Source organism: Mesorhizobium sp. ES1-4, assembly GCF_020164745.1.
Taxonomy (GTDB): domain Bacteria; phylum Pseudomonadota; class Alphaproteobacteria; order Rhizobiales; family Rhizobiaceae; genus Mesorhizobium.
Genome location: NZ_JAIUGV010000003.1, coordinates 1 through 57,502, shown reverse-complemented (window position 1 = coordinate 57,502; position 57,502 = coordinate 1). Strand labels below are relative to the sequence as shown.

Here is a 57,502-nt window from a genome sequence, read left to right as displayed (position 1 = left end):
TCTCCGGCCGCCGGCCTTACACTGGCCGACGAGATCGCCGTCAACGAGGCGCTGCTCGCTTCCGGCGCACCGATCGCGGCGATGAACACCATCCGAAAGCATGTCTCCACCATCAAGGGCGGCCGACTGGCGGCAGCCGCATGGCCGGCCAAGGTGGTGTCGCTGGTGGTTTCCGATATTCCCGGCGACAACCCGGCCCTGGTCGCGTCCGGACCGACCGTTCCTGATGCCGGCAGCCGTGAAGACGCGCTGGCTTCGATATCCGCCTTTGGCATGGACCTGCCGGCCTCCGTGATGGCGCACATCCGGTCGCCTGCGGCCGACGCACCGGATCCCGACGATCAGCGCTTTTCGCGCAACGAGGTGCATCTGATCGCCTCTGCCGGCGCGTCGCTGGAAGCGGCGGCGGCGGAAGCCAGGCGGCAGGGCATGGAGGCCGTTATCCTCTCCGATGCCATTGAAGGCGAAGCGCGCGAGGTCGGCGGCGTCCATGCCGCGATTGCGCGTGAGGTTGCGACGCGCAACCGGCCCTTTCAAAAGCCGGTCCTGATCCTCTCGGGTGGTGAGACCACCGTGACTTTGCGGGCCAAAGGCAAAGGCGGCCGCAACTCGGAATTCCTGCTCGCCTTTGCCATCGGCATCGCCGGTTTAGAGCGTATTGACGCCCTGGCTGCCGATACCGATGGCATCGACGGCTCGGAAAGCAATGCCGGCGCCTTTGCCGATGGCTCGACCGTTTCCCGCATGCGTGCGGCGGGTGTGGACGCCAAGGCGATGCTGGCCGGCAACAATGCCTGGACGGCTTTCAACGCTGTCGGCGACCTTTTCGTACCTGGCCCGACCGGCACGAACGTCAACGATCTGAGGGCAATTCTGGTTCGTTGACGGCAAGGCCTCCGACGTCGTCATCCCAGAGCAATTCCAGGAAAAGTGCGTAGCGGTTTTCCGTCCGGAATTGCGTGAAAACAAAGAGTTAGAGCGGTTCAGCGATTCTATCAAACGCTGAACCGCTCTAGGGCGAAGCAGGAGCGAAGCTCCGTCGCGGAGACCCCTGGGATCCATGCCATTACCTTAGCCGTAAAGTGCGTCGGAGCAGAAATCTGTGCCGTTGCAGCGCGTGGAAGCAACGGCATGGATCCTCGGGTCTACGCCGCGTCGCTTCGCTCCTTGCTTCGCTCAAGGATGACGAAGCGATAAGCGTTTCGGCTTCTTCAAGGCCGCATCACGACCCCATCAGCTTCTTCACCTGCTTCATATCCTTTAGGAACCGTTCCCGCTCGGCTTCCTTGTCCGCCGGCTCGCGGATGCGCAGGATGAAGGAAGGGTGGATGGTGATGAACACGCGCAAGCCGTCCTCGCGCTCGATCACCTGGCCGCGCATCTTGGTTACCGGAATTGCCTTGCCAAGCAGGGATAGCGCCGCCGTGGCGCCGAGCGCCACCGCAACCTCCGGCTTGATCAGGTCGAACTCCTTGTCGAGCCACCAGCGGCAGGCCTGGACCTCGCCTGCATTCGGCTTGGAGTGAATACGGCGCTTGCCGCGCGGCTCGAACTTGAAATGCTTGACCGCATTGGTGACATAGACTTTCTGGCGATCGACACCGGCGTCGTCGAGGATCGCATCGAGCACTTTGCCCGCCGGGCCGACGAATGGCTGGCCGGCCAGATCTTCCTGGTCACCCGGCTGTTCGCCAACGAAGATCACCTTGGCATTGCTAGGCCCCTCGCCGAACACTGTCTGCGTCGCATCGCGCCAAAGCGGGCAGCGCCGGCATCCCTTCGCGGCCTCGCGCAAATCGGGAATCGTCTGCGCATCGTCATCAGGCGTTTTGGCTGGCTCTTGCTTCGGCCAGTGCCTTGCTTGCACCTTGGCGTGGTGCGGCGCCGGGGTCGTGGGCATCTTCGCAATCATATCTCTGGCGGCCTTGTCCGCTCCCGCGATCAAGTCAGGAATGAGCGAGGCCTCGGGAAGGTTCCGCCAATATTTCTTCGGCATCTCCTTCTGCATGGCCTTCACCTTCAGCCGCGCCGGATTGAAGATATTCTCGAACGCCCGGCCCGATCGCCAGCCTTTCGCCGTCCCAGTCGGCGGAGGCATAAGGCGTCAGGATCGGCCATGGTGTGTTCTAAAAAAGCCGATACGCCACCTCATTTGATGGTGGACGGCGAAAAAGTGATCGCCGCCGGGTCGTCCAGCCTTAAACTTCGTGCAGATAGAGATGATAATCCAGTTCGCTGACCGTGCGCGCCACGCGCAGGTATTCGGACTGCTTTATCGCCACGAAGGTGCGGTGAAGGTCCTCGCCGAGCGCGCCTTTCAGGAAGCTGGACGTCCTGGCCGCCTCGATCGCTGCGCGCCAATCGGCCGGCATCGTCGTGCGGGTGACGGCCGCTTCATAGCCGTTGCCGGTCGTTTCGGGACCCGGATCGAGCCCCTCGTCAAGACCTTTGACGATGCCGGCGAGCACTGTCGCGGCGATCAGATAGGGATTGGCGTCGACGCCGGATGGCCGATGCTCGATGCGCCGGTTCTTCGCATCGCCCGCCGGCACGCGCAGCGCCACCGAGCGGTTGTTGACGCCCCAGGTCGGCGCCACCGGCGCATAGGATTGGGAGACGAAGCGCCGCCACGAATTGGCGTGCGGCGCAAACACCAGCATCGATTCGGCCATGGTCTGGATCAGCCCGCCGAGACCGCGCAGCAAAGGCAGCGACCAGTTTTCGCCGGCGGCTTCCGAAAACATGTTTCGGCCGTCCTTGTCCTGCAGCGAGACGTGGAAATGCATGCCGGAGCCGGCATATTTCTCGATCGGCTTGGCCATGAAGCAGGCGGTCACGCCGTGGCGGCGCGCCTGCGCCCGCACCAGCCGCTTCAGCATGACCAGATCGTCGGCCGCCCGCGTCACGTCCTTGCGGTAGTTCAGCGTCAATTCGTATTGGCCAGGCGCGTATTCCGAAATCACGGTCTCGGCCGGAATGCCTTGCGCCCTGGCGGCGGCGTAGATGTCGGAGAACAGCGGCTCCATTCCGTGCAGATGGTCGACGGAATAGACCTCGGTCTTGCCCGAGACGCGGCCATCGAGCACCGCGCGCGCCGGCTGCACCTTGCCGTCGGCATCGCGTTCATTGGCCAGCAGAAAAAACTCAAGCTCGAAGGCGCCGGCCGGATAGCGGCCCTTGGCCGCGAGTATGTCGACCTGCCGGGCAAGCGCTAGCCGGGGGTCCGACGACATTGGCTGGCCGTCGAGATGGTACATCGCCATCAGCACCTGGCCGCGCGGCGGGTTCGTTCCGTAAAGCGGCACCAGAGTGCCGGGAATCGGCCAGGCCCTGAGATCGCCGTCGCCGCTGTCCCAGATCAGCCCGGTTTCGTGCACATCCTCGCCGGTGATGTCGAGGCCGAGGATCGAGATCGGCATATGACGGCCGCCTTCGAAGATGCTTTTCAGCTCATGCCGGCGCACGATCTTGCCGCGCCCGACGCCATTGGCGTCGGTCAGCACGATATCGAAGGCCTCGATCTCGGGATGGGCGTCGAGAAAGGCTTGCGCCTCGGTGGGCGAAGAGCCCGAAGGTGAGGTCATGATCGCACTCGGGTTTGGCTGGACCGCTTGTCTCATGCCGTAAGCTTTGCCGCAACCGCGCCGAACGCGGTGATCAGCCGGTTGACCTGTGCGCCCGACGTCGCAGGCGAGATCAGCATCATGTTGTGGAAGGGCGCGATCAGCACGCCGCGATTGACCAGCGCGACATGGATGGCGGCCTCCAGTTCCGGCGCATGCGCGCCCTCGGCCTCGGCGCCATTGCGCAGCGGTCCGGGCGCGCAGATGAACTCGACGCGAGCCCCGACGCGGCAGACATGCCAGGGCAGGCGGTAGCGGTCGATCACGCCGGTCTGCCCGGTGTCCAGACGCCGCGCCAGACGGTCCATGCGGTCGTAATTCTCCTGCGTCATCACCTCTTCCAGCGTCGCGCGCATCGTCGCGAACTGCAGCGGGTTGGCCGACAGCGTCGTGCCCATGCCGGAATAGCCAGGCTCCTTGGTCCTGTTGTAATCGGCGTACCGTGAGGCGACCTCGTCGCTCATGCCCCAGACGCTCGCCGGCACACCGCCGGCAATCGGCTTGCCCAGCACGAACAAGTCCGGCTCCAGCCCGTGTTTCCTGGTGTAGCCGCCAGGTCCGGTCGAGATGGTGTGCGTCTCGTCGATCAAAAGCAACGTGCCGGCTTCGCGCGTCAATCTTCGCAGCGCATCGTGGTAGCCGGGATCGGCCAGCACCATGCAGGAATTGGTCAGCACCGGCTCGGCGATGACGCAAGCGACATCCCGGTCCTTCAGCGCGGCTTCCAGAGCGGCGACATCGTTGAACTCGATGACCTTGGCCGTGCGGGTCAGGTCGCGGAATTCGCCCGCCAGCCCCGGCCGGTTGACGGGCTTGCCGTCGACCAAGCGCACCATCGTCTCGTCGACCGAGCCATGATAGCAGCCATTGAAGACCAGGATCTTTTCCCTGGAGGTGACAGCGCGGGCGACGCGCAGCGCAAAGCGGTTGGCGTCGGTCGCCGTCGTCGCGATCTGCCAGAACGGCAGGCCGAAACGCTGCTGCAGCAGCGGCCCGATGGCGAGCGCGTCCTCGGAAGGCAGCATATAGGTCAGGCCGCGCCCGGCCTGACGGCGGATCGCTCGCGCCACCGGCGGTGGCGAATGGCCGAACATCGAACCCGTGTCGCCGAGGCAGAAATCGTCGAGCCTGTTGCCGTCCATGTCGGTGATGGTGGCGCCTCGGGCGCTGTCGACCAGGATTGGGAACGGCGTCGGCCAATCGTTCATCCAGTGCATCGGCACGCCGCCGAAGAAGCCGGGCAGGCCATTGCCGACCTTGGCCGCCGATTTCGGCCGCGCCTCACGGAAAACCTCACCCTCCGTGTCGCGCAGTTCGGCAATGCGGGCCGCGCTGATGCCGCCGATGGTCTTTGAACTGTCGCTGCTGTGCATGAAAACCCCTCTGGCTCGTCCCTCTTAGCCAATCCGCCTCCGCAACCGCAATTGGCCGCGCGTCAGTCTTGCATTGGCTCAGCCGTCGCTGGCGCGCTTGACGCTCTGCGTGAACTGGGCGCCAACGCGCGCGGCCATCCGCGCGACGACACTGCTCCAGGCGATGAAGGCGTCCGGCGCCGAGTGATCGGCCATTCCGGATCAGGCAGTGATGTCGATGACGCCACAGTCGCCGGCGGCACTGCCGAAGGCGACGCGGCGTTCTTCCCTGTCCCACATCATCGCGGTGATGGCGCCCTTGCCCGGGCGCCGCAGCAGCACTTCCTTGGCATCGGCGAAGCGCACCGCCATGACCATGCCGTCGTCATAGCCGATGGCCGCAACGTCCTGGCTCGGATGGCAGGCGACCGCCGTCACCATGGCGTTGCCGCGCGTGCCGAGTTCCAGCGGCGCCTTGCCCATCGGCCCGTCCTTGGCCGAAAACGGCCAGACGATCGCCGCCGGCGCACCGGAACTGGCCAGCCATCTTCCCTTCACGCTCCACGACAGGCTTTTGACCTTGCCGGGATAGCCGCTCATGCGCATGTGCTTGCCGTCGGCGAGCTTCCAGCCATGCAAAGCGTTTTCCTGCATGCTGGTGACCACAAACGCGCCGTCGGGCGAGAAGGTGATGCCGGTGTGGGCGCCGGCCCATTCAAGCTCCACCGGCTTACCCTCCGCGGCGGGAAAATGCAGCGTCGCGCCATTGTAGCGGGCAACGCCGAAGCGCATGCCCTTGGGTGAGAACGCCAACCCCTCGACCGAGCGCGGATGAGTAAATTCCCGGGTCTTGCCATCGGCGAAGCGCACGAAAGCGGTCTTGCCCGTGGCATAGGCGACGGCGCGCTGCGGCCCGGCGGCAACGCTGGTGATCCATTTCTTGCCGGCGCTTGCCAACTCCTGGATCTCACCGCCGGCTTTCACGGCAAACACCTTGCCGTCCTCACCGCCGGTGATGAGCCGGTCGTCGGCCATGTCATGGAAGGCGGCGAGCAGTCCATCATTGGCCTGCACTGTCTTGTGGCCATTGTCGAGCCTATGGACAGCACCATCGGCCAGCGCGAAATGCGGCACGTCGCCGAGGAAAACGGCGGCGACGCAATGGCCTTCGAGATCAAGCGGGGCGACTGTGGGCATGCGGGACAAGTCCAATCGAGATTTTCAGCGGCCGGCTAGCTGCAAAGGACGCGAGTGCGGCCAAGTGCGGCTTTTCCTTCTCCCCTTGTGGGAGAAGGTGGATTGGCGCGCAGCGCCAAGACGGTTGAGGGGTGGGTGACGGAGTGCCGTCGGTGCCAAGCTGGAGCACCCCTCATCCGACCTCGCTTTGCGAGGCCACCTTCTCCCACAAGGGGAGAAGGAAAGACGGAGGCAGCGCTAGCGTCATAAAGGCCGGAAATCAAGCCGCCTGGCAGGCCTCGAAGCTCTTCCTCAGCCGCTCGGCGTCGAGTTCGCGACCGATGAACACCAGCCGGCTTTCGTGCTTCTCGCCGTCCTTCCAGGCGCGCTGGTGGTCGCCTTCGATGATCATGTGCACGCCCTGGATGACATAGCGCTCATCGTCGCCCTTGAGCGCGATGATGCCTTTCAGCCGCAAGATGTTGGGGCCCTCCATCTGGGTGACCTTCTCGATCCAGGGGAAGAATTTCTTCGGGTCCATCTCGCCGCCGCGTAGCGACACCGACTGCACCGTCACGTCATGGATGTCGGAAGGATGCGCGTGATGATGGTGGTCATGCCCATCGTGGTCGTGGTGATGATGATCGTGGTCATGGTCGTGATGATCGTGGTCATGATGGTCGTCATGCGCCTCGAGGAAATGGGGATCGTTCTCCAGCGCCCTGGACAGGTCGAAGGCGCCGCGATCGAGCACCTCCGAAAGGGCGACGCCGGCGCGCGTCGTGCGGTGGATCCGGGCCGCCGGATTGATGGCGCGGATCGTCGCCTCGACCTTGGCGAGTTCTTCCGGGGTGACGAGGTCGGTCTTGTTCAGCACGACGACATCGGCGAAGGCGATCTGATCCTCGGCTTCCTTGGAATCCTTGAGCCTGAGCGGCAGATGCTTGGCGTCGACCAGCGCCACCACGGCATCAAGCTTGGTCTTGGAGCGCACATCGTCGTCCATGAAGAAGGTCTGCGCCACCGGTACCGGATCGGCCAGCCCCGTGGTCTCGACCACGATGGCGTCGAAACGGCCGGGCCGGCGCATCAGGCCTTCCACGACGCGGATCAGGTCGCCGCGCACCGTGCAGCAGATGCAGCCATTGTTCATCTCGTAGATCTCCTCGTCGGATTCCACGATCAGGTCGTTGTCGATGCCGATCTCGCCGAATTCGTTGACGATGACGGCGTAGCGCTTGCCGTGGTTCTCCGAAAGGATGCGGTTGAGCAGCGTCGTCTTGCCGGCGCCGAGATAGCCGGTCAGAACGGTTACGGGGATCTGCGTCTGTGCGTCGCTCATGGCTTGCCTCGAAATGACCGGGCCCTGAAATCAAGGCCGCTAAAGGGGATTGTCGGTTCCATATAGGATGTGCGCCGGGCTTTTGCACGGGGCAAAACATGGACCAAAAGCCCGGCCAGGGATTGTCCTGTGATCATGGCCGCGAAAACCGATTGCCGTCCCCGGCGATGGAATGGCTCGCGGAAGCCCTGTCGGCGGCTGCCGGTCGTGGATCGCGGTTGCCATGATTCCGCTTTGCGCGAAACTCGTTTGTCATCTAACTGAAATAAACATCTGGCATCACCACGGCGGACACCGCAATGCTTGCCGGCAAAGCTGTTTCGTATGCCGGAATCTTTTCGATCGTCGATTGCCAACCGGCCGGCTGCGTCTATGCTGTGCGCACCGGTACGGCCGAAGAGGGATGACCATGGCCAAGGCGGACAAGACTGCAACGATGAGCCGGCTGCATTCAGCGGCAAGGCTGGCAAGGACCGCCTTGGCGGCACGGCTTCTGGCGCACGGCTTCTACGCCGGCCAGGACCAGATCATGCTGGCGCTCGACCGTGAGGACGGCCAGACGCCGGGCAATCTTGCCGGACGCCTCGGCGTGCGCCCGCCGACCATCACCAAGACGATCAACCGGCTGCAGGCGCAGGGTTTTCTGGAAAAACGCGCGTCGGAGTCCGATGCCCGCCAGGCTCACATCTTCCTCACCGATACCGGCCGTGAAACCATCCGCGCCATCGAGAAGTCGGTGAAGAAGACCGAGAAGCAGGCGCTGAAGGGCCTCGACAAGAAAGACCAGAAAGCCCTGTTCAAGCTGCTTGCCCGCATCGAGGCCAACCTCTCCAACGAGGAATTGGTGCTGGTCGATGACGACGCCGAGTCGGACGACTGATCTCTTTGGCGATCAGGCCGCCGCGGCAGCTCCGTTGATCAGGGACGCCCAGCGTCCCGGCGTCAGGCCGAACGCTTTCTTGAATTGCCTGTTGAAGTGGCTCTGGTCGCTGAAGCCGGCTTCGATCGCGATTTGCGCCAAGGGCTCGCCTGCGGCGATCATCCTGCGCGCGCGCTGAAGCCGGCGCATCACCAGAAAACGATGCGGACTGGTCGAGAACGCGGCGCGGAAATGTCGCGACAGCGCATAGCGGTCGAGACCCGTGACGGCTTCCAACTCTCCTGAATGCACGGGCCTGTCGAGATTTTCCGTGAGGTACTCGCGCGCCAGCGTCGCCGCCCGCCACGCCGTCCCGGCCATCGGCTTTGCCGGCTGGCCGGCATGCCGGGCCAGGCTTTGCATCAGCCGCGCCAGGAAGTCGTCGACGAACAGCTCGTCGAGTTCCTGCTGCAAAGGCCCGAGCGCCGAAAGCAGCGTCACGCGCAAGGCATCGTCGGTCACCACCCCGTCCCTGACGAAGGGCAGCGACGTGCCGCCGAGGCAGTCGAGCATCAGTGACGGTTCGAGATAGAGCATCTTGTAGCGCAGCCCTTCCTCGGTGCCCGCGCCGCCATCGTGCAGCTCGTCGGGATGCAGCACGATAAGCTGGCCGGGCAGGCTCAGCCTTGCCGCGCCGCGATAGCGGAAGGTCTGCACGCCGCGCAATGTCACCCCGATCGCATAGGTGTCGTGGCGATGCGGATCGAAGGCGCTGCCGTGAAACCGCGCCTCGATGCGCTCCATCCCGGCGGAATCGGGAGCGGAGATGATGCAGTTTTCAGCGGCATCGGCGCACAAACGTCCAAGACCCTCGAAGGCCGGACGGTCTAGTTCGAATGGCATCGTCTGCTTCAGCCTCGCAAACCCGAGCCCAAACCTCTAATGGCGCATTTTCTCATGTTCGATACGAAATTTGCAATCGTACTGCGGGAAGATCTGCCCGTCTGGCAGAAACTCAACGTCACCGCTTTCCTGACCAGCGGCATCGTCGCGCAATTTCCGGACATCATCGGCGAGCCCTATCGCGACCGCGCCGGCAATGTCTACAACCCCCTGTCGGTCCAGCCGGTCATCGTGCTCTCGGCCGACCAGGCGACGCTCAGCACGATTCACCGGCGCGCGCTGGAGCGCGGCGCAACCACCTCGCTCTATGTCGAGGAGATGTTTTCCACTGGCTTCGACGCCGCCAATCGCGCCGTCTTCGCGGAATTCGCACCCGACGATGCCAAGGTGGTCGGCATCGCGTTGCGCGCCGAGAAGAAAGTCGTCGACAAGATCACCAAGGGCGCCCGCATGCATGCATAGCGCGCCCAGAGACTAAGCCTGACTGCAACTGTTGTTGTACCAGCGAGCTCAGCCGCTGCCGCAGGCGACAATTGGCTTGCCGGCAAGCGACAATTCCCGCAAAGGTGGGCTCCAGCCCAGCTTTTTCCCCGGCCTGCACGTGAATCCTTCCCAAAGATATGTCGAAAGCGCGACGCCGCCGGTGGCGATCCTGTGCATGCTGACGACGTACGTCTTCTTCACCTTCCTCGACACCAGCAGCAAATATCTCGTCCTGGCCGGCGTCTCCGTCCTGATCGTGGCTTGGGTGCGCTTTGCCGTGCATGTCGTGCTGGTTGGGGCGCTGTTGCGTGGCTGGCGCGAGCCGGCGCGGTTTCGGCCGGTCAACCTGCCGGCGCATGTGATGCGCGGTGCCTTCCTGTTCGGCTCGACCATTTTCAATGTCCTGGCGCTACGCTCCCTGCAACTGGCCGAGACGACGTCGATCTATTTCTTCGGGCCGATGGTCATCACCGCCCTTGCCGGCCCGCTGCTTGGCGAATGGGCCGGCTGGCGGCGCTGGCTGGCGATCCTTGCCGCTTTCGCCGGGGTGTTGATCATCACGAGGCCAGGTGTCGGCGTTTTCGGCATCGGACATCTCTTCGCGCTCGGCTCGATGCTGTCGAACTGCTTCTACGTCATCATGACCCGCCGCATGTCGGCGACCGAGACGCCGGAAAGCCTGATACTGTTCTCGGCGCTGGCGCCGGCGGTGCTGCTTTTACCCATGCTGCCGTTTTCCTTCTCGTTGCCGCACGATGGCTGGCACTGGTTCGTCCTGCTTGTGCTGGGTGTGTTCGGCGGCGTCGGCCACTGGCTGCTGGTCCAGGCCTATCGGCGGGCAACGACCACGGCATTGGCGCCCTATCCCTATTCGCAGATGGTCTGGATGATCATTTCCGGCTGGATCGTCTTCAAGCAGTTCCCCGACCGCTGGACGCTGGTCGGCGCCGGCATCATTGTCGCCAGCGGCCTCTACATCGTCCATCGCGAACACCGGCTTCGGCTGCAGAGCCGCGCGGCCTCCGATGTGGAAGCGGAAGCGCTGGCAAAAAAACTTTGATTTAGCCCCGATCGGTGGCATAACGCCGCCTTTAAACAGTTTAGGTCTGGGATTTCAGGCCGGTCGGGGAGCGCGGGTCACTGGCACAAAAGATCAAGCTTTCGACGATCGCGGATGCGCTCGGCGTATCCACGGCCACGGTTTCGCTGGCGCTGCGCGACAGTCCGCTCGTCGCCGGCGGCACCCGCGATCGCATCAAGGAACATGCACGCGCCATCGGCTATATCTACAACCGCCGCGCCGCCAGTCTGCGCACCTCACGCTCCGGCATCGTCGGCGTTGTCGTGCACGACATCATGAACCCATTCTTCGCCGAGATCCTGCGCTCGATCGAGAGCGAACTCGACCGCAGCCGGCAGACCTTCATCCTGTCCAACCACTATGATCAGCTCGAAAAGCAGCGCACCTTCATCGATACGCTGCTGCAACTCGGCGCCGACGGTGTCATCATGTCGCCGGCCATCGGCACGCCCGCGTCCGATATCGTGATGGCCGAGGAGAACGGCCTGCCGGCCGTGCTGATCGCGCGCACCGTCGAGGGCGCCGACGTGCCGGTGTTTCGCGGCGATGATGCCTATGGCACCGGCCTCGCCACAAATCACCTGATCTCGCTTGGCCACAAGCGCATCGCCATGATCGGCGGCACCGACCAGACCTCGACCGGCCGCGACCGTTACCAGGGCTATGTCAACGCCATGGAGGCGGCCGGGCTTGAAGTCAGGCCGTCCTGGCGCATCGCCGGGCCGCGTACCAAGCAGGCCGGTTTCGAGGCCGCCGGACAGTTCCTGGCGCTGAAGGACAAGCCGACCGCCGCCTGCTGCTGGAACGACCTCGTCGCCATCGGCCTGATGAACGGCATCGCGCGTGCCGGCCTCGTGCCCGGCATCGACATCTCCGTCACCGGCTATGACGATCTCGAGGAGGCGGCGATCGCCACACCGGCGCTGACCACCGTCTGGAACGGCCAGCGCGAGGTCGGCCGCCGCGCCGCCAGCGCACTGCTCGACAAGCTCAATGGCCAGATGGTGCGGCCCTCGCAGGAATTGATCAAGCCGGAGCTGCATGTGCGCCAGTCGACCGGCAAGCCGGTGGAGCGTGCATGACCAAGTCCGAACAGTTGCAAGCTGTCGCCATTCTGGTGCCGGCGGACTTCAGCGACCATGCCGTCGGGCGCATTGACCGCACGTTCAGGCGCGTCGGCATCGAGCGGGCCGATCCGGCATTGGTCACCGGGGAGATGCGCCGCACCGTGCGTGGCATAGCCTCCTTTGCCGGCGTTGACGCGGCGATGATGGACGCATTGCCCAATCTCGAAATCATCGCCTCCTTCGGTGTCGGCTATGATTCGGTCGATGTCGGCCATGCGGCCGCCAAGAATATCATGGTCACCAACACGCCGGACGTGCTGACCGAGGAGGTCGCGGACACCGCGATCGGGCTGCTCATCAACACGGTCCGTGACCTGCCGCGCGCCGAGACCTGGCTGCGCGACGGCAGTTGGGTGCGCAGGGGCAATTACCCGCTGAGCCGGCTGACCTTGCGCGCGCGCCGTGTCGGCATTTTCGGCATGGGCCGCATCGGGCAGGCCATTGCCCGGCGGCTGGAGGCGTTCGGACTGCCGGTCGCCTATCACAACCGTCATCGTGTCGAAGGTCTTGCCTACCAGTACCATCCGACGCTGAAGGGCCTTGCCGAAGCGGTCGATACGCTGATTTCGGTGGCGCCCGGCGGAGCATCGACGCAGAAAGCGGTCAATGCCGGGATCCTGTCGGCGCTCGGCGCCAACGGCGTCTTCGTCAACATCGGCCGCGGCAGCACGGTCGACGAGGCGGCCCTTGCGGCGGCTCTTGCCGACGGCACCATCGCCGCTGCCGGGCTCGACGTCTTCGCCGACGAACCAAATGTTCCGAGCGCGTTGCTCGACTTGCCAAACACTTCTTTGTTGCCGCATGTCGGCTCGGCCTCGGAGCACACACGACGCGCCATGGCCGATCTGTGCGTCGACAATCTGGTGGCGTGGTTCACCGACCGCCGGCCGCTGACACCAGTGCCGGAGACGGCGCATGTGAAGGCCAGGACCTGACAACACAAGCTGCAGCAGGCGACGGTGGGGGCGCGCTTGGCCTCGGCTTCGACAGCCGCGCCATCCTATCGCTGCCGGTCTCGCTCGGCCTGCAACTCGACACGACGATGGACGTCGGCAACGGTCAGTCGCTGCAAGCCTGGGGCCGCGCGGCCTGGATGCATGAGTTCGAGCCGGTCCGCTCGGTCAAGCCGGAGTTCCAGGCGGCGCCCGGCTATCCCCTCGTCATCCAAGGCGCCGCAGCCACCGAGGTTTGCCATCGACGCTGGCCTGAAGATGAATTGGAGCAACAATACCTCGATGTTCGCCACCTTCGACGGCAAGTTCGGCAAGCGCATCCAGGCTTATGGCGGCAATGTCGGGTTCAGGGTGAACTGGCAGCTCAAATCCTACTCCGCCGCGGCGCGCGCGCCGGCCTTCGCCGCCGCGTGCAGGCGCACGGCATCGCCGAAGGCACGGAAGATCTTGGCGGAATTGCCGTCCGACTTGACCCAGTATTCGGGATGCCATTGCACGCCGACGGCAAAGGCCCGCGCGCCCTTGACCGAAACTGCCTCAATAGTGCCGTCGGCGGCGACAGCCTCGACCTCGAGCTTCGACCCCAGCCGGTCGATCGCCTGGCGATGCAAGGAATTGACCTTGATGTCGCCGGCGCCGAACACGCCAGCCAGGCAACTGCCCGGCTTGATCGAAATGGTCTGGTGAATGGCGAAGCGCTCATCCTGTTTGTCGCTCACCGCCGCACGGTGATCGAGCGACCCCTCGCGCTCCTGGATCTCGGCGCCCAGCGTACCGCCAAGCGCCACGTTCAGCTCCTGGATGCCACGGCAGATGGCAAGCAGCGGCACGCCGCGTTCGATCGCCTTGCGGATCAGCGGCAGCGTCGTGGAGTCGCGCGCCGTGTCATAGGGACCATTGGCTTCGCTCGCATCGCCGCCGTAGAGAGAAGGGTCGACGTTGGATTTCGAGCCGGTTAGCATGACGCCGTCGACCGACGACAGGAGTTCGTCGAAGTCGAGCCGGTCGCCGAAAGAGGGTACGAGCAGCGGGAAAACGCCGGCACCCAGGATCGCTGCTTCCAGATATTGTTGCGGGGCGGCATGCCAGGTGTAGTTGTCGAACTGACGGACGTCGGTCGATATGGCGACGAGCGGCTGCTGCATTTTGGGTCTGTTTTCCATCTGGCAAGGGTGTCTTGCCTTCAAAATAGGCGATCCCCGGGCATTTTTCCAGCCAAGTTTCAGCGTGTCGCATGGGCCACGAAACTGGCTGTTAGACTATAGTTGCAGGGCCGCATGGCTTCGCCACCAAATCCGGCCGCCGTGCTGGACTCGACTCCTTGCCCGTGTATTGTTTCGAGCGAACCGATGCGGGAGCGAGGATCTCCCGAGAGTCGGTCTGTTGATCCAAAAGGGAGGACTTCATGGATCGTCGTTCATTCATCCGCAAGGCAGGCGTCACCGGCGTCGGCGCGGCCGCGGCGGCGGCTACGCTCGCAGCGCCGGCAATAGCCCAGTCCAACCCCAAGGTAACATGGCGGCTGGCGTCGTCCTTCCCGAAGTCGCTCGACACCATCTATGGTGGCGCCGAAGTGTTCTCCAAGATGCTGTCTGAAGCCACCGACGGCAATTTTCAGATCCAGGTCTTTGCCGCCGGCGAGCTCGTTCCCGGCCTGCAGGCCGCCGACGCCACCACGGCCGGCACGGTCGAGGCCTGTCACACGGTGGCATATTATTACTGGGGCAAGGACCCGACCTGGGCGCTGGGTGCCGCGGTTCCGTTCTCGCTCAACGCGCGCGGCATGAATGCCTGGCACTACCATGGCGGCGGCATCGATCTGTTCAACGAGTTCCTCGCCACGCAAGGTCTGTTCGGCCTGCCGGGTGGCAACACCGGCGTGCAGATGGGTGGCTGGTTCCGCAAGGAGATCAACACCGTCGCCGACCTCTCCGGCCTCAAGATGCGCATTGGTGGCTTTGCCGGCAAGGTGGTGCAGAAGCTCGGCGTCGTGCCGCAGCAGATCGCTGGCGGCGACATCTACCCGGCGCTGGAAAAAGGCACCATCGACGCCGCCGAATGGGTCGGTCCCTATGATGACGAGAAGCTCGGCTTCTACAAGGTTGCGCCCTATTACTACTATCCCGGCTGGTGGGAAGGCGGCCCGACCGTCCATCTGATGTTCAACAAAGCCAAATATGAAGAGCTTTCACCGACCTACAAGTCGCTGCTGCGCACGTGCGCCCAGGCCGCCGACGCCGACATGCTGCAGAAATACGATTATGTGAACCCTCCGGCGGTGAAGCGGTTGGTTGCGGGCGGCGCGAAACTGCGTCCGTTCAGCCAGGACATCATGGCCGCGTGCTTCGAGAAGGCCAACGAGGTCTATGCCGAGATGGAGGCCACCAACGCGCCCTTCAAGAAGATCTGGGAATCGATCAAGGGCTTCCGCAAGGAGCACTATCTCTGGGCGCAGGTGGCCGAATACAACTACGATACCTTCATGATGGTCCAGCAGCGCAACGGCAAGCTCTAGTGTCGAGTTAAATGCGGTTGACCAGTCTTTGGTAACTGTAGGACTATAGTCCTACAGTTACCAAAGAGGGGGAGTGCGAGGCCTCTCTCGAATAAGTAATTATGGCAATATTGCAGACCTATATTGCGGCGCACTAAGAATCGAGTGCGTCGCAATATTTGCGTTCTTTTCGAATCAGCATAGTGTGGGAACGTTCTGGAGCTCGGCAATGCTGCGGTTCAGAATTGGGAGGAATCGTCTAACGACTTGATAGTACTTGGAAATTTTCCGGCCGAACCGATAGGTTAACGGTCGGCTTTAGTGCGCCTTGACTCCAAGAGCCGGTCAGCTATTCAAGAGATGACGCCAGAACGAAGAAACCGCCGCTAAGCCAGCCAGCCGCGACGGTTTCAGAGGTCTGGACCCGCAAAAGATTGTTCGTCGAGCGCGGGACACAAGAGTACTTGCAAGTCGTGTTGAATCAAAAAAACACGCTGTGGTCAAGCTCGACGTTCTTTCAGAACGGAGTAAACGCCAATGGCGGACCGTACCTACCCCTCGTACTGGATGTACAAGGACAATCGTGGTGAGTGGCGTTGGACGTACGAAGCAGTGAACGGCAAAACCATCGCCGTAAGCAGCGAAGGCTACGTCAAGCGCGTCGATTGCGAACGCAGCATCGACATCATGAAAGCTTCTTACAACAGCGCAGTGTGGTTCCCTGAGAGTCTCAGGCACGCCGCGTGATGTTCTGATAAGCATGGGAGTCCGCCACAGTGTGGCGGACTTTCCTAATTGAAAGCTCTCACCGCCACTGCCTTTGAACGTGTTGTGAATCAGCCTCGACTAGGCACCACCAGCACTTTCACTTCGCTTGGTGCGGGCGGGTTGGCGATCACCGTCGCGGCCTCTTCGAGTGGCACCTGCCTGGAAATCAGCCGGTCGATCTCGATCGAGCCCGACGCGATAAGTTCGGCGGCGCGGCGATGCGTATAGGGATTGAGAAACGAGCCCAGCACCTTCAGTTCCCGGAACAGGAGGTCGAAGGGCTCGAATTCCGCCCTCATGCCTTGCGGCGTCACGCCGACGATGACGACGGCGCCGCCGGCCCTTGCCAACCGCATCGACTGCTCGACGGTCTCGCGCACACCAGCGCATTCGAACACGACATCGGCGCCGTCAGGCATCAGGCCCGCCGGCCCGGCGATGGCATCGATCACATCGGCGGCGGTGGGATCGACCGTTGCTGTCGCGCCAAATTCCCTGGCAAGCGCGCGCCGCGAGGCTTGCCTCGTCGACAGGATGATGGTCGTGGCCCCGGCCAGCCTGGCCAGTTGCACGGTAAGCAGTCCGATGACGCCGCCACCAAGCACGATCACCGAACTGCCTGGCTTGATCTCGGCAAGGTCGACACCATGCAGGCAGCAGCCGAGCGGCTCGCAGAACGCGCCGTGCGTTGGCGGCAAGTCGGCGGGCAGTATGAAAGCCTGCTTCTGAGGCAAGGCGACATACTCGGCAAAACCGCCATCGCGATGGATGCCGATGGCATTGAGGTTGCGACACAGATTGACTTGCCCGGCATGGCAATGCGGGCAGCGCCCGCAGGCGATGTTGGGATCGCCCGTGACTCGGTCGCCGACGGCAAAGCCGGAGACGGCGGTGCCGATTGCCTCGACGATGCCGGAGAATTCGTGCCCGGGCGTTACCGGCGGCCTGCAGGGAAACTCGCCGTGGAAGAGATGCCGGTCGGTGCCGCAGACGCCGCAGGCCTCGATCCGCACCAGGAGGTCGTCCGGACCGGGGACCGGCTTGGCGACCTCGCGCAGCGCGATGCTGCCTACCGCTTCCAGCCGCACGGCTTTCATGGCGCCCTCCGCTTCGACCTCAATTGAAACTCGGCGGCTGCGACAGGTCCGGCGCCGGTGCCGCCGGTTTGGCCGTCGGCGCACCGCCAAAGCTCGGCGGTTGCGACAGGTCGGGCGTGCCGGACGGCGCCGGTGCGCCACCGCCTTGCGGTGCGCCGAGCGGCGACATGCCGGGGACGCCCGGCACCGTGTAGTCGATCGTGCCGGAATCGACCGCCGCGCCCTTGTAGCGCATCACCATTTGCGGGAAGGCGATGGTCAGGCCGATCATGATCACCTGGATGCAGACGAACGGCACCGCGCCCCAATAGATCTGGCCCGTTGTCACCGGCGCGATCTGCTTGCCGGTCAGGCGATCGAGGTAAGGTACGCGGGCGGCGACCGAGCGCAGGTAGAACAGCGCGAAGCCGAAGGGCGGATGCATGAAGCTGGTCTGCATGTTGACACCCAGAAGCACGCCGAACCAGATCAGGTCGATGCCGAGCTTGTCGGCGGCCGGCGCCAGCAGCGGCACGATGATGAAGGCCAGTTCGAAGAAATCGAGGAAAAAGGCAAGGAAGAAGACGAGCAAGTTGACGCCGATGAGGAAGCCGACTTCGCCGCCCGGCAGGGAGGTCAGGAGATGCTCGACCCAGATCTGGCCGTTGACCCCGTAGAAGGTCAGCGAGAACACCCGCGCGCCGATCAGGATGAACAGCACGAACGACGACAGCCGCGTCGTCGAGGCCAGCGCCTGCCTGATCACGTCCATCGACAGCCGGCCCTTCGCGGCGGCCATTGCCAACGCCCCGACCGCGCCCATGGCGCCGCCCTCGGTTGGGGTGGCGATGCCGAGAAAGATCGTGCCGAGCACCAGGAAGATCAGCGCCAGGGGAGGGATCAGCACGATCACGACCTGCTGCGCCAGCCGCGACATCATGTTGATGTTCAGGCCGCGGTCGAGAATCGCGACGATGTAGATGAAGAGGACGCCGATGGCCGCGCCGAGAATGTCGGCATTGTCGCCGTGAGTTGGCACCAGGTAACGGTAAGCCGCGTAAGCGATGGCCACGGCCGCTATCAGAGCGATCAGCAAGGACATCACGCCATGGCCCAGCGTCCGCGCCTCGAGCGGCAGGGCCGGCATCGACTTTGGCCTGACGATCGACATGATCACGATGTAGAGCGTGTACAGGCTCGTCAGCACCAGGCCCGGGACCAGGGCGCCGGCATACATGTCGCCCACCGAGCGGCCGAGTTGGTCGGCGAGAACGATCAGCACCAGCGACGGGGGGATGATCTGGGCAAGCGTGCCCGACGCCGCGATGACGCCCGATGCCACCCGGCGGTCATAGCCATAGCGCAGCATGATCGGCAGCGAGATCAGCCCCATGGCGATGACGGATGCCGCCACCACGCCTGTGGTCGCCGCCAGCAGCGCACCGACGAAGATCACGGCATAGGCGAGGCCGCCGCGGATCGGTCCGAACAACTGGCCGATCGTGTCGAGCAGGTCTTCGGCCATGCCGGATCGTTCCAGCACGATGCCCATGAAGGTGAAGAACGGGATCGCCAGCAACGTATCGTTCGACATCACCCGGCTGCCGTAGAAATTGTCCGGCAACGCATAGAGCAGCGGCCAGGCGAGATTGATCGCGCCGCCCGAATAGGGCGTCAAAAACACGCCGATGCAGAAGAACATCAGGCCGTTGGCGGCAAGCGAAAAGGCGACGGGATAGCCGATCAGCATGAACAGGATCAGCGAGGCGAACATGATCGGCGCCATGTTTTGGGCGACGAACTCCATCACGAGCGCACCTCCTCGGCGAGCGCCTTGGCTTCGAGTTCAGCCTGTTCGTGGGCGGAAATGAACGGGTTGGGATCGTCCATGACGCCGCGCATGATGGCGATCTTCTTGATGATCTCGGAAATGCCCTGCAGCGCGAGCAGGAAAAAGCCGACCAGCAGGATGGCCTTGGCGGGCCATACGATCAGGCCGCCGGCGTTGGTCGACATCTCGCCGCTGTGGAAGGACAGCGACACGTAGGGCACGAAATAGAACACCATCAGCGTCACGAACGGCATCAGGAAGAAGACGTGGCCGAAAAGGTCGATCCAGTGCTGCACGCGGCGTGGAAACAGGCCGTAGACGATGTCGATGCGGATATGCTCGTTCTGCTTCAGCGTGTAGGCGGCGGCCAGCATGAAGGCGGCGCCGAACAGATACCATTGCAGCTCCAGCCACGCATTGGACGAGGTGTCGAACACCTTGCGGATGACCGCATTGGCCGCGCTCACCAGGATCGCCAGCAGGATCAACCAGGATACCGACTTGCCGATGAATTCGTTGGCGCGATCAATGGCCCTGGATAGAGCGAGAAGCCCTGCCATGCATTCCTCCCTGATGCGGTGACGCGCGATCCCCATTTTCTCGTCGCGTCGCGTGGCCCAACGGTATGCAGTGCGTGGTCCGGTTGGTCAACACGGGGAGGAAGGATGCAAGCCACCGGCCCTTGCGGCACGGTGGAAAAGCCGGTCCCTGACGAAACGTCATGCAACCAAAGTCTGATGATCAGATGAGCTTGCCGGTGTCGCGGCCGGCGCCGATCAGGATCAGCATCGCCACCAGCAACAGATACATCCAGGCATCGCGCCATTCGACAGGGAAATAGCCGGCCCACAGTGATTCGACCATGCCGAAAACGGCGGCGCCCAGCGCCGCCCGTGGCGGCGAGAGATAGCCGCCGACCGCCGTCACGAACAGGATCTTCAAGCCGTAGACAAGGCCGGAGCCGAAGCTGACATTGCCGTAATAGAGGCTGGCCATGACCCCGGCCAGCGCGGCGCAGAGGCCACCGAACAGCACGGCACGCCGGAACACGCCGCGCACGTCGACGCCACACAGGGCGGCGGCCCGGGGATCGTCGGATACGGCGCGCCAGCACCGGCCGAAGTTTGAGCGGGCAAACGCCCAGGTGGCAAGCGCGAGCGCTGCCAGGACCAGGGCGCAGTCGAGCACCTGGATCAGCGTCAGCGTCGCCTTGAAGCCGGAGCTTTCGGCGAAAACGATGGGCTCCGCCAGCATTGGCGGCAGCCACAGATCATGCGTGTCGGCGGCGATGCGGCTTGCTTCCGACAGGACAAGCAGGATGCCGAGTGTCGTCACCACGATGGCATTGGGCGTACGGTCAGCCAACGGCTCGAAGACGCTGCGCGACAGCACATGGCTGATGAGCGCGGCATAGAGGAAGGCCGCGACGGCGCCGAACAGCACCGAAGCCAACAGTGTCAGCCGCAGCACCTGGTAGCAGAAGGCGACGCTCAGGATCATCGCCTGGCCGCAGAAGGCAAACAGCGCCCCATAGGCAAGGTTGGTGCGGTGCAGGATGCCGTTGATCAGCACGTAGCCGAAGGCGAGCAACGCGTAGAGCGCCCCCGAATGCAGCCCGTTCAGCACCTGCTGGAAGAAGTAAAGCATGCTCGACAACACCAGAAGCATCTCGCCCCACAGCGGACCGGCAAGAGCGGGCCGGCAAGAAGCGGGTCGGACAAGCGACGATACCGTCCGCATCCGAGGTTTGCATCGCCGAATCTAACTTGTCAAACGTGATTTATCGGTTAGATTTTCGGATATGACGGTTGCCTGGACTCCACACCGCTTCATTGGTGGCCTGCTCGCGCTCGACACGGCGAACACCGTCGTGCTGCGCGGCGATCCGGAGCGCACCTTCGACCGCTTCGACGATCCGGCCGAAATCGCCCGCTTCGCCGAAGCGGCCAGCGGTTTTCGCGCCGCCGAGCTTGGCGACAGGCGGTTGGCGGTATCGTCGCCGGCGGCAGTCGCACCCGTCGTGTCGTCGATCCGCGAGACCACCGACCGGCTGTTTCGAGGCGCGGTGTCGAAGGGCGCGGTCGCCACCGCGGATCTGCCCGAATTCCTGCGCGCCTGCGCTCAGGGCCTTACCGCCGGCCGGACCGAGATCGGGGCGCCGGGACGGCCGTTCGGCGATCCGGCGACGCCGATCGCCTTCGAGGCGGCGCTGGCGGTTTCAGCCCTTTCGTTGCTGCGCGACGACATCGTCGCGAGGCTCAGGATCTGTCCCAACTGCACCTGGCTGTTCGTCGACAGAAGCCGCAACTCCAGCCGCCTTTGGTGCGACATGGCGGTGTGCGGCAACAGGCAGAAGGCGAGCCGTCACTATCGCCGCCGCATGGCGGCCAATGAGGTCAGGAATGCCTAGGACTCTTTCCCGTTCGATCGGTGTTGGCGTGGTGCTGGTAGCGGTGATGGCACTCGGCGCCTGCCGCGACACCGGCGGCGAGGGCAAGCTGTTCGAGGTTTCCGGCAAGATATTCGTCTTCAACTACCGTCTCGCCCGGGCGACCTATGTGGTGACGCTGCGGCCCCTGCAGCCGATGGGCGAGGGACAGGTGGCGGTTGCCAGCTTCCAGAACCCCGCCGGCGGTGAGCCCTTCGTGGTCGAGCAGAAGATCTGGCCGAAGCTCGACAAGGTGAGCCTGGAGAGCCCGGCGCTGACCTGCGTCGTCAAGAACAAGCCCTATGCCATTGCCATCAGCATCAAGGGCGCCGACGGTGCGGTCCTGCAGACCATCGACACCACGCTGATGTCGACCGAAGACCAGTCGATCCTGCCCGACCGGCCATTGGTCATCGACCAGCTCTATACGGCCAATCCCGACCTCGTCGGCCATCCCGATGGCAAGCTGCCCGGCGAGCCGAAGCCGGACTGCTCGAAAGCCGGCTGACGGCATCGACTTCACCGGGAATTTTCGTGCGCCACTGCACCCCCGGCGCTCGGTTTCATGCACGGCCCAGCGACCTGCGGACTGTTTGTTGCGCATTGGCTGGTCCTTTCGATTTTGTTTGACCTGCCTTGCAAGGGAAGAAAGGATGCGTCATCCGATCCCGACGTTGGCCGTTGTCCCCGCGCGGCCTTCGCAGAGGAAATGCCTGATGACGCTGCACGATGTCGCGCTCGACGACAAGTTCGATCTCGGGAAGGAGCGCATCTTCCTCTCCGGCGCGCAGGCCGTCATCCGCATGCTTCTGATGCAGCGCGAGCGCGACCGCCGCGCCGGCCTGAACACGGCTGGCTTCGTCTCAGGCTATCGCGGCTCGCCGCTCGGCGGCCTGGACATGCAGCTGTGGAAGGCCAAAAAGCAACTCGCTGGTGCCGATATCGTCTTCCAGCCCGGCCTCAACGAAGAGCTTGCCGCCACCGCCTGCTGGGGCTCGCAGCAGACGGAACTGCTGGGCGAGGGCACCCATGACGGCGTCTTTTCGGTCTGGTACGGCAAGGGGCCGGGTGTCGATCGTTCGGGCGATGTGTTCCGTCACGCCAATCTCGCCGGCTCGTCGAAACATGGCGGCGTCCTTGCGCTCATGGGCGACGACCACATGGCCGAATCCTCGACCAATGCGCACGCCACCGAATTCCTCTTCGTCGACACCATGGTGCCGATCCTCAACCCGGCCGGTGTGCAGGAGATCATCGACTATGGTCTGTACGGATTTGCCATGTCGCGCTTCGCCGGCACCTGGGCGGCGATCAAATGCGTCAAGGACAACATCGAATCGACGGCATCGGTCGATGCTTCGCTCGAACGGCTGAACATCGTTGTCCCGGAGTTCGACATGCCGCCGGGCGGCCTCAACATCCGCCATGAGATCGACATGCTTGGCCAGGAAGAGCGGCTGCATGAGCACAAGCGTGCCGCTGCGTCCGCCTTCATCCATGCCAATGGGCTGAACAGGATCGTCTATTCGGGCGGCCGCAATCCGAAGCTCGGCATCATCACGCTGGGCAAGAGCTACCTCGACGTCCGTCAGGCGCTGGAGGATATCGGCCTCGACGAGGCGGGCGCCAACCGCATCGGCGTGCGGCTGTTCAAGGTCGGCTGCCCCTGGCCGCTCGACCTGCGGCACATCGCCGAGTTCGCGCGCGGTCTCGACACCATTGTCGTGGTCGAGGAGAAACGCTCGCTGATCGAGGTACAGCTGCGCGAAAGCCTTTATGGCACGGCCTCGCAGCCGGTGATCGTCGGCAAGAAGGACGAGCGCGGCGACTGGCTGTTCCCGGCCAAGGGAGCGCTGGACCCCAACGAGATCGCCATTGCCCTTGGCGAGAGGATCGTGAAGACCATCGGCCCGTCCGAAGAGATTTCGGCAAGGATCGCGAAGCTGCGCCAGTTCCAGGCGATGCTGGCGGACGCCACCGACATCGGCTCGCGCACGCCCTTCTTCTGTTCAGGTTGTCCGCACAATTCCTCGACCAAGGTCCCTGACGGCTCGATCGCCGCCGCCGGCATCGGCTGCCACTTCATGGCGCTGTGGATGGACCGCAACACGCTGGGCTTCACCGCCATGGGCGGCGAGGGCGCGCAATGGGTCGGCCAGGCGCCGTTCTCCAAGCGCGACCACATTTTCCAGAATCTCGGCGACGGCACCTACAACCATTCCGGCACGCTGGCGATCCGCTTCGCCCTGTCGAGCGAAGCCAACATCACCTACAAGATCCTCTACAACGACGCCGTCGCCATGACCGGCGGCCAGCCGCATGAGGGCGGGCTGACCGTGGACATGATCGCCAGGCAGGTGCGGGCAGAGGGCGTCGACCGCATCGCCATCGTCACCGACGAGCCCGACAAATATGCGGGGAAGGTCGAGTTTCCGGCCGGCGCCACTGTCCACCACCGCGACGACCTCGACCTCGTCCAGCGCGAACTGCGCGGCGTCAAGGGTATGTCGGTTCTGCTCTATGACCAGACCTGCGCGGCCGAAAAGCGCCGGCGCCGCAAACGCGGCACCTTTCCCGACCCCGACAAACGCGTCTTCATCAACGAACTGGTCTGCGAAGGCTGCGGCGATTGCGGCGTGCAATCGAACTGCGTCTCGATCCAGCCGGTCGAGACCGAGTTCGGCCGCAAGCGCAAGATCGACCAGTCGAGCTGCAACAAGGACTTCTCCTGCGTCGACGGCTTCTGCCCGTCCTTCGTCACCGTGCACGGCGCCAAGATCCGCAAGGCAGAAGGCCTGGCCGGCAGGACCGACCCGCTTGAAGGCGTGCCGCCGCCAACCGAATTCCCGCTCGGCGTCGAGGGCTGGGCGGCGATCATCGACGGCGTCGGCGGCACCGGCGTCGTCACCGTGGGCGCCGTGCTCGGCATGGCGGCGCATCTGGAAAACAAGGGCTGCGGCATGATCGACATGGCCGGCCTCGCCCAGAAGGGCGGTTCGGTGTTCACCCATGTGCGCATCGCCCGCACACCGGAAGACATCAATGCCATCCGCGTTTCGGCGGGGAAGGCCGACCTCGTGCTCGGTTGCGATCTGGTCGTCTCGGGCGCCAAGAAGGTGCTGACCGCGGTGCGCGAGGGCCATACGATCTTCCTCGCCAACACCGCCGAGATCATGCCCGGCGAATTCGCCCGGTCGGCCGATTTCTCGCTGCCGGTCGAGCGCCTGAAGAAGGCAATCCGGTCCGCCGCCGGTGACGACAAGGCGCATTTCTTCGACGCCACCCGCACCGCCACCGCACTGTTCGGCAATTCGCTCGGCGCCAACATGTTCATGCTCGGCTTTGCCTTCCAGCATGGTGGTCTGCCGCTTTCGGCCGAAGCTGTTGAAAAGGCTATTGAATTGAACGGCGAAGCAGTGGCGATGAACATCGCCGCTTTCCGCTGGGGCCGCCGCGCCGCGCATCAGCCGGATTTCGTGCGTGGCCTCATCACACAGCCAGGCCCAACCTCCGCCGGCAAGGCCGGACAGGCTGCGCCGGTCGCTGAGACGCTGGACGATGTCATCGCCCGCCGCGTCGCTTTCCTGACCGCCTATCAGAACGCCGCCTATGGCCGGCGCTACGCTGACAAACTGGCCGTTTTGCGTGCCGCCGAGACAAGGGCCGTACCCGGCTCGACTGCAGTCATGGAAGCTGCGGCCAAGAACCTGTTCAAGCTGATGGCGATCAAGGACGAATACGAGGTGGCGCGGCTCTACACCGATGGCTCCTTCGCCGCCGAGCTAGGCAAGCAGTTCCAGAGCTACGAGAAACTCGAATTCCATCTCGCGCCGCCGATCATGGGGCGCCGCGGCAATGACGGCAAGCTCAGGAAATCGAGCTTCGGCCCTTGGATGATGAAGGGGTTTCGGCTGCTGGCGGCGATGAAGGGCCTGCGCGGCACTGCTTTCGACCTGTTCGGCTACACCGCCGAGCGGCGCATGGAGCGGCAGTTGCTGACGCAGTACGATGCCGATCTACAACTCGTGGCCAGCGCGCTGGCTCCGGGCAAGGTCGAGGCCGCGGTTGCCCTGGTCTCGGTCCCGGCGCTGATCCGCGGCTATGGCCATGTCCGGCAGGCCAGCGCCGAAAAGGCGGCGGGCGAGCGCCGCAGGTTGCTCGAACGTTTTGCGACGGCGCCGGCAAGGCCTGAACTCCAGGCCGCCGAGTGACGCGTCGTTTACCTGAACAAGAATTTCCCCGGCCTACGCAGGGTTAGCCGACTTGACGGCAGACGCCAAAACGGCGTCTCTAAACCTTTCTTAAGGCGAATGTGACATGACTGCGGTTCGTGCGACACCGCAGGCCATGCAAGAACACAAAGCCGCAGAGATAGGTGAGGACGTCTATGCTGGGTTCGTGCGATCGTTGTTTAACGATCCAGGGATCCTGCTGATTGGCGCGTTTTGCCATGGCCTCATCGGTATTCTCGTTTATTTCACCTCGGGGCATCCGGCCTATCTTGCATTGGCCGCGCTCATGCTTGCGGCCGGGCTTTACCGTTACTACGGCATCCGCAAAGGCCTGCGCGTTGGCAGTTTCGACACTTATGAACAAGCCAAGAAGTGGGAACGCTACTACCTCATTGGGGGCACCATCCAGGCCTTCTTCATGGGGCTTTTCTGCTTTACCTCAATCTATCTCATTCCCGATGTCTTTGGGGAAAGTGCCGCCATCGCCGTCATAATGGGCTCGACGGTGACCATTGTCGGACGCAATTACGGCTCCAAGACCATGGTTGCGGTGCAGGCCTTCACGGTGGTGCTGCCGATCGCGGTCGGGCTGATGCTGAAGGGCCATATCGGCGATTTCATCCTCGGCCTCTACATTATCCCATTCATCTTCATCATTACTCGCATGGCCAGCCACGTCCGCACCGTGCTGTTCAACGCCATTTCAGAACGCAAGACGGCGGCGAGGCTCGCCGAGCGCTTTAACCGTGCCCTCAACACCATGTCGCATGGCCTGGTCATGCTTGGCCCCGACGGCAAGGTCGTCGTCGGCAACGCCGAGGCCGCCCGTCTGATGTCGCTGCGCTCGCCCGACCAACTGCTCGGGCGGTCGATTCATTCGCTGCTGATGCGCGGCGTTGCCGGCGGCATGCTGGCGCCGAAGGACTGCCGCTATGTCGAGGCGCAGCTGACGCGCGCGTTGCGCGAGGGGCGCGACCGCAAGGTGCTGGTTTCCTTTTCCAACGGGCAGCACTTCGAATTCTCGGCGCGCGAGGGCAACCAGGAATTGGGCGTCATCACCTTCGAGGATGTAACGGCGCGTGTCGAAGCGGAGGAAAAAATCCGGTTCATGGCGCGCTACGACAACCTCACGGGCCTTCCGAACCGCGCCTATTTCCACGAACTGGTCGGCGAGCTGATGGCGTCGGGCGACCGCGATCGCCTGTGTGGCCTGGCCGTGGTCGACCTCGACGATTTCAAGAGCGTCAACGACACGCTCGGCCATCCTGTCGGCGACGGGCTGATCTACGCCGTCGCCGAGCGGCTGGCGGCCATCGCCGGCCAAGGCCTTACCGTCAGCCGCTTCGGCGGCGACGAGTTCATGCTGTTCTCCGACCGCATCGATGACGAAAGCCACCTAGCGAGCCTGCTCGACGGGATTTTCGCCGAGCTGCAGGGAGAGGTCGACGTCGCCGGGCATGGGTTGCGGATCCAGGCCAGCGCCGGCGCGGTGATGTCCAAGGTCGGCGAAACCGATGTCGACGGCATGATCGTCAAGGCGGACTTGGCGCTCTACAAGGCCAAGGAGCTCGGCAAGAACGGTTGGCGGCTGTTCGAGGGGGCGATGGACGCCGCGTTCCGCAACCGCCAGTTGATGAAGGCGGATCTGCGTAGTGCCGTGGAAAGCAAGGAACTGCGGGTCGTTTACCAGCCGATCGTGGCGATGAACACCATGCGCATCGCCGGCTGCGAGGCGCTTTGCCGCTGGGACCATCCCGATCTTGGGGCGATCTCGCCCGGCATCTTCATTCCGCTGGCCGAGGAGATGGGCATCATCTCCGAGATCAGCACCTTCGTGCTCCATGCGGCTTGCACCGAATGCGCCAAATGGCCTGACCAGACCAGCGTCTCGGTCAACCTTTCGGCCAGGGATTTCCGCAGCCGCGACGTCATCCAGAAGGTTCGCGATGCACTGGCGAACTCCGGCCTCGCCGCCGACCGCCTCGAGATTGAAGTCACCGAAACCGCGCTACTCGACGACAAGTCGCTGACGCGCCAGTATATCGAGGAACTGAAGCAGCTTGGCGTCCGCATCGCCCTGGACGATTTCGGCACCGGCTATTCAAGCCTGAGCTACCTCCACAAGCTGCCGCTCGACAAGATCAAGATCGACCGCTCGTTCCTGATGGACGTGACCCAGAGCAAGCGCTCGCTCGACCTGTTGAAGGGCATCGTCGACCTGACCCGGGTGCTCGGGCTGACGGTCACCATCGAAGGGGTTGAAACCTTTGAGCAACTGAAGATCCTGGTGCATTCGGTGAAGCCGGATCTCGTCCAGGGCTTCCTGTTCGGCGCAGCGCTTAGCGCCTCGGGCATCGAGACCATGTCCAACGTGACCTGGCCTTTCGCCGCGGAATTGCGGCCGGTCGCCAAACTCGCGACCCCCTGAATTCGCCCTTATTAATCGCTTGAAAAGCCCGCTTAAAAGGCGTTGTATCGAGGCGTTAACCGACTGTTAAGGTTAATATTCAGTAAACACAGACGATTAGAGTTTCATCTTCTTGTTCCTTCGGTCGTCCGGTATTGTTCTCCTGCGGCGGTACGAGGGGAAGTAATGGACACGCATCAGTCAGGTCAGTCTTCGGGCTCGGCGGTCAAACCTGAGCCTCTCTCGTCGTTTGCACGCAATGTGCTGGATGTACTGGAGCGCATCGAATACCGGCGCTGCGAAAGCGGCGAGGATCTCGAAGCGGTCTACCGGCTGCGCTACAAGGCCTTTCACACGCACGGCCTGCTCGACACCATTGTCGAACAGAAGCTCGCCGATCACCTTGACGAAGCGCGCAACTGCTACTGTTTCGGCGTCTTCATGGATGGCGAACTCGTCAGCACCGTCAGGCTCCATCACCTGAGCCGCGCGACCCCGGAAGCGCCGATCATGACCGTATTCGGCGATAGGCTGCTATTGCGGCTGGCGCGCGGCGAAACCTTCATCGATCCGAGCCGTCTGGCGATCGACCCGCAAATGTCGTCGGTCCACCGCGCGCTGCCCTTTGTCACGCTGCGGCTCGCTGTCATCGCCAACACTTTCTTCAAAGCCACCAGCTGCATTTCGATGATTCGCGAGGAGCACATGGCGTTCTACCATCGCATCTTCGGATCGGTGCAGGTCGGCGAACCTCGCCTCTATCCGCCCTTCACCATGCCGATCTACTTCTATGAATCCATTTGCGAGCAGAACATGGAGCCGACGCTTCAGCGGTTCCCCTTCTTCCAGTCGACGGCACTGGAGCGGCGCATGCTGTTTGCCAAGGTGCCAGCCGGTGAGCTCGCGCCGCTCACCATCCTACCCACCGCCAAATATTTTCGCGAAGCAGCCTAAGACCGACAAACCTGCGCAATTTGGCGTGAGCACTCCGGAGCTTTCGGGCCACTTCGGCGTTCTGGACGACACCACCCTGGCGCGCCCATCAAAAGGAGACCGACATGACCATCCACTCGCTCGCGCTCACGCCGCTCATCTCGCTGATAGCCGGTGTGCTGATCCTCATCATGCCGCGGCTGCTGAACTACATCGTCGCGCTCTATCTGATTGTCGTTGGACTGCTGGGCTTGTTCCCGCATCTGGCCGGCTGAGACAGCCGGGGCAAGCTTGGCGCAAGGCCACGGATTGCCTGGCATCGGCGGCCAGTTTCAATTTTCCCTTGAGGCAGTTGTCGGCTGCGATGCGGCAATACCGCCATTGCTCTCCGCCCGGCTTTTCGGTATGTGCCTGAAAGATGTCTTCGAAGGGGTATTCCTATGGCTGAGCACACGCCGACCGGTCCTGTAGAACTGGGCGCGAAGATGGACTATGCCGAGCATGACCGCACCTATGCGGGATTTCTGGCGCTTGCCAAATATGGCTCGCTCTTCTGCGGCGCTCTCCTCATAGCCATGGCTTTCGGATTCTTCGCGGGAGGGTTCTTCTCCGCGTTGATCCTGTTCGTGCTTATTCTGGCCGTCGGCGCCTTCATTCTGCGGTAAACCTTCCAAACCCTCCTGCGGTTGACGTCGCCGGGCATCCCGGTCGAGACTTCGCGCAGACAGGTTCCAGCCGAAAGGATCATGCGGTGGGACAGACGGTTTTCATCCCTCGTGAGCTTGACGCGAACGAGCCGCGTGTCGCGGCATCGCCCGACACGGTAAAGCGGCTGGCGGGCCTGGGCTTCGACGTGGTCGTCGAAGCTGGTGCCGGCACAAGGTCGCGTATCCCGGACGAAGAGTTTGCCAAGGCAGGTGCCGCCATCGGCAAGGCTTCGGATGCAGCCAAGGCCGATGTCGTGCTGAAGGTTCGCCGGCCAACGGATGCCGAGCTGAAGAGTTACAAAGCCGGCGCCGCGGTGATCGCCATCATGGACCCCTACGGCAACGATGCGGCGGTCGCGGCGTTGGCCAAGGCGGGTGTCACCGCGTTCTCGATGGAGTTCATGCCGCGCATCACCCGCGCACAATCGATGGACGTCCTGTCCTCGCAGGCCAACCTTGCCGGATACCAGGCGGTCATCGACGGCGCCTCGGAATATGATCGTGCATTGCCGATGATGATGACGGCGGCTGGCACCGTTCCCGCCGCCAAGGTCTTCATCATGGGCGTCGGCGTCGCCGGCCTGCAGGCGATCGCCACGGCGCGCCGTCTCGGCGCGGTCGTCACCGCCACCGATGTTCGCCCCGCCGCCAAGGAACAGGTCGCTTCGCTTGGTGCGAAATTCCTGGCGGTCGAGGACGAGGAGTTCAAGGCCGCCGAAACGGCAGGCGGCTACGCAAAGGAAATGTCGAAGGAATATCAGGCCAAACAGGCGGCACTCACCGCCGAGCACATCGCCAAGCAGGACATCGTCATCACCACGGCGCTGATCCCCGGCCGGCCGGCGCCGAAGCTGGTCTCGGCGGCAATGGTCGCCTCGATGAAACCGGGCTCGGTGATCGTCGACCTCGCTGTCGAGCGCGGCGGCAATGTCGAGGGTGCTGAAGCCGGCAAGGTTGTCACCACCGCCAACAATGTGAAGATCGTCGGCCACCTCAATGTGCCCGGCCGCGTCGCGGCATCGGCCTCGCTGCTTTATGCCAAAAACCTGTTCGCCTTCCTCGAGACGCTGGTCGACAAGGCCGCCAAGACGCTGGCCATCAACCGCGATGACGATCTGGTCAAGGCAACGATGCTGACTGATGGCGGCAAGGTTGTTCATCCGGCCTTCGCCAAGGCTGACCAGCAGCCATATGTCGAGCCGGCGGCGATCCCGGCCACGACCATGGTCGCCGATGCCGCGGCTGCGCCCAAGAAGTCCGCGCCCAGGAAGGCCGCCGCATCCAAGTCAGCCTCGCCGAAGCCGAAAGGGACCGCGTGATGGACCAGACCTTGCAGAAAGCCCTTGATCAGCTCGACCAGGCAAGCGCTGCCGTTCGGCTCGCGGTGCAGAACCTGGCCAATGCCCCAGGCGGTGCCGACGCCGCCGGCGATGCCGCGCACGCGCTGTCGGGGGGCGCCATCGATCCCTTCGTCTTTCGTTTCGCGATTTTCGTGCTGGCGATCTTCGTCGGCTACTACGTCGTCTGGTCGGTGACCCCTGCCTTGCACACGCCGCTGATGGCCGTCACCAACGCCATCTCGTCCGTCATCGTCGTCGGCGCGCTGCTCGCCGTCGGCATCGCGGCTTCCGGCGTTGCAGCCGGCTTCGGCTTCGTCGCGCTGGTGCTGGTCTCGGTCAACATCTTCGGCGGCTTCCTCGTCACCCAGCGCATGCTGGCCATGTACAAGAAGAAGGACAAGTGACGTGACCGTCAATCTCGCTTCCTTCCTCTATCTGGTGTCCGGCGTCCTGTTCATCATGGCGTTGCGCGGCCTGTCGCACCCGACCACCAGCCGTCAGGGCAATCTCTACGGCATGGTCGGCATGGGCATCGCCATCGCCACCACGCTGGCGCTGGCGACCCCCAGCGCCGGCCGCTTTGGCCTGATCGTGCTCGGCCTCGCGATTGGCGGCTTGGTCGGCGCCGTCACCGCGCGCCGCATCGCCATGACCTCGATGCCGCAACTGGTCGCGGCCTTCCACTCGCTGGTCGGCCTTGCCGCCGTCATGGTGGCCGCCGCCGCCATCTACGCGCCGGAAAGCTTCGGCATCGGCACGGCGGGCGACATCCACGCCCAGGCGCTCATTGAGATGAGCCTTGGCGTTGCCATCGGCGCCATCACCTTCACCGGTTCGGTCATCGCCTTCTTGAAACTTGATGGCCGCATGTCGGGCAAGCCGATCATGATCGGCGGCCGCCATGTCATCAACGCCGCACTCGGTATCGCATTGATCGTGCTGATCGTGCTTCTGGTCACCACCGAGGCCAAGCTGGTGTTCTGGCTGATCGTCGCTGCCTCGCTGCTGCTTGGCGTGCTCCTGATCATCCCGATCGGCGGCGCCGACATGCCTGTCGTCGTCTCGATGCTCAACTCCTATTCCGGCTGGGCGGCTGCTGCCCTTGGCTTCACGCTCGGCAATCTGGCGCTGATCATCACCGGCGCGCTGGTTGGCTCGTCCGGTGCCATCCTGTCCTACATCATGTGCAAGGGCATGAACCGAAGCTTCATCTCGGTCATTCTCGGGGGCTTCGGCGGCGAGACCGCGGCTGCGGCCGACGACGGCATCGAGCGCACCGTCAAGCAGGGTTCGGCTGACGACGCCGCCTACCTGATGATGAACGCACAGAAAGTCATCATCGTGCCGGGATACGGCATGGCGGTCGCCCAGGCGCAGCACGCGTTGCGCGAAATGGCCGACAAGCTCAAGGCCAACGGCGTCGATGTGAAATACGCCATCCACCCCGTTGCCGGCCGTATGCCTGGCCACATGAATGTTCTGCTCGCCGAAGCGAACGTCCCCTACGACGAGGTGTTCGAACTCGAGGACATCAATTCGGAATTCGCGCAGGCCGATGTCGCCTATGTCATCGGCGCCAATGACGTCACCAACCCTTCGGCCCGCGACGACAAGTCGTCGCCCATTTATGGCATGCCTATCCTCGACGTCGACAAGGCCCGCACCTGCCTGTTCGTCAAGCGTTCCCTCGGTTCCGGCTATGCCGGCATCGACAACACGCTGTTCTACAAGGACGGCACCATGATGCTGCTCGGCGACGCCAAGAAGATGACCGAGGAAATCGTCAAGGCCATGGACCACTGATCCGGCCGGATCCGCAACTCGACGCATGAAAAAAGCCCAGCTCGATGCTGGGCTTCTTCATGTCTGAGGGTCGGGCGCAGGTCAGCGGCTGGTGAGGAAGACCGCTTCCTCTTCATCTCGCTGCCTGCCGCCGAGCGCCGCGGCGGCGCTGGCGATAAAGGCGCCGATGGCCAGAGACAGGGCACCGAGCAGCGCGAAGGTGGCGCTTGCCTTCCTCGCCGTGTCGGCCGCCTGCTTTGCCTTGGCCTTCGCGTCCTGTGCCTTCGCCAGGACGGTGTCGACACGCGCCTTGGCATCGGCCTCGGAAAGCCCGGTGCGCGCCGCGACCAATTGCGCCAGGTAGGTCTTGTCTTCCGGGGAGACCTCGCCGGCGACGGCGCCGGCGATCAGGATGCGCGAGGCCTGCCCGGCGGCAGCGGCTTGGTCGGCCGGATTGGCGGTCGCAAGCTTGGCCGGATCGGCCGGCCTGAACAGCGAATCCACCAGATAGGAGGTCGCGTTGTCGATCGATGCGCCGCTGGCGTTGGCCGAGGTCCCGGCGGACGCACCCATGGCGGCTCCCGAGGCTACCGTGGACGCCGCCTGTACACCTGAACCAATCGCGGCGGACAGCGCCGAGCCAAGCACACCCGCGACCAGCAAGGTGGCCAGTGCCCAGGCGAGAAAGCCGTGCGCGGTGTCACGGAAATAGACCTCGTCGGTGTGGATGCCCACCCATTTGGTCCGCAACCGGCCCGCAAGGTAGCCGCCTACACCAGACGACAGCCATTGCACGATTACCAGCCAGACTGCGGTGGAAACCGCGAAGGTGGTGATCGACGCACTAGAGCCCGACCAGGGTGAAACCATGCTCAGGCCAAGGCCTGAACCGAGCAGCATGAGGATGAACGTCAACGTCGAGGCCGCGAAGGCCCCGGCAATGATCGGTCCCCAACTGACAGCGGTGGCGGATGATTCCGCCGAAGCGGAGACGTCAACAGCCGATAGGGTGGACTGCATCGAGGCCCCCTACCGTACGAACAACATGATGAGAATGATGATTGGAATCGGAATGCCGAGCAACCAAAGCAAAATGCCGCGTCCCATAGAGGTCTCCTTGCAAGAAATTGTGATCGATGGCTTCACAATGTCTCACAGGGACTTCTGTTCCGGCGGAACTTGAAATGATTTTGTTTGCCGACAATGGAACAAATTGGTGCGCCACGGGGCGCCAATTTGCCGTCGGTCAAATATCCAGGTTGGCGACCGACAGCGCGTTGTCCTGGATGAACTCGCGCCGTGGCTCCACCTCGTCGCCCATCAGCCGCGAGAACAGGCTGTCGGCATCGGTCGCGTCGTTGACCTTGACCTGCAGCAGCGAACGCACATTCGGGTCGAGCGTGGTCTCCCAGAGCTGCTCGGCATTCATTTCGCCGAGACCCTTGTAGCGTTGCATCGTCAGTCCCTTGCGGCCGGTCGCAAAGACCGCGTTGAGCAGCGCCAGCGGTCCCGAGACGGTTTCGGACACCTCCTTGCGGCGCAGTACCGGCGGCGTCCCGTAGACCTCGCTGAGGCGCTGCGCGTAGCGGTCGAGCTGGCGTGCGTCGGCTGAATTGATCAGCGCCATGTCGAGATGGGCGTATTCCTTGACGCTGCGCACGGTGCGTTCGAAGACATAGCCGCCGACACCCTCGTTCGAGGTCGACATGCGGCCGGTCCAGCCGCGCTCGGTGTCCTCGGCGATAATGTCGAGGCGTTGCGCGATCCGCTCGGCCATCGCGTTGGCGCGGCCAAGATCGGCGAAGATTTCGGGATTGAGCCCGCCGGCGATCGCGGCCTGCTCGACGACGTCGCGGTTGTAGCGCGTGTGCAGGCCGTTGATGAGCTGGCGCACAGCCAGCGCATCGGCAACGGCGCTGTGCAGATCCTGTCCGGTACGCACCTCCCCTGAGCCTAGCGTGAGCGATGCTTCCTCCAACCCGGAATCGATCAGGAATTCTTCGAAGGCACTCTCGTTCTTGATATATTGCGAGCTCTTGCCGCGCGTCACCTTATAGAGCGGCGGCTGGGCGATGTAGAGATGGCCGCGCTCGATCAGCTCCGGCATCTGCCGGAAGAAGAAGGTGAGCAGCAAGGTTCTGATATGGGCGCCGTCGACGTCGGCGTCGGTCATCAGGATGATCTTGTGGTAACGCAGCTTGTCGGCGTTGAATTCGTCCTTGCCGATCGAGGTGCCGAGCGCGGTGATCAGCGTGCCGATCATGTCGGACGAGAGCATGCGGTCGAAGCGGGCCCGCTCGACATTGAGGATCTTGCCGCGCAGGGGAAGAATCGCCTGGTTCTGGCGCGACCTACCGCCCTTGGCGGAGCCGCCTGCCGAGTCACCCTCGACGATGAAGATTTCGGACTTCGCCGGGTCGCGTTCCTGGCAGTCGGCCAGCTTGCCGGGCAGCGAGGTGACGCCGAGCGAGGTCTTGCGGGTGATGTCGCGCGCCTTGCGCGCGGCTTCGCGCGCCGCCGCGGCCTGGATCACCTTGTCGACAACCACCTTGCCCTCGGTCGGATGCTCTTCGAGCCATGTGCCGAGCGCTTCGTTGACCAGCCCTTCGACCACGGGACGGACTTCCGACGAGACAAGCTTGTCCTTGGTCTGCGACGAGAATTTCGGATCGGGAACCTTGACCGACAGCACCGCTGTCAGGCCCTCGCGGCAATCGTCGCCGATCAGCGAGACCTTTTCCTTCTTGGTCAGGCCCGAGGATTCGCCATAGCCGGTGATCTGGCGGGTAAGCGCGCCGCGAAAACCGGCCAGGTGTGTGCCGCCGTCGCGCTGCGGGATGTTGTTGGTGAAGGCCAGCACGTTCTCGTGGTAGCTGTCGTTCCACCACATCGCCACTTCGACGGTGATGCCGTCGCGTTCGGCCCTGATGGCGATCGGTTTCTCGATCAGCGGCTTCTTGACGCGATCGAGATATTTGACGAACTCTTCCAGGCCCCCGTCATAGTGCAGTTCATGCTTCACGACATCGGCGTGACGGGCGTCTGTCAGCACGATGCGTACGCCGGAATTGAGGAAGGCGAGTTCGCGCAGCCGATGCTCCAGCGTGCCGAAATCGAACTCGACCATGGTGAAGGTCTCGGCGGACGGGAAGAAGGTGATCTCGCTGCCGCTGCGGCCCTCGTTGGTACCTGGGCGCTTGTCCTGCTCATAGCTGCCGGTCGCCTTCAGCGGCGCGTCGGCATCGCCATGGGTAAAGCTCATTTCGAAGATCTGGCCGTTGCGGCGGATTTTCAGCTTCAGCCAGGCCGACAGCGCGTTGACCACCGAGACGCCGACGCCATGCAGGCCGCCAGACACCTTGTAGGAGTTCTGGTCGAATTTTCCGCCGGCATGCAACTGCGTCATGATCACTTCGGCCGCCGAAATGCCCTCGCTGGGGTGAATATCGGTCGGAATGCCACGGCCATTGTCGATAACCGTCACCGAGCCATCGGGATTGAGTGTCACCGAAACCAGGTCGGCATGGCCGGCCAGCGCCTCGTCGATGGCGTTGTCCACCACCTCATAAACCATGTGGTGCAGGCCCGAACCGTCATCGGTGTCGCCGATATACATGCCGGGCCGCTTGCGGACAGCGTCCAAGCCCTTCAAAACCTTGATGGAATCGGCACCGTATTCGGCTTCAGCGCCGTTGGTGTTCTCGGTCTGGTCGCTCATGAAAACCTGTTGTCTAGATGCCGCTTTTACAGCGCGAAAGACCGGCCCCGAATCGCGCTTCTGGTATAGGGTAGATATAGGCTCTAAAGGCGGTTTTTCCAAGGTTTGCAGGCATTTCCCGGGAGGTTGAGCCGGCTGTCCACGCAGGGCTCTCGCCGCGCCCTATCCGTCTTGGCCACGCGGTCCCTGAAAGGCTTGACCGTGACGTCGTACCGCGACGCGAGCCGCCCGCTCGGCCAGGCTCCGGCGTCATGTCGAGCACCAGGGAAAGCACTGACCGGCGTGAGCAAGCCAGGTCGAAAATCGGCTCTTCAGCCCGCGCGCATCGGCTTCAGCGCTTCGCTCCAGCGCAACAGTTCGTCCAGCATGGTCTTGGTCCCGCCCCGCACCTGCTCGCCGGCATCGAAGGCGCCATTCTCGTCGAGCAGCTTCTGGTACAGCGGCAGCGCGACGCCTTCCGGGATCGGCATGACCCCGACCGCGGTCAACAGCGGCTTCAGCGCCTGCGCCGCGCGCAGGCCGCCGGAGACGCCGCCATAGCTGAAGATGGCGGCGGGCTTGTATTTCCATTCGCGGGCGAGATAGTCGATCGCGTTGACGATCGCGGGCGCCGCGAAATAATTGTATTCCGGCGCCACGAAGACGAAGGCGTCGGCGGCGTCGATCGCTTTCGACCAGGCCTTGGTGTGGTCGTTCTGATAGTTGCCGAGCCTTGGATGATGCGGCTCGTCCAGCACCGGCAGACCGAAGGCGGCGATATCGGTCAGCACCGGCTCGAATTTTCCGTGCTCGCGGGCGAACGCCTGCAACCACGCGGCAAAAACCGGACCGGCGCGGCCCGGCCGCGTGCTGCCGATGATGATGTTCAACTGGTGCTTCAAGGCTGGCTCCTTTTCGGGCGGTATCCGTTGGTGACTGTCACTACGACAGGGCGTTCCGGCGGACAAGGTCGGTCGCCTGACGGAACGGCCACAATGGGATAAACAGACTGTCTTCCCTGACGTTCCTGCCGGCATGGTTCGGTCTGCCGTTCGGTCACATGGACGCCCGGTGTGCCGGTCACTACATTGGTAGGAATAGCGGAGCACTTTTATGGATAGTCAGCCCGCCCCCTTCGTTCCTCCCGCTCCGAAGCCGCGCACATCGCCGCCTTCGACCCTGGAGATGATCCGCATCGTCTATCGCAATCCGCTCGAACTCTGGGGCGAGCCGACCTACAACGAACCCTGGATCTCGGCCAAGGGAGCCGGCGGACCGCTGGTCATAGCCAATAATCCCGGCCTGATCCGCCATGTGCTGGTCGACAACGCCAAAAACTACAAGATGGCGACGGTGCGCCAGAAAATCCTGAGGCCGATCCTGCGCGATGGCCTGCTGACCGCCGAGGGCGAGGTGTGGAAGCGGTCGCGCAAGGCGATGGCGCCGGTGTTCACGCCGCGACACATCTTCGGCTTTGCCCAGCCGATGCTGAAGCGCACGCTGGAATTCGTCACCCGTTACGAGTCGGGCGGCACCTCGGACATCGCCCACGACATGACGCTGCTCACCTACGATATCCTGGCCGAGACGCTGTTTTCCGGGGAGATTGCAGGCGAGCCGGGCAGTTTCGCCAATGAGATCGATCGCCTGTTCGAGACCATGGGCCGCGTCGATCCGCTCGACCTGTTGCGCGCCCCCGACTGGCTGCCACGGCTGACCCGCATCCGCGGCCGCAAGACCATGGCCTATTTCCGCAAGATCGTGACCGACACGGTCAAGATGCGCGAACAAGCATTCAGGCGTGACCCCGATGCCGTGCCGCAGGATTTCCTGACGCTGCTGCTCAAGGCCGAAGGCCCCGACGGGCTGACGCGGCCGGAAGTCGAGGACAACATCATCACCTTCATCGGCGCCGGCCACGAGACCACGGCGCGTGCGCTCGGCTGGACGATTTATTGCCTCGCCGAATCGCCCTGGGAGCGCGACCGGGTCGAACAGGAAATCGAGCAGGTTCTGGCGCGCGAGCCGGATCCAACGAAATGGCTCGACGCCATGCCACTGACTCGCGCCGCCTTCGACGAGGCGCTTCGGCTCTACCCGCCGGCGCCGTCGATCAATCGCGAGCCGATCGTGCCGGAAATGTGGAAGGATCTCTACATTCCCAAGCACGCCGCCGTGCTGGTGATGCCGTGGGTCGTTCACCGCCACAGGAAGCTGTGGGACAAGCCTGACGCCTTCCTGCCCGAACGCTTCCACCCGGGAAACCGCGAAAAAATCGACCGGTTCCAGTATCTGCCCTTCGGCGCCGGTCCGCGCGTCTGCATTGGCGCCAGCTTCGCCATGCAGGAGGCGATCATCGCGCTCGCCATCCTTTTGTCACGCTTCCGCTTCGACACGACGGCTGAAACAAAGCCCTGGCCGGTGCAGAAATTGACCACGCAGCCGCAAGGCGGATTGCCGATGCGGGTCACGCCTCGCCGTCGTTGAGGGCTGGGATTATACTGCGGGCTTGCGCTGCTGGAATTGGCCGGCGGCGCGGAAGCGCCAGAGATAGCTGGGCAGGATCGTCGCGATCGATTGTGGCTGGATGCCGAGCCCCACCAGTGTCCGGTTGGCCTTGACGGCTTCGTCCGAAACGACGTTGTGCTCGCGCAACTGCATCACCTGGTCCTTGGTCAGCAGCGGATTGGGCAACAATCCGAGGATCGAGGCCTGGATGTTCGCCAACCACCACGGCACCGGCACCAGCAGGCGCTTGCGCTCGATCACGGTGAGCAGTTCCTGCATGCACTCCTTGAAGGTGAGCACCGCAGGGCCGCCAAGCTCGTAGACCTGGCCGCCATCGATCTTGCCGTCGACCGAACGCGCCACGGCTTCGGCGACGTCGCCGACATAGACTGGCTGGAACTTGGTCTGGCCGCCGCCGATCAGCGGCAGCACCGGCGAATAGCGCGCCATACTGGCGAAGCGGTTGAAGAAACTGTCTTCCGGTCCGAAGATGATCGAGGGACGGAAGATCACGGCATTGTTGATCGTCTCCAGCACGGCCTGCTCGCCAAGTTCCTTGGTGCGCGCATAGTCCGATTCGGAGTTCGCATCGGCGCCAAGCGCCGAAATATGTGTGAATCCGGCGCCAACCGAGCGCGCGGCCTCGGCAACGGCGCGGGCGCCGAACTCGTGCACGGCGGAGAATTTCTGCCGGCCGCTCTCATGCAGGATGGCGACGAGATTGACGACGTGGTCGGCACCTGGCACAGCGCGGTCGACCGACCAGCGTACGCGCACATTGGCCTGCACCGGCTGGATCTGGCCGACATTGCCGAGTGGCTGCAGATGGCCGGCAAGATCGGGCCGCCGGCAGGGGACCCGGATGCGGTAGCCGCGCTTGGCAAGCGCCCGCACGACATGGCGGCCGACAAAGCCCGACCCGCCAAAGACGACGACGAGCTTTGGGGTCTGCAGGATTTCGGTCATGGCGGGCTCCGGCGCGTTCCAGATGGCTTGGCTGAGCCGTTTCATAGTCCGTTTTGCGCCAAAGGCAAAGGGTGACGCGTCGTCGCTGTCCCTGTTCTTTCTCAGCTATTCCAGGAAAATTACGGAGCGGTTTTCCGTGCGGGAACTGCGTCGGACGAAAGAGCTGCTCCAAGCAAAGGGGCAGGGCGACGAACGTTTCCGTGCCGCACGAAGCGAACGCAGAAAACCCCGCCGAAGCGGGGTTTCCCGGGTGAAGCTCATGCCGAAACCTGGGTCCAACGAGGCGGCCTGACCTGAGACGGTATCAGCGTGGCGTGAAGCAAATACGCCCGCCCCGGCCCTGGACGCATCCGACAGAAGACACCGACCGGGCAAACCCGACCCGGACAGGCATGTGTCGTCGGGACGCGCGGGAAGGTTCATCGACGCGCGGAAGATTTGGTCGAGCTCTTCAGGCCGAATAGCGCTCGGCGAACTCGGAAATGCGCTGCACGACCGCCTTGGGCGCGGTGATGCCGCGCGCCTGCGCCTTCTCGGCCGCCTCGGCCCTGGCGCGGCCGGGCACATGCACGCCATAGCGTCGGCGCAGCCGGTCGAGTTGGTCCTTCATCCGCTGCTCGAAATCCGGATCGAGCAGCTTCGGCTCGACCGCGAGCACGAACAAACCGGTTCCCGGGCTGTCCGGGCCGCCGCTGAACCACGGCGCGTCGAGCGACCAGTTGGCGCCCGACAGGCCAGCCGCCAGCACCTCGACCATCAGCGCGATGTTGGCGCCGCGCTGGCCGCCAAAGGCAAGCATGGCGCCCTTCATCGCGGCGGCCGGGTCGGTGGTCGAATTGCCGCTGGCGTCCAGCGCCCAACCTTCCGGGATTTTCTTGCCGTCTTCCGCCGCCTTGCGGATGTTGACGAAGGCGGTGGCGCTCGACGACTGGTCGATGACCAGCGGCGCGCCGTCGGCGGCGGGCGCGGCGAACGACATCGGATTGGTGCAATAGACCGGCTTGACCGAGCCCGAGCCGGCCAGGACGGCCGGTCCATTGGTTGCGGCGAAGGACACCAGCCCCTGCGCCGCCAGCCGGCCGGTGAAATAACCCAGCGCCCCGCACGTATAGGCGTTCTTTTGCGAGAAGATGGCGACGCCGAACAGTCTTGCCGCCTTGGCGAGGTCGTCGATGGTGCGGTCGAAGCCGGTATGCGCCAACCCGCCGCGTGCGTCCGACAGAAATACGGCCAGCGCCGGCCGGGTGATCACCGGATCGGCATTGCCGTCGATCCGCCCGGCCTCGAGCGCCTCGAGATAGTCGATGAAATGCGTCAGGCCGACCGCTGCAAGTCCCTCTGCCTCGGCCGCGATGATCGAAGCGGTGAGCGATTGCGCCGCTTCTTCATTGGCGCCGGCGCCAAGTGCCGCCATCCGGCACAATCCTGTTGCCTGGTCGAGACTGAGTTGCATCAGGGCTGCTCCTGAGTGAGTGGAAGTAGGGAGTAGGGAGTAGGGAGTAGTCAGTAGGACAAAACCGGCAAGCGGCCACTACTTCCTGTTCACTACTCGCTTAGCCGATCTTGACCGGGATCCGCGCCTCGATCCGGCTGAAGGCGAAGACCAGGATGCCGGTGATCGCCATATAGATCAACGCCAGGAGCAGCAAGGGCTCGTAGGTGAGATAGGTGTCCTGCCGCACCTTGGACGAGACGGCGAAGATGTCGATGACGCTGATGGTCGCCACCAGCGGCGTCGATTTCAGCTGCAGCACGGTTTCGCCGGTCAGTGTCGGCAGCGCCCGGTAGAAGGCCTGAGGCAGCCAGATGCGGCGGAAGATCTTCCAGCGGCTCATGCCGAAGGCGCGCGCGGCTTCCAACTGCCCCTTGGGCACGCCGGCGAAAGCGCCGCGCATCACTTCGCCCTCGTAGCCGGCGAAGGACAAGGTCAGCGCCAGCACGCCATACGGCCAGGCCTGCCTGAGATAGGGCCACATCCAGGATTCGCGGATCCATGGATATTGCGGAAACAGCGAACCCAGCCCGTAATAGAGCAGCCATAGCTGCAGCAGCAGCGGCGTGCCGCGGATGATGGTGCAGAAGACTTTCGCCGGTGCCGCGACCCAGATCGAGCCGGCCGCCTGCGCCAGCCCGACCGGCACGGCGATCATGAAGCCGAGCGCGCAGGTGACGGCCAGGATCCACAGGGCACGCCAGATGCCCACCAGGCCCATTTCCCAATATTGCGGCAGCCAGTCCCAGCGCATGAAGTAGGCCGCCGACGCCACCAGCCCGAGCGCGATGAGGATCAGCACGACGCGATGTGGCTGCAGCCAGAGGGAAGCGCGAGCCGCCGTGTCAATGACGGCTGTTTGGCTGCTCATCAGCGTGCCTCCTTGATGGAAGGCATGCCGCGCCGCGCCCATTTCTCGGCTCGGCCAAGCAGGAAGTTCGAAACCAGCGTCACGCAGAGATAGAGTACGCCGGCGGCGAGGAAGAAGACCAGATAGGCCTTGGTCACGCCCGCGGCTTGTCGTGTCGCCAGCGTCAGTTCGAAGAAGCCGACGACGGCCAGCAGCGCGGTGTCCTTGGTGGCGATCAGCCACAGATTGGCGAGGCCCGGAATGGCGAAGGGCAGCATCGCCGGCAACGTGATGCGGCGCAACAGAAGGCCGGGAGACATGCCGAAGGCGCGGGCGGCTTCGATCTGGCCCTGCGGAATGGCGAGGATGGCGCCGCGGATGACTTCCGTCGAATAGGCGCCCTGGACGAAGCCGAGCACGGCAATGCCTGCCACCAGCCCGCTTATGTCGACACGCTGGTAACCCATAGCGGCCAGCACCTGGTTTATCAGGTCTGTGCCGGCATAGTAGAGCAGCAGGATCAGCACCAGTTCCGGAACGGCGCGCACCACGGTGGTGTAAACCGCGAACAGGTCGCGCACCACGGGGCCGCCGTAAAGCTTGCCATAGGCACCCCAGGTTCCAATCAGCAGCCCGACGATCGTGGCGCCGACGGCGATCTCGAGCGAATGCATCAGCCCGACCAAGAGCGTCCCGCCCCAGCCGACGGGCGCGGGCGAAAGAAGTTCGATGATGCCGGCCGCCGAGGCCGGAAGTAAGGCGTCGATCAGATTCGCCCCCGAAGTGCTGGCTCTGTCCGCCGGCGCTCAGCGGCCGGTGGCAAGCATGCGTGGGAAAGGTGGGCTGAAGGACAGCGCGAGACGCTCTGTCCTTCAGCCCATGCGAGGGTCGTCAGTTCGACTGCGGGGCGCCGCCGTAAATGTCGAAATCGAAGTATTTCTTCGAGATTTCGTCATATTTGCCGTTGGCGCGGATCGCCTTGATGCCGGCGTTGATCTTCTCTTTCAGAGCGGTGTCTTCCTTGCGCACGCCGGCGCCGACGCCCGGTCCGAGCACTTCGTCATCAGGGGCCACCATGCCCTTGAGATCGCAGCAGGCCTTGCCCTGGTCGGTCTTGAGGAACTCCTTGAGCGCGATGGAATCGGCCTGCACCGCGTCGAGACGGCCGGCGGCGAGGTCGTTGTTGGCTTCGTCCTGCGTCTGGTATTCCTTGATCTCGGAAGCTGTGCTGCCGAAATGTTTCTTGGCGTAGACGGCATGCACGGTCGACACCTGGACGCCGAGAACCTTGCCCTTGAGGTCCTCCGGCGTGGCGCCGAACTTCTGGTCCTTCGGACCGATGATCGCGGTCGGGGTGTTGTAGTACTTGTCGGAGAAGTCGATGGTCTTCTTGCGTTCGTCGGTGATCGACATCGACGAGACGATGAGGTCGATCTTCTTCGTGGTCAGCGCCGGGATGATGCCGTCCCAGGCAACAGGCGTGATGACGCAGTCGAGCTTTTCCTCGGCGCAGACGGCGTCGATGAAGTCGATCTCCCAGCCGACCCATTTGCCCGAAGCATCGGGCGAGGTGAAGGGCGCGTAGGGTTCGGCGGCAACGCCGATCTTGACCGGATCGGCCTTGGCCACGCCCATGGCGGCGACGCCGAGCAGCAGCGCCGCGGCGAATGTCTTCAGAACAGTTTTCATTTCAGAACTCCCAGTTTGTTGTTGGTTCCCGGTTTTCTTCCGTCCCGGCCTGTCCCTAGCCGATGTTGCGGATGAACTGCTTGAGCCTTTCGGACTTGGGCGCGTCGAAGATCTGCTCCGGCGGGCCTTCCTCCTCGACCAGCCCGTTGTAGAGGTAGACGACGTGGGTCGCGACCTCGCGGGCGAATTTCATTTCGTGAGTGACCAGCACCATGGTGCGGCCTTCCCCCGCAAGATCGCCGATCACCTTCAGCACCTCGCCGACCAGTTCGGGATCGAGCGCCGAGGTCGGTTCGTCGAACAGCATGACGCGCGGATTGATGGCCAAGGCGCGGGCGATCGCGGCGCGCTGCTGCTGGCCGCCGGAGAGATAGGCCGGATAGACATCGCGTTTCTCGGCGAGCCCGACGCGCACCAGCAGCTTTTCGGCCTGGGCGACAGCCTCGTCGCGCTTGACGCCAAGCACATGCACGGGAACCTCGATGACGTTTTCGATCAGCGTCATGTGGCTCCACAGGTTGAAGTTCTGGAACACCATGCCGAGCTTGGAGCGAATGCGTTCGATCTGCCGGCGGTCGGCTGGCACGGTGTGGCCATGGCTGTCGGCCTTGAGCTTGATCTCCTCGCCATTGACCCGGATGATGCCGCTGGTCGGGTTTTCCAGGCAGTTGATGCAGCGCAGCAGCGTCGATTTGCCGGAGCCCGAGCCGCCGATGATGGCGATGACCTCGCCGTCGCGCGCCGACAGCGATACGCCCTTCAGCACATGCAGTTGGCCGAATTTCTTATGCAGGTTCTCGACATGGATGGCTTCGGCGGCGCTCTCCTGCGCCTCGCCGGATGGGACCGCTGCAACTCCCACAGCGCTCACCGGTTGACCTCCATAAGGTCGACGGCGGTTCGTCGAACGTCCAACCGGCTAATCAACATACGCTGTACTGCCCCGCTCCAGACTTCAAGCATGGACCCAACAGAGCGAGCCCGTCAATCCCGCTCATTACGGCACTTGCGGCCTTGTTGTGCAAGTGTATAAATAGCCTCCCATGAAATTTTTTCGTTTTTTTTCAGCTAAAAAAGGGCATCGATGAGCGCTTTCGGATCACAGTCCATGGCGGCCCCGCTACGGCGCGTGCTGATGCGGTCGGCGGCCAACGCCATGCGCGACGCCGACAGGGCCGCCTGGCATTATGGCCCGGGATTCAACCCGGCGAAAGCTGCCTCGCAGCACGCGGTCCTTGCCGAACTGGTGGCCGCTTCCGGCGCCGAGATCGAATGGATCGAGGACAAGGCCGACGGCCTTTCGGATTCGGTGTTCACGCACGACCCTTCACTGATGACCGACCGCGGCGCGCTGATCCTGTCGATGGGCAAGCCGTTGCGCGCCAGGGAGCCTTCGCTGCATGAGGAAACCTACAGACGGCTGGGCATTCCGATCCTTGGCCGCGTCGAGGCTCCTGGCCAGGTCGAAGGTGGTGACTGTGTATGGGTGGATGCCCGCACGCTGGCGATCGGGCGCGGTGTCCGCTCCAACCAGGAAGGCATCCAGCAGGTTTCCAACCTGCTGACGCCGCTGGGCATTTCCGTCTACGGCTTTGATCTGCCGCTGTGGCAGGGCGAAGAGGCGTGCCTGCATCTGATGTCGGTGATCAGCCCGCTGGCCGATGACCTGGCGCTGGTCTATTCACCGCTTTTGCCGGCGCCGTTCTATCAGACGCTGAAGGCGCGCGGCATCCGGCTGGTCGAAGGCGACGCCGAAGAGTTCGCCGCGTCCAACGGCCTCAGCCTGAACGTGCTGCCGACCAGTCCGCTCAGGGTCATTGCCGTCGCAGGCTTTCCCAGGACCAAGGCCGCGATGGAAGCCGCCGGCTGCACGGTTGAACTCTTCGAGGCGGACGCGCTCTGCATTGCCTGCGAGGGCGGGCCGACATGCCTGACACGACCGATCCTGCGCCAATGAATGCGCCGTCCCGGCGCAAGTTCCGCCGCGAGGGCGAGGGGCGGCGGCGGCAGGACCTGATCGAAGCGACGCTGGACAGCGTCGCGGAACATGGCCTGCAGGGCGCCACCTTGCGCACCATCGCATTGCGTGCCGGCGTCACCGCCGGGCTGATCCGGCATTATTTCCCGGGCAAGGAAGAATTGCTGCAGGAATCCTATACGGCGCTGGTCGGCCGCATGACCGAACTGGCGAAAGCGGCGTTGGTCATGGACGGCGCCTCGCCGCGGCAACGCCTTGCGGCCTTCGTCACCGCCAATCTCAATGCGCCGATCATCGACGCGCGGGTGTTTTCGCTCTGGGCAACCTTCATCGGCCGCGCCGGCGCGGACACCGCGCTCGCCCGCGCCCACCGCGAAGGCTACCTTGGCTTTCGCAATGAGGTCGAGGCGGTTGTGGCCGAAGTGCTTGCCGCCGAACAGCGCAAACCGGACGCAGGCGCGCTGCGCCACCATGCCATCGCGATCAATGCGATCATTGACGGGCTCTGGATGGAAGGCTGCCTGGCCGGCGAGATGTTCTCGCCCGGCGAATTGGCTACGATTGGCATCAAGGCTGTCGAGGCCGAGCTCGGCCTCGCGCCGCAGGATCAATTCCAGCAAAAGTGAGAAGCGGCCTTCCGTCCGGAATTGCGTAAGAAACAAAGAGACGCTCTCAGGGGAGAAAACCAATGACCACCATCGGCGAAGCGTTGATTTCGCTACTCGAGGCCCATGGCGTCGACACCGTATTCGGCATCCCCGGCGTCCACACGGTCGAGCTCTATCGCGGCTTGGCGAGGTCGAAGATCCGCCATGTCACGCCGCGCCACGAACAGGGCGCCGGCTTCATGGCCGACGGCTATGCCCGTGCCAGCGGCAGGCCGGGCGTCGCCTTCGTCATCACCGGGCCGGGGCTGACCAACACCATCACCGCCATGGGCCAGGCGCGCGCCGATTCGGTGCCGATGCTGGTGATCTCTGGCGTCAACGCCACGGATACGCTCGGCAAGGGGCTCGGCTTCCTGCATGAGTTGCCCGATCAGCGCGGCATGATGGAGAAGGTGGCGCTGTTGTCGCTGCGCGTGACCGAGGCCGCGGAGCTGCCGGGCGCACTCGCCCGTGCCTTCGCGTTGTTTTGTTCCGCGCGTCCGGGACCGGTGCATATCGAAATTCCGACCGACGTCATGGTAAAGCCTGCCGACGATCTTGCGGCTGCGCTGAGCAATGCCGCCCCGCCTGCGCCGGAAGCCGGGGCAATTGCCGAGGCGGCAAAGCTGATCAAGGCAGCGCGCCGTCCGTTGATTCTTGCCGGCGGCGGCGCCAGGAAGGCCGAAGCCCCGCTGCGGCGCCTCGCCGAGAGATTGGGCGCTCCGGTCGTCGAGACGACCAACGCACGCGGGTTGCTGCACGGCCATCCGCTTTGCGTGCCGGCAAGTCCGAGCCTGAAGGCGGTTCGCGCGCTGATGGCCGAGGCCGATCTGGTGATCGCCGCCGGCACCGAATTCGGGCCGACTGATTATGACGGCTATGGCGACGGTGGCTTTGTGCTGCCTTCGAACCTGATCCGTATCGACATCGGTGCTGATCAGCTTGCACGGCGCCCGGTGACGGTCGCCATCCAGGCCGATTGCGCCGAGGCGATCGAGGCGCTGTTTGCGGCGATCGATCCTGCCCACGGCGGCGGTGACGACGGCCATGACCGTGCCGCGGCGGGGCGAAAGGCCGCCTTGGCCGAGTTGAGCCCGGCCTATGCGGCGCAGGTGCATGCCGTGGAAATGATCCGCGACGCCTTGCCCGGTGCCATCATCGTCGGCGATTCGACCCAGCCGATCTACGCCGCCAACCTCTATTACGACCACGACCGGCCCGGCGGCTGGTTCAATGCCGCGACCGGCTTCGGCGCGCTGGGCTACGGCCCTCCGGCAGCGATCGGCGCGGCACTGGCCATGCCCGATGCGCCGGTTGTCTGCCTGACCGGCGACGGCGGCTTCCAGTTCACCTTGCCGGAGATTGCCGTGGCGCTCGACTGCGAAGCGCCTGTCATTTTCGTCGTCTGGAACAACAGGGGCTATCGCGAGATCGAGACCTCGATGCTCGATGTCGGCGTGGAGCCTGTCGGGGTGTCGCCGGCGCCGCCGGATTTCTGCAAACTGGCCGAAGCCTATGGCATCGGCGCCGAAAGGCTGGCCGACATCGGCGCCTTGCCACCGGCGTTGAAGCACGCCCGGGCAACGGGACTGCCGCGCGTCATCGAAATCACGGTTGTCTGAACCTTCCGTGCCGGCCTTGGCTCCCCGAGTGGAAGTCGGCCATTCGCCGGCTTGGTTCTTGCAAGGCATGAGCCGCTTCCGGGCGGCTCGCCAATTCGACGGTGTCATGACGCATGCAAAGACGTGACGGCTGCCATGTCGAGATATCGGTTGAGTGAGCGGCTGAAAGGCGCGACGCTTTGCGTCGACGCGGCTAACGAACGACAAAAATCATAAGAATGACAGGAGCGGTCCAGGATGACGGAAACACTTGAAGGCAGGCATATCGTTGTGACCGGTGGAACCGGCGCGCTCGGCGGGGCGGTGGTCGGAAGACTGCTGGAACAGGGCGCGATCTGCCATGTGCCGAACGCGCATGCAGCGGCGCCTTCGCACTTTCCCTTCACCGCGCACGACAACGTGAAGCTGGCGCACAATGTCGACCTGTCGGACTCCGCCAAGGTCGAAGCCTTCTATTCTCAGGTCCCTGCCCTGTGGGGATCGATCCATCTGGCGGGCGGCTTTGCCATGGCACCGGTGGAAAAGATCGAATCGGCGTCCTTTGCCGAGATGATGGACACCAACGCCCGCACCACCTTCCTGTGCAGTCGCGCGGCGATCCGCTCGATGCTGGCGTCGGGCTCTGCCGGCCGCATCGTCAATGTCACCGCGCGCGCCGGGCTCGATCCCAGGCGCGGCGCCGGGATGGTCGCCTACACCGCCAGCAAGGCGGCGGTGGCAGCGATGACGGTGGCAATGGCCGAAGAGCTCAAGGCCAATGGCATCCTGGTCAATGCCGTGGCCCCCTCGACGCTCGACACGCCGGCAAACCGCGCCGACATGCCGGATGCCGATTTCACCAAATGGGTCAGCCTCGAAGCGGCGGCCGAGGCCATCGCCTATCTCGCCTCGCCAATCAACCGGGCCATGAGCGGAACGCTGGTGCCGCTCTACGGCAGGGCCTGAGCTTCGAGAGCATTCGTCAAAGAAAAACCCCGCCGGAGCGATCCGGCGGGGTTTTGTTTTGAGCCATATAAGGGCTTAGCTGCCCTGCTTCTTCAGCGCGGCACCGAGGATATCGCCCAGCGAAGCGCCGGAGTCGGTCGAGCCGTACTGTGCGACGGCTTCCTTCTCCTCGGCGATTTCCAGCGCCTTGATCGAGACCTGCAGCTTGCGGGTCTTCTTGTCGAAGGCGATGACGCGGGCGTCGACCTTCTGGCCGACGGTGAAGCGCTCGGGGCGCTGCTCGTCGCGGTCACGGCTGAGGTCGGAGCGCTTGATGAAGGTCTCGATGCCGCTGTCGACCAGCCGCACTTCCAGGCCGCCATCCTTGACGCCGATGACTTCGCAGGTGACGACCGCGTTCTTGCGCAGTTCGCCTGACGTCGCGGCTTCGCCGACCGTATCCTTGGCCAGTTGCTTGATGCCGAGCGAGATGCGCTCCTTGTCGATGTCGACGTCGAGCACCTGCGCCTTGACCATGTCGCCGCGATTGTACTCTTCGATGACCTGCTCGCCCGGACGGGTCCAGTCGAGGTCGGAGAGGTGGACCATGCCGTCCACGTCGCCCTCGAGGCCGATGAACAGGCCGAACTCGGTCTTGTTCTTGACCTCGCCCTCGACCTGGCTGCCGACCGGATGGCTCATGGCGAAAGCCTGCCACGGGTTCTCGAGCGTCTGCTTGAGGCCGAGCGAGATGCGGCGCTTGGCCGGATCGACCTCGAGCACCACAACGTCGACTTCCTGCGTCGTCGACAGGATCTTGCCGGGGTGCACGTTCTTCTTCGTCCACGACATTTCCGAAACGTGGATGAGACCCTCGATGCCCGGCTCCAGCTCGACGAACGCGCCGTAGTCGGTGATGTTGGTGACGGTGCCCTTGATCTTCTTGCCGATCGGGAACTTGGTGCCGATCTCGGACCACGGATCGCTCTCTAGCTGCTTCATGCCGAGCGAGATGCGGTGGGTTTCCTGGTTGATGCGGATGATCTGCACCTTGACCGTCTGACCGATGTTGAGGATTTCGGTCGGATGGTTGACGCGGCGCCATGCCATGTCGGTGACATGCAGCAGGCCGTCGATGCCGCCGAGGTCGACGAACGCACCATAGTCGGTGATGTTCTTGACGACGCCTTCGACCACCTGGCCTTCTTCGAGGTTCTGCACGATTTCCGAACGCTGTTCGGCGCGGCTCTCCTCGAGCACGGTGCGGCGCGACACCACGATGTTGCCGCGGCGGCGATCCATCTTGAGGATCTCGAAGGGCTGCGGGTTGTGCATCAGCGGAGAGACGTCGCGGATCGGGCGGATGTCGACCTGGCTGCGCGGCAGGAAGGCCACGGCGCCGTCGAGGTCGACGGTGAAGCCGCCCTTGACCTGGTTGAAGATGACGCCTTCGACGCGCTCACCCTTGGTGAACTTCTCTTCGAGACGGACCCAGCTCTCTTCGCGGCGGGCCTTCTCACGCGAAAGCATGGCTTCGCCAAGCGCGTTTTCGATACGCTCGACATAGACTTCGACGGTGTCACCGACCTTGAGGGTGGTGTCCTTGCCCTTGACGCCGAATTCCTTCAGCGGCACGCGGCCTTCGACCTTGAGGCCGACGTCGATGATGGCCATGTCCTTTTCGATCGCGGTGATCGTGCCCTTGACGACCTGACCTTCGCCGGAGTGGCCGGTGCTGAATGATTCTTCGAGCAGGCTCGCGAAATCATCGCGAGTGGGATTTGCAGCTGACATTGTGTCTCCTGGAGTGTCCCGCATTTCGAGCGGGACGGGCGCCGTGGGTTAGCGTTGCGTTGGCCTGCCGGCGTTCCGGGCTGCGAAAGCCCTGGGCCGCTTCTTAAGCGGCAATTCCGGCGCATGAAGAATGCTGGCAGGCTGGTTCGTGCCCGATATGGGTATTTTCCTTGCTTCCGGCAATCGGCGGCAGCGTGAAAACCCGGATCAGGCCTTGTTTCTTTTGGCGAGGGCGTCGTCAATGATCGTCATCGCCGCCAGGAACGCGGCTTCTATAGCCATTTCGCTGGTATCAAGCAAGTGCGCGTCGGCGGCCGGCTTCAAAGGCGAGTCCGCCCGGCCCATGTCGCGCTCGTCGCGGCGTTGGATGTCGGCGAGGATTTCGGCGAAATCGGCGGTGCCGCCGATGCTTTCGATCTCGGCCAGCCGGCGCCTCGCACGCACCTCGGCGCTGGCCGTCACGTAGAGTTTGATGTTGGCGTCGGGACAAACGACGGTGCCGATGTCGCGGCCGTCAAGCACCGCGCCCGGCGGCGTCCTGGCGAAGTCGCGCTGCTTTTCGACCAGGATGCGCCGCACGGTCGGGAAAACCGCGACCCTCGAAGCAGCCTCTCCAACCGCATGCGCCGACAGCACCGTGCGGTCGAGCCGCGCCAGGTCGACCTGGCGCGCCGCGGTTTCCGCCGCCGAGACATTGTCGAGCGGCAGGCCTACCTGGAGCAACGCATGAGCAACGGCGCGATAGGTGAGACCGGTGTCGAGCAGGTTCAGCCGGTAGTGATCGGCGAGGCGGCGGGCGAGGGTGCCCTTGCCGGCACCGGCGGGGCCGTCGATGGCGATGGTGAAGATTTGTGTCATTGGCATGCAGACGCTTTAGGCATGGAAACAGGCCCCCGCGACTTCGTCATCCTAGGGCGTAGCGAACGCGAAGCGGAGCGAAGACCCTGGGATCCATGCCATGACTTCAGCCAAAGAACGCTGCGGATCAGAATTTTGCACCGTTGCGGCGCGTTGAGGTCATGGCATGGATCCTGGGGTCTGCGCCGCGTCGCTGCGCTCCTTGCTTCGCCCCAGGACGACGAAGCACGGGATGTCGCCGGCCAATCTCCAAGGTTTGCGATTGCCACTTGTCACCCGATCTCCGCGCCCAGCCCCGTCATCAGGCCCATGAACTCGGGAAAGCTCGTAGCGATCATGGCGGCGTCATCGATGGTTACCGGCTTGTCCGTCGCCAATCCCATGACCAGGAAGCTCATGGCGATGCGGTGATCTAGATGCGTCTGCACCGTTGTATCCTGGCCGTTGGGGTGGCGGCCCAGCCCCTTGCCGCCGGGCTTGCCGCGCACGGCAAGCGAAGCCTCGCCCTCGGTGCAGTCGACGCCGTTGAGTTTCAGCCCGTTGGCCACGGCCGAGAGCCGGTCGGACTCCTTCACCCGCAGTTCTTCCAGCCCCTGCATCAGCGTCTCGCCCTCGGCGAAGCTCGCGGCAACCGCGAGCACCGGATACTCGTCGATCATCGACGGCGCCCGCTCCGGCGGCACCGTGACGCCCTTCAGCTCCGAGTAACGCACGCGCAGGTCGGCGACATCCTCGCCGCCGGCGTTGCGCGGGTTGAGGATATCGATCCGGCCGCCCATTTCCTGCAGCGTCAGCAGAAGGCCGGTTCGGGTCGGGTTCATCAGCACGTTCTCGATCGTAATGTCGGAACCCGGCACGATCAACGCCGCCACCAGCGGGAAGCCGGCCGAGGACGGGTCGCCCGGCACGGCGATGGTCTGGCCGGTCAGCTTGCCCTGGCCTTCGATGAAGATGTGGCGCACGCCACGCTCGTCGGTCTCGACCGAAAGATTGGCGCCAAAGCCTTTCAGCATCTTTTCGGTGTGGTCGCGCGTCATCACAGGTTCGATCACTGTTGTGATGCCTGGCGTGTTCAGCCCGGCAAGCAGCACCGCCGACTTCACCTGCGCCGAGGCCATCGGGACACGGTAGGTAATCGGCGCGGCATGCTTCGGCCCGTGCAGCGTGATCGGCATGCGATCGCCCGGCGTCGCCTTCAGCACCTGCACGCCCATCTGGCGCAAGGGTTCCAGCACGCGGCCCATCGGCCGGCCCGACAGCGAAGCATCGCCGATGAAGGTCGTCTCCATGTCATAGGTGCCGACGAGACCCATGGTCAGTCGCGAGCCAGTGCCGGCATTGCCGAAGTCGAGCGGCCCTTCCGGCTGCAGCAAAGCGCCGTTGCCGGTGCCGCGGATCACCCATTCGGCGCCGCGCTTCTCTATATGCGCGCCCATTGCCTTCATGGCCGCGCCGGTGCGCATCACGTCCTCGCCTTCCAGCAGGCCGGTGATGCGGGTTTCGCCGGAGGCGAGCCCCCCGAACATGAACGACCGGTGCGAGATCGACTTGTCGCCCGGCACGCGCGCCGTACCGGAAAGGGCTGACGATTTGCGGGCGGTGGCCGGCTTGGCAGCGGCGGCGTGAGACATGGAATTTCCCTGGACGGAATGCCGGCTGACCGGCGCTTTTCATTTGTTGCGGCGGTCTCGTATCACGGGGGGGCGAAATGGTCATCCCCATTGTCGTCACTTGGCGCGAGGCCTTTCAATGCTTGGCTTTGTGACGCCGGCTTTTCGCTTTGACAGCGCTGCAAACTGTGGTTATGGGGACCACTCTTTTATTGACGAGGCTTGCCGTGGCAAAAACCGAACTTGGCACAAAACGCATCGACCCTGAAACGGGCCGGAAATTCTACGACCTGAACAAGGACCCGATCGTCTCGCCCTATACCGGCAAGAGCTATCCGCGTTCCTATTTCGATGAAGGCAAGCTCGCCGCCGTCGAGGAGGAAGAGGAAGTGGCCGAGAAGGAAGTGGACGCCGAGGACGAAGAGGGCGCCGAGGTCGTTTCGCTCGAAGAGGCCGATGACGAGGCCAAGGGCGGCGACGATCTTCCAGATCTCGGTGACGACGAGGATGATGTCGATCTCGGCGACGACGAGGACGACACGTTCCTCGCCGACGAAGAGGAAGAAGACGACGACGTTTCCGACATGATCGGCGTCGGCGACGATGACGACGAGGTCTGACAAGGTCTCGAACGCAAGCGTTTGCCGGCTTTCACGGTCTGTGAAGAAAAAGCCGCCGATGAAGGCTTGATATCTGGGAAAGGCGGGGTTAGAAGCCGCCTGCACTAACGGCGCGGTCTTCCAACCCGCGCCGATATCTCGCCGGAAACGGCGCCGGCTGACTGCCGGGAGTGGGGCCATAGCTCAGTTGGGAGAGCGCTTGAATGGCATTCAAGAGGTCGTCGGTTCGATTCCGATTGGCTCCACCAGTCATTCTTTAGGATGTTGATTTCCCTAAAGAACCTTTGATTTCAAGGGCATACTTCTGCAAGGTGGTACACATCAGTGGTACACAGCGCAGGAAATTCCGTGCCTAGACGGGCGTCACATCTTCAGCTTCGCGGTAACGTCTATTGGCTTCGGCTGCGCGTCCCGGATGCTCTGCGGCCATACATCGGCAAGACTGAAATCAAAGAGTCGCTCAAAACCTCGGATTACCGAGAGGCCCAACAACTTGGTCGGATCAAACAGGTGAAGATCGATGCGGAGTGGGAAGACCTTCGCCGCCGCCTCGCCCCAAAGGCCATCGTCGAACTGTCTGATCGCGAGACATGGCAACTGGCTGCTCAGTGGTTCGTCGACTTCGAAAGACAACGTTCCGAAAGGGTAGACCCATGGACCTCGCTCAACGACGCCGAGCGAGAGCTTGCAACGCTTTCGGACCCTGAAAATCTCGCGGTATCGTCGTATCGGGAAGCGAAGCGGGTGGCCGAGGAGAAGGGTCTCAATCTGAGGCCCGGCTCGGATAGCTGGATGAAGCTCGACGAATTTATCAGGCGGGGCTTAATTGAAGCTGCCCGGCGGGACATAGCGCGCAGTTTTCCATTGGTGGCATTGCCGACTGACCCAGATTTTGCGGCGCTGACCGCGAGCACAGATTTGAAACCCGTTGCAAAAATCACCGTCAAGAAACTTATCGCCCACGTCCGTTCCGATACGACGCGAAGCCCCATGAGCAAGAAGACGAAGCTCAAGCGAACGGCACAATGGCAGGCAATCACCGAGTTCTTCGGCGCTGACACGGACATTGCTAAGATCGGCCGGCCTCGCGTCCGGGAGTTTGTCGACCTTCTGCAAAAGCTGCCGAGCAACGCCACTAAGCACTTTCCGGACGCGACTGTCTTCGAAGCGGTGCAACTGGCTGCCGACAAAGAACTGCCCGTTCTGGCTACCGAGACAGCAAACGACTATCTGCGAACATTGGGGTCGCTTTTCCGCGCTGCCGTTCGCGAGGAATGGCTGGCTAAAGACCCTTCGGACGGGCTGCTTATTCAGGCCAAGACAAAAATCCGCGCGAAGGACAAGCGGCTGCCGTTCTCGAATGAAGACCTCAAAGCAATCTTCTCAGCGCCGCTCTACACGGGCTGCAAGGACGATGAAGCGGGTTACAACGTCGAAGGCACGAAGATCGTGCGGAGGGGGCGCTTCTGGGCACCGCTGATGGCGCTCTACACGGGCATGCGGCTAAACGAAGTTTGCCAACTGACGCTCGATGATTTTGAAGTCCAAGACGACACAGACATCATCCTGATCCGGGGATCAGAGGACGGGGAAACCAAACGCGTTAAGACCGCTGCCGGTCATCGGTTCGTCCCCGTTCATCCCGAACTCAAGCGTATGGGCCTGCTCACTTTCGTCGCCGACCACAGATCGAAGCGCGAGCCAGACGCTTCTTTGTTTGCGGAACTTCCCCTCGGCACGACGGGTTATCGTTCCGATCCTTTCTCCAAGTTCTTCGCTCGGTTCCTCGATAAGGTCGGCATCACCGATCCGAAGAAGGTCTTCCACTCGTTCCGGCACAACTACCGCGATGCGTTGCGCGAGGCCGATGTCTCGATTGAAAAGGTCCGTGCGCTAGGCGGCTGGACGACGGGAAATACTGAAGACGATTACGGCAAGGGATTGCGTCCGAGCACGTTGGCGACTGCGATCAAGGCGGTTGCGTATCCCGGCTTGGACCTGTCGCATCTCTATGTGGGCGATGAGGTCAGTCCATCGTAACAGCGGAACTTTTTGAAACTGGTGGCAAAAATCGCTATGAAGGCTTCCGATCTCAGCGGCCTGCCGGAATGGAAGTGGCCGCGAATGCCGGTCTACAACGGCTTCACTCACGAGGAGCGAGTTCGCGGCTGGCAACTCATACACCACTTCGTCGCCAATGGCTGGTTGGCAAAACCCGACCGATGCTCAATCTCGGGCTCCACGGAAAACCTCCAAGCGCATTGTGAGAACTACTACGCCCCGTGGTCGCCGGTTCCGATCTGCCGGCCAATTCACATGGCGTTGCATCGCCGGTTCCGACAACCCGATGCTTGGAACCGGATCGTGGAAAGGTACGCCATGACTGGTCAGGAATGGTTTTGCGCCATAGGCATGCATCCAATTGACTTGGCCGCCTCGTTACGCGCGCAGCACGGGGCTCATATCGCCGACATTTTCCGGAGAGCCCCTTTCCCTCCGAACAATATTGCCGGCGTCCAGCGAGGCTAGCCCGGCCGGCCACGACCCTATCGCCAAGCGTGCAATCGGTAGGCAAATAGTTTGTGCCTGCTAAAATTCACAAGGCTAAAGCCAAACCAGTGCCTGTGGTGTTTCTGGAGTTATCGGCTAGTCACCTGAATCTGAAGTTCGGTTCATTGTCTTCTGGCAGAAGCGCTTGACCGACGCGAGGATTTGGTCGGCTGATTTGACCCATTTGTATGGGGTCGGGTTCTCGTTGTGGGTTTCGATGAAGGCGTCGATATCAGCTTCCAGTTCTGCGGTGGAACGATGTACGCCGCGCTGCAACTGCTTTCGCGTCAGCTCTGCGAACCACCGCTCGACCTGATTGATCCAGGATGCCGACGTTGGCGTGAAGTGAACATGCCAGTGTGGACGGCGCGCGAGCCAAGCCTTGATCCTCGGCGTCTTGTGGGTCGCATAGTTGTCCATCACCAGATGCACGTCCGGGCCATTGGGCATTTCGGTGTCGATCCGCTTCAGGAAGTCGAGGAATTCGGTGGCCCGGTGACGCTTGTAGCAATGACCTATCACCGCCCCAGTGGCCACATCGAGCGCGGCGAACAGAGAAGTCGTGCCGTTGCGAACATAGGTATGAGTACGCCGCTCGGCGACGCCCGGTGCCATAGGCAGAACCGGCTGCTCGCGATCCAATGCCTGGATTTGCGATTTCTCATCCACGCATAGCACGATCGCCCGGTCCGGTGGTGACATATAGAGGCCGACGATGTCCTGCACCTTATCAACGAAGAGCGGATCGGAGGAAAGCTTGAATGTCTCGGCACGATGCGGCTGCAGGCCAAACGCGGTCC

At 63.4% G+C, this 57,502-nt stretch carries 51 protein-coding genes, 1 tRNA gene and 1 pseudogene (1 of these 53 cut by a window edge); 29 read left to right on the top strand and 24 right to left on the bottom strand.

The genetic code is table 11. From position 1 onward, the window contains the following. On the top strand, positions 1–885 hold the 3' portion of the coding sequence (locus tag LB556_RS06260) for a glycerate kinase (RefSeq protein ID WP_224565185.1). It extends 381 nt beyond the left edge of the window; only the last 885 of its 1,266 coding nucleotides appear in the window; its start codon lies beyond the left edge, outside the window; its stop codon occupies positions 883–885. A 337-nt stretch (positions 886–1,222) separates the two neighbouring features. Here LB556_RS06260 and LB556_RS06255 read toward each other — a convergent pair whose 3' ends face one another. The 5 genes from LB556_RS06255 to LB556_RS06235 all read right to left on the bottom strand — a co-directional run bounded on the left by LB556_RS06255 (position 1,223) and on the right by LB556_RS06235 (position 7,493). Next, a complete protein-coding gene (locus tag LB556_RS06255; protein ID WP_224565183.1) occupies positions 1,223–2,098 on the bottom strand; it encodes a UdgX family uracil-DNA binding protein in 876 nt (291 codons plus the stop codon). Between the two features lie 100 nt (positions 2,099–2,198). Then, positions 2,199–3,584, bottom strand: coding sequence for a glutamine synthetase family protein (locus LB556_RS06250; protein WP_224565181.1), 1,386 nt, complete (start codon positions 3,582–3,584; stop codon positions 2,199–2,201). Positions 3,585–3,616: 32 nt separating this feature from the next. Beyond that, positions 3,617–4,996 carry an aspartate aminotransferase family protein gene (locus LB556_RS06245; protein ID WP_224565179.1) on the bottom strand — a complete coding sequence of 460 codons (1,380 nt, stop codon included), beginning with the start codon at positions 4,994–4,996 and terminating at the stop codon, positions 3,617–3,619. A gap of 201 nt (positions 4,997–5,197) precedes the next feature. Beyond that, positions 5,198–6,172: a WD40 repeat domain-containing protein gene (locus LB556_RS06240; protein ID WP_224565177.1), complete on the bottom strand. Its 975-nt coding sequence runs from the start codon at positions 6,170–6,172 to the stop codon at positions 5,198–5,200. 259 nt (positions 6,173–6,431) lie between these two features. After that, positions 6,432–7,493: a CobW family GTP-binding protein gene (locus LB556_RS06235; protein WP_224565175.1), complete on the bottom strand. Its 1,062-nt coding sequence runs from the start codon at positions 7,491–7,493 to the stop codon at positions 6,432–6,434. A gap of 409 nt (positions 7,494–7,902) precedes the next feature. On the opposite strand from LB556_RS06235, the gene LB556_RS06230 reads away from it, so the two are divergent. Next, on the top strand, positions 7,903–8,373 hold the full coding sequence (locus LB556_RS06230) for a MarR family winged helix-turn-helix transcriptional regulator (protein ID WP_224565173.1): 471 nt from the start codon (positions 7,903–7,905) through the stop codon (positions 8,371–8,373). A gap of 12 nt (positions 8,374–8,385) precedes the next feature. Here LB556_RS06230 and LB556_RS06225 read toward each other — a convergent pair whose 3' ends face one another. Beyond that, a complete protein-coding gene (locus LB556_RS06225) occupies positions 8,386–9,255 on the bottom strand; it encodes an AraC family transcriptional regulator (protein WP_224565171.1) in 870 nt (289 codons plus the stop codon). A 54-nt stretch (positions 9,256–9,309) separates the two neighbouring features. Between LB556_RS06225 and LB556_RS06220 the strand changes: the two genes are divergently transcribed. The 5 genes and pseudogenes from LB556_RS06220 to LB556_RS31995 form a co-directional block, all read left to right on the top strand. Further along, complete coding sequence (locus LB556_RS06220) at positions 9,310–9,717, top strand: DUF2000 family protein (protein ID WP_224565169.1); 408 nt, start codon at positions 9,310–9,312, stop codon at positions 9,715–9,717. Positions 9,718–9,913: 196 nt separating this feature from the next. Next, entirely contained in the window at positions 9,914–10,798 is an 885-nt protein-coding gene (locus LB556_RS06215) for a DMT family transporter (protein ID WP_224565167.1), read from the top strand. 80 nt (positions 10,799–10,878) lie between these two features. After that, complete coding sequence (locus tag LB556_RS06210; RefSeq protein ID WP_224565924.1) at positions 10,879–11,901, top strand: LacI family DNA-binding transcriptional regulator; 1,023 nt, start codon at positions 10,879–10,881, stop codon at positions 11,899–11,901. Then, on the top strand, positions 11,898–12,881 hold the full coding sequence (locus LB556_RS06205) for a 2-hydroxyacid dehydrogenase (RefSeq protein WP_224565165.1): 984 nt from the start codon (positions 11,898–11,900) through the stop codon (positions 12,879–12,881). The genes LB556_RS06210 and LB556_RS06205 overlap by 4 nt, the downstream gene beginning before the upstream one ends. After that, positions 12,794–13,060 (top strand): annotated as a pseudogene (locus LB556_RS31995) (autotransporter domain-containing protein); the annotation flags it as partial. The gene LB556_RS06205 and the pseudogene LB556_RS31995, both read left to right, overlap by 88 nt. A 210-nt stretch (positions 13,061–13,270) precedes the next feature. On the opposite strand, the gene LB556_RS06195 reads toward LB556_RS31995, so the two are convergent. Next, positions 13,271–14,044, bottom strand: a complete 774-nt coding sequence (locus tag LB556_RS06195) for a gamma-glutamyl-gamma-aminobutyrate hydrolase family protein (protein WP_224565163.1) — start codon at positions 14,042–14,044, stop codon at positions 13,271–13,273. A 260-nt stretch (positions 14,045–14,304) separates the two neighbouring features. On the opposite strand from LB556_RS06195, the gene LB556_RS06190 reads away from it, so the two are divergent. Together LB556_RS06190 and LB556_RS06185 are read left to right on the top strand one after the other, a co-directional pair. Continuing rightward, positions 14,305–15,414, top strand: coding sequence for a TRAP transporter substrate-binding protein (locus LB556_RS06190; protein WP_224565161.1), 1,110 nt, complete (start codon positions 14,305–14,307; stop codon positions 15,412–15,414). Between the two features lie 516 nt (positions 15,415–15,930). Next, positions 15,931–16,140 (top strand): YegP family protein, encoded by a 210-nt coding sequence (locus LB556_RS06185; protein ID WP_224565159.1) that lies wholly within the window; start codon positions 15,931–15,933, stop codon positions 16,138–16,140. 89 nt (positions 16,141–16,229) lie between these two features. On the opposite strand, the gene LB556_RS06180 is transcribed toward LB556_RS06185, so the two are convergent. The 4 genes from LB556_RS06180 to LB556_RS06165 all read right to left on the bottom strand — a co-directional run bounded on the left by LB556_RS06180 (position 16,230) and on the right by LB556_RS06165 (position 20,715). After that, a complete protein-coding gene (locus LB556_RS06180) occupies positions 16,230–17,258 on the bottom strand; it encodes a zinc-dependent alcohol dehydrogenase family protein (RefSeq protein WP_224565157.1) in 1,029 nt (342 codons plus the stop codon). 19 nt (positions 17,259–17,277) lie between these two features. Continuing rightward, positions 17,278–19,044 (bottom strand): TRAP transporter large permease subunit, encoded by a 1,767-nt coding sequence (locus tag LB556_RS06175; protein ID WP_224565922.1) that lies wholly within the window; start codon positions 19,042–19,044, stop codon positions 17,278–17,280. Then, positions 19,044–19,628 (bottom strand): TRAP transporter small permease subunit, encoded by a 585-nt coding sequence (locus tag LB556_RS06170; RefSeq protein WP_224565155.1) that lies wholly within the window; start codon positions 19,626–19,628, stop codon positions 19,044–19,046. The genes LB556_RS06175 and LB556_RS06170 overlap by 1 nt, the downstream gene beginning before the upstream one ends. A 181-nt stretch (positions 19,629–19,809) precedes the next feature. Then, entirely contained in the window at positions 19,810–20,715 is a 906-nt protein-coding gene (locus LB556_RS06165; RefSeq protein WP_224565920.1) for a branched-chain amino acid ABC transporter permease, read from the bottom strand. A gap of 154 nt (positions 20,716–20,869) precedes the next feature. Here LB556_RS06165 and LB556_RS06160 point away from each other — a divergent pair, with 154 nt between their 5' ends. The 10 genes from LB556_RS06160 to LB556_RS06115 all read left to right on the top strand — a co-directional run bounded on the left by LB556_RS06160 (position 20,870) and on the right by LB556_RS06115 (position 32,918). Continuing rightward, on the top strand, positions 20,870–21,478 hold the full coding sequence (locus LB556_RS06160; protein WP_224565153.1) for a CGNR zinc finger domain-containing protein: 609 nt from the start codon (positions 20,870–20,872) through the stop codon (positions 21,476–21,478). Continuing rightward, positions 21,471–22,004: a hypothetical protein gene (locus tag LB556_RS06155; RefSeq protein ID WP_224565151.1), complete on the top strand. Its 534-nt coding sequence runs from the start codon at positions 21,471–21,473 to the stop codon at positions 22,002–22,004. The genes LB556_RS06160 and LB556_RS06155 overlap by 8 nt, the downstream gene beginning before the upstream one ends. Positions 22,005–22,212: 208 nt before the next feature. After that, positions 22,213–25,707: an indolepyruvate ferredoxin oxidoreductase family protein gene (locus LB556_RS06150; RefSeq protein WP_224565149.1), complete on the top strand. Its 3,495-nt coding sequence runs from the start codon at positions 22,213–22,215 to the stop codon at positions 25,705–25,707. 106 nt (positions 25,708–25,813) lie between these two features. After that, entirely contained in the window at positions 25,814–28,156 is a 2,343-nt protein-coding gene (locus tag LB556_RS06145) for a putative bifunctional diguanylate cyclase/phosphodiesterase (protein ID WP_224565147.1), read from the top strand. Between the two features lie 165 nt (positions 28,157–28,321). Next, entirely contained in the window at positions 28,322–29,089 is a 768-nt protein-coding gene (locus LB556_RS06140; RefSeq protein ID WP_224565145.1) for an N-acyl amino acid synthase FeeM domain-containing protein, read from the top strand. Between the two features lie 104 nt (positions 29,090–29,193). Further along, positions 29,194–29,343, top strand: coding sequence for a DUF3096 domain-containing protein (locus LB556_RS06135; RefSeq protein ID WP_015314280.1), 150 nt, complete (start codon positions 29,194–29,196; stop codon positions 29,341–29,343). A gap of 165 nt (positions 29,344–29,508) precedes the next feature. Then, positions 29,509–29,733, top strand: coding sequence for an aa3-type cytochrome c oxidase subunit IV (locus LB556_RS06130; RefSeq protein ID WP_224565143.1), 225 nt, complete (start codon positions 29,509–29,511; stop codon positions 29,731–29,733). Between the two features lie 86 nt (positions 29,734–29,819). Beyond that, positions 29,820–31,094, top strand: coding sequence for a Re/Si-specific NAD(P)(+) transhydrogenase subunit alpha (locus LB556_RS06125; protein ID WP_224565142.1), 1,275 nt, complete (start codon positions 29,820–29,822; stop codon positions 31,092–31,094). Beyond that, positions 31,094–31,519, top strand: coding sequence for a proton-translocating transhydrogenase family protein (locus tag LB556_RS06120; protein ID WP_263485122.1), 426 nt, complete (start codon positions 31,094–31,096; stop codon positions 31,517–31,519). Before LB556_RS06125 ends, LB556_RS06120 begins: the two co-directional genes overlap by 1 nt. Before the next feature lies 1 nt (position 31,520). After that, complete coding sequence (locus tag LB556_RS06115) at positions 31,521–32,918, top strand: NAD(P)(+) transhydrogenase (Re/Si-specific) subunit beta (RefSeq protein WP_224565137.1); 1,398 nt, start codon at positions 31,521–31,523, stop codon at positions 32,916–32,918. An 81-nt stretch (positions 32,919–32,999) separates the two neighbouring features. On the opposite strand, the gene LB556_RS06110 is transcribed toward LB556_RS06115, so the two are convergent. The 3 genes from LB556_RS06110 to LB556_RS06100 all read right to left on the bottom strand — a co-directional run bounded on the left by LB556_RS06110 (position 33,000) and on the right by LB556_RS06100 (position 37,496). Next, positions 33,000–33,917, bottom strand: a complete 918-nt coding sequence (locus tag LB556_RS06110) for a hypothetical protein (RefSeq protein WP_224565135.1) — start codon at positions 33,915–33,917, stop codon at positions 33,000–33,002. Positions 33,918–34,143: 226 nt separating this feature from the next. Beyond that, a complete protein-coding gene (gene gyrB / locus LB556_RS06105) occupies positions 34,144–36,615 on the bottom strand; it encodes a DNA topoisomerase (ATP-hydrolyzing) subunit B (protein WP_224565133.1) in 2,472 nt (823 codons plus the stop codon). A gap of 311 nt (positions 36,616–36,926) precedes the next feature. Next, a complete protein-coding gene (locus tag LB556_RS06100) occupies positions 36,927–37,496 on the bottom strand; it encodes an NADPH-dependent FMN reductase (RefSeq protein WP_224565131.1) in 570 nt (189 codons plus the stop codon). Positions 37,497–37,707: 211 nt separating this feature from the next. On the opposite strand from LB556_RS06100, the gene LB556_RS06095 reads away from it, so the two are divergent. After that, complete coding sequence (locus tag LB556_RS06095) at positions 37,708–39,081, top strand: cytochrome P450 (protein ID WP_224565128.1); 1,374 nt, start codon at positions 37,708–37,710, stop codon at positions 39,079–39,081. A 9-nt stretch (positions 39,082–39,090) separates the two neighbouring features. Here the strand turns inward: LB556_RS06095 and LB556_RS06090 are convergent, their stop codons facing one another. After that, complete coding sequence (locus LB556_RS06090; protein ID WP_224565126.1) at positions 39,091–40,068, bottom strand: complex I NDUFA9 subunit family protein; 978 nt, start codon at positions 40,066–40,068, stop codon at positions 39,091–39,093. On the opposite strand from LB556_RS06090, the gene LB556_RS06085 reads away from it, so the two are divergent. Continuing rightward, positions 40,067–40,360, top strand: a complete 294-nt coding sequence (locus LB556_RS06085) for a hypothetical protein (protein WP_224565124.1) — start codon at positions 40,067–40,069, stop codon at positions 40,358–40,360. The genes LB556_RS06090 and LB556_RS06085 overlap by 2 nt on opposite strands. Before the next feature lie 159 nt (positions 40,361–40,519). Here LB556_RS06085 and LB556_RS06080 read toward each other — a convergent pair whose 3' ends face one another. The 5 genes from LB556_RS06080 to LB556_RS06060 all read right to left on the bottom strand — a co-directional run bounded on the left by LB556_RS06080 (position 40,520) and on the right by LB556_RS06060 (position 44,970). Continuing rightward, positions 40,520–41,521 (bottom strand): Ldh family oxidoreductase, encoded by a 1,002-nt coding sequence (locus LB556_RS06080; RefSeq protein WP_224565122.1) that lies wholly within the window; start codon positions 41,519–41,521, stop codon positions 40,520–40,522. 100 nt (positions 41,522–41,621) lie between these two features. Then, the gene (locus LB556_RS06075; RefSeq protein WP_224565121.1) at positions 41,622–42,431 is read right to left on the bottom strand and encodes an ABC transporter permease; all 810 of its coding nucleotides are present in this window, start codon (positions 42,429–42,431) and stop codon (positions 41,622–41,624) included. Continuing rightward, positions 42,431–43,096, bottom strand: coding sequence for an ABC transporter permease (locus LB556_RS06070; protein ID WP_224565119.1), 666 nt, complete (start codon positions 43,094–43,096; stop codon positions 42,431–42,433). The genes LB556_RS06075 and LB556_RS06070 overlap by 1 nt, the downstream gene beginning before the upstream one ends. A 205-nt stretch (positions 43,097–43,301) precedes the next feature. After that, positions 43,302–44,099: a transporter substrate-binding domain-containing protein gene (locus LB556_RS06065; RefSeq protein ID WP_224565117.1), complete on the bottom strand. Its 798-nt coding sequence runs from the start codon at positions 44,097–44,099 to the stop codon at positions 43,302–43,304. 55 nt (positions 44,100–44,154) lie between these two features. Next, the gene (locus LB556_RS06060; protein WP_318011259.1) at positions 44,155–44,970 is read right to left on the bottom strand and encodes an ABC transporter ATP-binding protein; all 816 of its coding nucleotides are present in this window, start codon (positions 44,968–44,970) and stop codon (positions 44,155–44,157) included. A 213-nt stretch (positions 44,971–45,183) separates the two neighbouring features. Between LB556_RS06060 and LB556_RS06055 the strand changes: the two genes are divergently transcribed. From LB556_RS06055 to LB556_RS06040, 4 genes are all read left to right on the top strand, one after another. After that, a complete protein-coding gene (locus tag LB556_RS06055; protein WP_224565115.1) occupies positions 45,184–46,056 on the top strand; it encodes a dimethylarginine dimethylaminohydrolase family protein in 873 nt (290 codons plus the stop codon). Beyond that, positions 46,026–46,703, top strand: coding sequence for a TetR family transcriptional regulator C-terminal domain-containing protein (locus LB556_RS06050; protein ID WP_224565113.1), 678 nt, complete (start codon positions 46,026–46,028; stop codon positions 46,701–46,703). The genes LB556_RS06055 and LB556_RS06050 overlap by 31 nt, the downstream gene beginning before the upstream one ends. 62 nt (positions 46,704–46,765) lie before the next feature. Further along, the gene (locus tag LB556_RS06045; RefSeq protein WP_224565111.1) at positions 46,766–48,346 is read left to right on the top strand and encodes a 5-guanidino-2-oxopentanoate decarboxylase; all 1,581 of its coding nucleotides are present in this window, start codon (positions 46,766–46,768) and stop codon (positions 48,344–48,346) included. 237 nt (positions 48,347–48,583) lie between these two features. Beyond that, positions 48,584–49,291, top strand: a complete 708-nt coding sequence (locus LB556_RS06040; RefSeq protein ID WP_224565109.1) for an SDR family NAD(P)-dependent oxidoreductase — start codon at positions 48,584–48,586, stop codon at positions 49,289–49,291. A gap of 75 nt (positions 49,292–49,366) precedes the next feature. Here the strand turns inward: LB556_RS06040 and rpsA are convergent, their stop codons facing one another. The 3 genes from rpsA to aroA form a co-directional block, all read right to left on the bottom strand. Beyond that, the gene (rpsA, locus tag LB556_RS06035; RefSeq protein WP_224565107.1) at positions 49,367–51,064 is read right to left on the bottom strand and encodes a 30S ribosomal protein S1; all 1,698 of its coding nucleotides are present in this window, start codon (positions 51,062–51,064) and stop codon (positions 49,367–49,369) included. A 207-nt stretch (positions 51,065–51,271) separates the two neighbouring features. Continuing rightward, positions 51,272–51,922, bottom strand: coding sequence for a (d)CMP kinase (gene cmk / locus LB556_RS06030; protein WP_224565916.1), 651 nt, complete (start codon positions 51,920–51,922; stop codon positions 51,272–51,274). 272 nt (positions 51,923–52,194) lie between these two features. After that, positions 52,195–53,553 carry a 3-phosphoshikimate 1-carboxyvinyltransferase gene (aroA, locus tag LB556_RS06025; RefSeq protein ID WP_224565105.1) on the bottom strand — a complete coding sequence of 453 codons (1,359 nt, stop codon included), beginning with the start codon at positions 53,551–53,553 and terminating at the stop codon, positions 52,195–52,197. A 206-nt stretch (positions 53,554–53,759) separates the two neighbouring features. Here aroA and LB556_RS06020 point away from each other — a divergent pair, with 206 nt between their 5' ends. From LB556_RS06020 to LB556_RS06005, 4 genes are all read left to right on the top strand, one after another. Then, positions 53,760–54,152, top strand: a complete 393-nt coding sequence (locus tag LB556_RS06020) for a TIGR02300 family protein (RefSeq protein ID WP_224565103.1) — start codon at positions 53,760–53,762, stop codon at positions 54,150–54,152. Between the two features lie 172 nt (positions 54,153–54,324). Further along, positions 54,325–54,400, top strand: a tRNA-Ala gene (locus tag LB556_RS06015). A 100-nt stretch (positions 54,401–54,500) separates the two neighbouring features. Continuing rightward, positions 54,501–56,192 carry a DUF6538 domain-containing protein gene (locus LB556_RS31835; RefSeq protein WP_224565101.1) on the top strand — a complete coding sequence of 564 codons (1,692 nt, stop codon included), beginning with the start codon at positions 54,501–54,503 and terminating at the stop codon, positions 56,190–56,192. A gap of 12 nt (positions 56,193–56,204) precedes the next feature. Further along, positions 56,205–56,681, top strand: a complete 477-nt coding sequence (locus LB556_RS06005) for a hypothetical protein (RefSeq protein ID WP_224565098.1) — start codon at positions 56,205–56,207, stop codon at positions 56,679–56,681. 117 nt (positions 56,682–56,798) lie between these two features. Here the strand turns inward: LB556_RS06005 and LB556_RS06000 are convergent. Next, positions 56,799–57,502, bottom strand: a 704-nt coding sequence (locus LB556_RS06000) for an IS630 family transposase (protein WP_224565096.1), incomplete at its 5' end; no start/stop codon positions are given.

Bases quoted from the DNA above. Each gene is read 5' to 3' on its own strand.
- LB556_RS06255 (WP_224565183.1), bottom strand. From the start codon at position 2,098: ATGCCTCCGCCGACTGGGACGGCGAAAGGCTGGCGATCGGGCCGGGCG.
- LB556_RS06250 (WP_224565181.1), bottom strand. From the start codon at position 3,584: ATGACCTCACCTTCGGGCTCTTCGCCCACCGAGGCGCAAGCCTTTCTC.
- LB556_RS06245 (WP_224565179.1), bottom strand. From the start codon at position 4,996: ATGCACAGCAGCGACAGTTCAAAGACCATCGGCGGCATCAGCGCGGCC.
- LB556_RS06240 (WP_224565177.1), bottom strand. From the start codon at position 6,172: ATGCCCACAGTCGCCCCGCTTGATCTCGAAGGCCATTGCGTCGCCGCC.
- LB556_RS06235 (WP_224565175.1), bottom strand. From the start codon at position 7,493: ATGAGCGACGCACAGACGCAGATCCCCGTAACCGTTCTGACCGGCTAT.
- LB556_RS06230 (WP_224565173.1), top strand. From the start codon at position 7,903: ATGGCCAAGGCGGACAAGACTGCAACGATGAGCCGGCTGCATTCAGCG.
- LB556_RS06225 (WP_224565171.1), bottom strand. From the start codon at position 9,255: ATGCCATTCGAACTAGACCGTCCGGCCTTCGAGGGTCTTGGACGTTTG.
- LB556_RS06220 (WP_224565169.1), top strand. From the start codon at position 9,310: ATGTTCGATACGAAATTTGCAATCGTACTGCGGGAAGATCTGCCCGTC.
- LB556_RS06215 (WP_224565167.1), top strand. From the start codon at position 9,914: ATGCTGACGACGTACGTCTTCTTCACCTTCCTCGACACCAGCAGCAAA.
- LB556_RS06205 (WP_224565165.1), top strand. From the start codon at position 11,898: ATGACCAAGTCCGAACAGTTGCAAGCTGTCGCCATTCTGGTGCCGGCG.
- LB556_RS06195 (WP_224565163.1), bottom strand. From the start codon at position 14,044: ATGCAGCAGCCGCTCGTCGCCATATCGACCGACGTCCGTCAGTTCGAC.
- LB556_RS06190 (WP_224565161.1), top strand. From the start codon at position 14,305: ATGGATCGTCGTTCATTCATCCGCAAGGCAGGCGTCACCGGCGTCGGC.
- LB556_RS06185 (WP_224565159.1), top strand. From the start codon at position 15,931: ATGGCGGACCGTACCTACCCCTCGTACTGGATGTACAAGGACAATCGT.
- LB556_RS06180 (WP_224565157.1), bottom strand. From the start codon at position 17,258: ATGAAAGCCGTGCGGCTGGAAGCGGTAGGCAGCATCGCGCTGCGCGAG.
- LB556_RS06175 (WP_224565922.1), bottom strand. From the start codon at position 19,044: ATGGAGTTCGTCGCCCAAAACATGGCGCCGATCATGTTCGCCTCGCTG.
- LB556_RS06170 (WP_224565155.1), bottom strand. From the start codon at position 19,628: ATGGCAGGGCTTCTCGCTCTATCCAGGGCCATTGATCGCGCCAACGAA.
- LB556_RS06165 (WP_224565920.1), bottom strand. From the start codon at position 20,715: ATGCTTTACTTCTTCCAGCAGGTGCTGAACGGGCTGCATTCGGGGGCG.
- LB556_RS06160 (WP_224565153.1), top strand. From the start codon at position 20,870: ATGACGGTTGCCTGGACTCCACACCGCTTCATTGGTGGCCTGCTCGCG.
- LB556_RS06155 (WP_224565151.1), top strand. From the start codon at position 21,471: ATGCCTAGGACTCTTTCCCGTTCGATCGGTGTTGGCGTGGTGCTGGTA.
- LB556_RS06150 (WP_224565149.1), top strand. From the start codon at position 22,213: ATGACGCTGCACGATGTCGCGCTCGACGACAAGTTCGATCTCGGGAAG.
- LB556_RS06145 (WP_224565147.1), top strand. From the start codon at position 25,814: ATGACTGCGGTTCGTGCGACACCGCAGGCCATGCAAGAACACAAAGCC.
- LB556_RS06140 (WP_224565145.1), top strand. From the start codon at position 28,322: ATGGACACGCATCAGTCAGGTCAGTCTTCGGGCTCGGCGGTCAAACCT.
- LB556_RS06135 (WP_015314280.1), top strand. From the start codon at position 29,194: ATGACCATCCACTCGCTCGCGCTCACGCCGCTCATCTCGCTGATAGCC.
- LB556_RS06130 (WP_224565143.1), top strand. From the start codon at position 29,509: ATGGCTGAGCACACGCCGACCGGTCCTGTAGAACTGGGCGCGAAGATG.
- LB556_RS06120 (WP_263485122.1), top strand. From the start codon at position 31,094: ATGGACCAGACCTTGCAGAAAGCCCTTGATCAGCTCGACCAGGCAAGC.
- LB556_RS06110 (WP_224565135.1), bottom strand. From the start codon at position 33,917: ATGCAGTCCACCCTATCGGCTGTTGACGTCTCCGCTTCGGCGGAATCA.
- gyrB (WP_224565133.1), bottom strand. From the start codon at position 36,615: ATGAGCGACCAGACCGAGAACACCAACGGCGCTGAAGCCGAATACGGT.
- LB556_RS06095 (WP_224565128.1), top strand. From the start codon at position 37,708: ATGGATAGTCAGCCCGCCCCCTTCGTTCCTCCCGCTCCGAAGCCGCGC.
- LB556_RS06085 (WP_224565124.1), top strand. From the start codon at position 40,067: ATGGCGGGCTCCGGCGCGTTCCAGATGGCTTGGCTGAGCCGTTTCATA.
- LB556_RS06090 (WP_224565126.1), bottom strand. From the start codon at position 40,068: ATGACCGAAATCCTGCAGACCCCAAAGCTCGTCGTCGTCTTTGGCGGG.
- LB556_RS06080 (WP_224565122.1), bottom strand. From the start codon at position 41,521: ATGCAACTCAGTCTCGACCAGGCAACAGGATTGTGCCGGATGGCGGCA.
- LB556_RS06075 (WP_224565121.1), bottom strand. From the start codon at position 42,431: ATGAGCAGCCAAACAGCCGTCATTGACACGGCGGCTCGCGCTTCCCTC.
- LB556_RS06065 (WP_224565117.1), bottom strand. From the start codon at position 44,099: ATGAAAACTGTTCTGAAGACATTCGCCGCGGCGCTGCTGCTCGGCGTC.
- LB556_RS06055 (WP_224565115.1), top strand. From the start codon at position 45,184: ATGAGCGCTTTCGGATCACAGTCCATGGCGGCCCCGCTACGGCGCGTG.
- LB556_RS06050 (WP_224565113.1), top strand. From the start codon at position 46,026: ATGCCTGACACGACCGATCCTGCGCCAATGAATGCGCCGTCCCGGCGC.
- LB556_RS06045 (WP_224565111.1), top strand. From the start codon at position 46,766: ATGACCACCATCGGCGAAGCGTTGATTTCGCTACTCGAGGCCCATGGC.
- LB556_RS06040 (WP_224565109.1), top strand. From the start codon at position 48,584: ATGACGGAAACACTTGAAGGCAGGCATATCGTTGTGACCGGTGGAACC.
- rpsA (WP_224565107.1), bottom strand. From the start codon at position 51,064: ATGTCAGCTGCAAATCCCACTCGCGATGATTTCGCGAGCCTGCTCGAA.
- cmk (WP_224565916.1), bottom strand. From the start codon at position 51,922: ATGACACAAATCTTCACCATCGCCATCGACGGCCCCGCCGGTGCCGGC.
- aroA (WP_224565105.1), bottom strand. From the start codon at position 53,553: ATGTCTCACGCCGCCGCTGCCAAGCCGGCCACCGCCCGCAAATCGTCA.